A 57671-nucleotide genomic window follows, 5' to 3' on the forward strand; every position below is an offset into this window, starting at 1 on the left:
TTATAATCAGCAGAGAATTCAAAAAGGATTAGATTTTAAAACACCAAATCAAATGGCAGCAGACTTTTACAAGTTGGCTGCATAGAATCTACCAAGTGGAAGTATCCTGTTAATTCAGCACACATCAATTTGTTCAGCAATATACCTGCTAATTAAACTTTTACGTTTCAGGTTGCTTAGAGTACTTAAACCTCCTGAAATATGTTTTCTAGCTACAAGTCTATCGTGGACAGATTTATGTGAAATAGGGGATTTATCGTAACCCTCTAATAACATAAGTTGTAATTCATTTTCGATTGCTTGATCCAATTCCTTACCACGTAACATTTTCTAAGCCTTACTTGATTCAATTTTGTGCTGTTCGATAGCAAATAATTCAGATAGTGTATGAGGTAATTTTATATTTTCATCAATATAATCAAATATACGAATAGGTGTTAAGTCATTGCGTTTAGACAAGGCTCTCTCTTTGACTACATTTAAATTTGAGATTTTATTTTTTATCTCACTTAGCATATGGGTATAAGACTTATCATACTGGACTATGGATAGAGTTTTCTGATAATTCACGGTTAAACTATTAATCATAGATTCTAGGTTTTCTAGTTCTCCTTTCCTATGCGTAATAGTGAAATTTCCACATTTATCACCTGATTGACATGCCATACGTTTTGGACAATCGTGTACTGTAACATCACGCATACAACCTCCAAATGGTAAAGGATGTAAGTAAGCATGTCTTTCGACTAACGAATCTGCTTTTGGAAGATCTGAATGACTTAATTCATTAAAAGCTTCAGTAATATCAGAAAATATATCTTCAAAAAAAGACTTTTTAATGTGTTCTGATATGTCATGTTTATTATCAAAAGATTGTAAATTCATTTTTAAATTATTTTCTAAATCTAGGTCTTTTGAAAAATACATAAAACCATCATGCTTAATTGACTCTACAGGATTAGGATGCAGATAATTTTCTTTATGTTCTGAGCGTATCAAATCAAACTTTTCAAACAAACTAGCTGCAATTTTTCTATGTTTAAGTGCTACATGTTGATAATATTGATTTTGCTTAATATCTATTCGCCCCATAAGCAAAGCTTGCAGATGCTCAGATAGTCCGGATAAAGCAAGGAACGTGTTAATGTTATGCCTTGGAATATGTGTAGACAATTTTGAATATTCTGTATCATTTTCTTTGAGATAATATTTCTCAAAGACTGATAAATTCTGACCGCCACCTAAGAAATTATTTATTGTAGTGCAGGTAAATGGAATTATATTAGATTTATGGCTAAACTTTCTACTAAAATTCAACGACTTGTACTCATGTAAAAAAAGTAAATCCTCGTATAGAATTTCCTCATTAACTCCATTACTATTAAGAACATGAACAAATGGTGAGCCAGATGTAAAATTGGGTGTCAAAGACTTTATGTAATTATTAATATCTTTCTTTAGATAATAAGTATTTATTTTGTTACCAATTTTAATTTCCTTTAGTACAGGAATTTTTTTAACTGACGGCAAAAGTATTGCTCTGTAATTAACCCTATAGTTATATTCACTAATTTCTCTTACCTTAAATATTGTATCGATCAAATCTTCTAAAACTATTTCATCTCCTGGGATTTCATCTAACTCTAATGGAAGAAAATCAACAATTTTCTTTGATTTGATATATTGAATTTGTGCACGATATTCTTTCGTAAGTTGTTCTACTGACTCGAAAATTATTTCTGCTAATTTACCAGCAGTAGGCTCTAACCAATGAATACGTTCTCCAACACCTTTAGCACCATGATATCGAATTCCTATTGAATATTGCTGAACACCATCTAAAGTTAAGTGTTCTTGTGTAATAGGATCTATAATTTTCTTTTTTATTAATGCATTTCTTTTTAATAATATAGCTTCAGTTGAACGAAAGCCTGTAATAATCAATAGTAACAGAAAATTCAGTGCTATCTTTTCACTGGTTGTTTGACATAAGCCACTAAGAGCAACAATATTAATAAAAGTTTGAACTGATACCAATTTATTACTTTCTAGATCACTTTCATCTAGTTCAAGTTGATCAATCAAAGCTTTCGTTCTTTTTGCATTTGGTGTCCTATTTTGTCGGTTGATATACTTTAAGTCATGTACAAATTCTAGCTGTGATTCTGTAAAACCATAATGATTTATCATCTTTTGTATACGTATAAAACTTCCTGCATGGTCTGGAAGATTTGTTTTGCTTGAGTTTTCAAATAAACAGTTGAATGCGATATTTAAAACCTCCGTTGTTAATGAACATGCATGGTAATTTTGAGTATGTTGAACTAATGCGCTGTACCAACGTTTAAGAACTAACATTTCTGCATACAATTTTTGTGGCGAAGCCCTCTTATTGGATTGACGATAACTTAAAACAATTACAGATTTCATAAATATTTGAAATTCTTCATCTATTTCAAAATTCTCAATTCCTTTTAGATTTTTTATTACCCCAAAATTTAAATATGTTTTTCCTGATCTTGATATTAACCATCCAGATCCATTAGATCCTCCAACCCATATTGAATCAGTCCAAGTATTTTTAAAAGTCGGTTGAATATTTTCTAAGAAATATTCTTTTTGTTCATTGACAAATTCAAGATAATTTTTAGAAATCACGATCTGACCCCTTACTAACATTACAGCGTAATATCACTGATTCAATTTCAAACTTTGTAGTTTCATGAATCCTAATTACTGGATTCCTTGATAAACCAATCCCATCAGATAATTTAATTAACAAATTAATTTCGTTTTGAATACTATCAAGAACTTTTCCATGATCTGCATCGATGAAAGGATGGAAATACATGCAGCCATAACAATTCCTCACAGGTTGAAATAGACAATGACCTGGATAGGAACAACCGCCAATATCGTAGTGAATATCTGCCCCTATGTTGCCTAATACTTTTTTGGAGGACCAATCTTTGGTATAGACCAATTGACCAGTCAATAGCATGGCAATCATTTGTTTATATAGTGAGTTGCTTCCTAAGGCCTTAGCTCTAATTTGCGCCATTTCAGGTGTAGAGAAAATATAATGTCTAGCCGTTACTACCGATGAATGGCCTAAAATGTAAGCAATTTCTTCTGCACTAGCTCCACTTATTGCTAGGCTGTAACCCACATGATGTCTGAAATCTGAGTAAGAATATTTCTGTTGAATCATTTCACCAGATAGAACTGCTTCTTTATATTGCTTCGGAGAAAACTCAAATAATTGCTTGTTAATCGAGTGTTGACAAAAACGAGATGCATTGTCACCCATGTCGAACATTTTTTGATCGCCATTAAGACTGTATCTTTTAATGTAAGCGATAAGAATGGAAGCAATTTCTTCAGGTAACTTAATAGCAATTTTTTCATGAACATAACGAGATTGCTTTGCATAAGGAATAAGGATGCTATAACGACAAAAATTATCACTCTTACGGATAGTGTCCTGCTTTAAATCACTAACAGATAGCTTAGCCAACTGAACGGGTCTAAGCCCTGATACATAAACTAGAGCTAGCATTGCTGAATTTAAGAGTTGTTCATTAGCTATGTTCTCACCATGAAGTAACAAATCGCTATTAATCTTAGAAAATCCTTGGTGAATCATAGTTTTAAGAGGGTAGTCAATCCGATCCTCATATTCTTGATAATATAATTCTGAGTTGAATGATTTAGGACGTTCCAAAAAATCAAGTTCATACTCTTTATCAATATTAAATCCAGAAAAATTTTCCAAAAAAAGTAATTTAACTAAAAATTTTAAATCATAATAAAAATGATTTTTATCTGTTTTAGATAAATGATTTAATAATATTTTAAAACTATCGAAGTTAAAATTTAATTTATTATTTTTAAAATATCTTATAGCATATTTAAATGAATCCAATTTAGAATTAAGCCTAGAAGGAGTGTTAACCTGTACAAAAAAAACCAAGAAAAATTTCAAAATTTTCTTCTCATATAAGTCAAAACAATCAAAATTTAAATGAATCTTATTTCCAGAATAAAAAAATTCCCAAATATCAGGTTTAGTACTAATAAATTTTGTATCAAATGTAGATGCAAGATTAAATTTTATTAATGGGGGTATCCTTAAATTATCAATAGAATTTAAATCTTCAGATGAGAAAATATTGAAAATATGTTTATCAACAGAAGAATTAAACTCTATATCAAATTGTTTTTTATGTATTTTTTCCAAAAAATGCACTCATTTCAACAATTCTTTCAATATTTGAGATATTTGCTCTTTCTACGATAAACCTCTTGCCGTAGTGGATAGGCATTAAACTCGTAGGAGACCAACCTCCAAGCACACGTAAATCGTCTTGTGCTTTATCCAAAGAATTTTGACCTATATTATTAATCGAATTTCCTAGTTTATCCATGTTCTCATATTTTTTAAATGAATAATTTAACATTAAATATGCCCATGTATGTCTACATACATGCGGTGTAATGCTATTTATTGAATCAAAAGCTTTATTATCAAAGTGATGCGGTATTCTATATTTAATTTCTTTATCTAAGATTGTAAAAATTTTTTTAACACTAGAATAACTCAATGAAGAGTAGGGTGGTTTTAATGATGTGAATAAGATGTCAGAATTAATATCACTGCGAATTTCTTTTATATAAATATTTATAAACTTATAATCTCTTTCTTGTAGTGTTATTACTCGGTATGAAAACTCATTTTTAATTTTAGGTTTTCTACGTCTGTCATCATGTTCATCATCAGTATTGGTAATAATTAAACTATAAGAGTCATTCAATATAGACTTTTTAATAGAATTTACGGTCAGCAACATCAGCTCACCGACTCGAAGTCCATAATTGAGCATTAAATGAATTATTAGGAAATTCCTAAATTGAGTTGGTCTATTTTTAAATGGATTAAAAGCATTAGTATTGTTAGAACTGCTAGGTGCTATAGTCTCATAAAGAACTTTAACCATTTCATTTGTCATACTTTTAAACAGATACTTCTTTTCACCATGTATGGTTTTAGTGGATTTCCTAATAATCTTTTTCTTAATATCGATATGTTTTTTAATATTTGATTTAATTTTTTCTATTTCTTTTCTATCTAGATGAGGGTGTTTCTTTACAGTCAGATAGTCATCCATAAGATAAGTATAAAATTTCAAGAAAGAGCGAATCTTGTTGCTAATATTTATATAACTGACTTTACGATTTCCTCCTAAGTATGTGACATCACTTAAGTCATTATTATTTTCTAGGTAAATGATAAAATTATCAATTTCGTCGTAAACAAGTTCAAAATTATAGTTTGAAGAATAGAAAAATTCGCAGAAAGAAATAGAATATTTTTTATACCAAAATATATACCAATCTTTTAGTGCCATCAAATCAGAATATTGCGTAGATAAGCTTTGAAAACGTATCACTCTCAAGCTAAACAATAATGGGAATAAGCATGGGAATGTCGACTCAGTATCAAACAATAATTTGATTTCATTTTCATTAGATATCTTTTGTTCTAACTGGATACTTTTGACTTCAAACATGGTGAACTTCATGAACTAAAATTTAGGTCAACATATCATATTTGTGATTAGGAGTTTTATTTGTATAAGTTATTGATATGAGGTAAGAGAAGTACAAATATGAAGTTAATGTTAGGTGTATTATATTTAACATAATATACATTATACGAAACGTACTTGTAAGCCCAAAATAGAAATGTCCGGTTTCTCCAAAGTAAAAATGTTTGGTCTGTAACGCGCACCAACATCATATAGACTGAATAGATATCATGTATTGATAACTGTTACCTAACTAGATCAGACTTTCAAAGCACTTCAAACTCTATCCTACGATTTTTCTTGCGGCCTCCAGCTGTTGCATTATCTGCTACAGGTTTGCTTGAACCTAAACCTTCGGTACTCAGCAAATGCGCCGGAATATTTTTTGCAATTAAATAGACTTTCACTGCTTCTGCACGCTGCTGACTTAACACAAGATTTTTATTATCAATGCCTGAACTATCCGTATGGCCAATAATTCGTATCTTTTTGCCACCAACCTTGTTTAAGGCACTGACCATCTCATCCAGAATTTGTGCGCCTGAAGCTGCCAATACCGCACTGCCAGATTCAAATTCAATAATCCGGTTCCTTAATGCAGCATCAATAATCTGCTGTTCTGCCTGATTGACTGAAAGCTGGGCATTTAAACGGTAATTTGTGGGGATTAAACCCTGCAATTTCGCTTTAGTATTATGAATTTCATCAGTATTTAATACTTTACCAGTCAACTGGAAATCAGCACCCTTAACTATTAATTTACCTTGTTTAACCTTTTTAAGATCTTCATTAATCATATGACTGACTGTATTCGACCAATCCGCTGGTGCTACCACTTGACGGATCTGAATACGATTCACCACATTTTCCTGACCGTAGATTGAATACAATTTCGTTAAAATAGCCTGCTTGCTACTGTTATTCGGTACTGCGCCCTCAGCAATAATAGGCTGTGCATGTACATTAAATCCAAACGAAAAACATAATAAGGCTATGATTTTATTATATTTTATTAATTTTAAATATTTAATTTTCATTTTATGCTTCTATAAATGTCTGTTTAAATAGCTCAATACCTTGAATGAGGCTCATCTGACGTTCGCTTAAGGATTGTTCTAGTACTGCCAACCCTGCATTATTCTCTAAATATTGATTAATCCAAATCGCATCAATCAATGGAACCCAATATTCACTATTTAAATTATCAGTCAAAATATCGCTTAAAGCCCGAATATCGGTACCTTTAAAACTAAACAATAGGATTGGTTGCTTTTTATGCAAGATACTAATAAATAGCTTTGTATGATGATGCTGTACAAACTGGTAGATTAAATTGATCCAAAAATCAGCAATTTCATAGCAGTAAGTAGGATTGTGAATGGGTAAAATCAGCACTTTATTTAATCGACTAGTCCCATTCTGAATCACAGGTTGCAATAACAACCCCAAGCCAAGCATGCTTTGAGCCAACTGAAAAGCGTTGAAATTCATTAATTTCGCAAATGAATGAATCGTATGATTTTCATAAAATAACTGTGCTTCTTGAGGACGAGACACCACTATTTGACTACTGAATTGATTGAGTTTATCCAGTAAATTATTGGCATCCCGGATTAAGCGTATTGTAATATTAAGCTGATAAAGCTCAGGCAGCATCGATTTATAACGTAATGGCGAATATAGAATATTTTTAAAAGGCTTCTCATATTCAATCAGATGACCGAGTACCATGGGGAATCTTCGCCCAGAACTATCTTCACTGGCAATCAAGTTCGCCACTAAAAATAATTTATCCTGAGGATTCACAATTAAAAAATCCAGTGTTGGCAATTGTGTATAGGTTTGCTTGAATTCAGATTTTTGCCTGGCATATTCCAATGCCTCACTTATCCAGTGATCAATCAGTTGAATCAACTCATACTGCCCTCGTGACTTTAAGAAATCTCCACGCGCTGGGCACTTGCCGTAATATATAGGTATGGTTTTTACTTCATCCATATCGATTCATCCACCTATCCACTTAGAATTTAATTGATTGATCAATGTCATGGTAGTGGAGTCCCTATATTGATAGCAGATGTGAGAGCTGTTTTTCCTGACATCGTCACATTCTGTGCTGCAACGACTCTTACCGCTTTATTTGAAACAACCTGATCGACTAACTGTAAATTGCTATAACTTGGATTACTTCCAATAGAACTTGCATTATTCCCACTCACCAAACGAAAATTGGTCTTCACAAATAGTTCAGGATTCTCTTTACTGCGCCAGATCAGTTCGAAAATATTACCTTTTTGTATGCGCTGAGCACTATCAATCAAACGATTGATTCCATATTCCCCAGGCTCATCGAAAATAGTATGGGTCTTCCCTTCCAAATCAATCATCGTGATCCTAGCGCCTGGAATTGCACCTGAATTTGGCCAGATAAAATTCACCCATTGTTGAATGCCATTTTCAAATAGCATTCTTTGCCCATCGATATCAATGGTATAAGCCAATAAATGAGCCTGTTCCAGTGGATAAAATTGAAAGTTAGATTGATTGGGTGTCACCGACTGATGACTGTTATTATTTAACTCGCCAGTCGCCATACCATGCACAGGCGCAACATAGTTTTGAAAGTTTTCAACAAATAAAGGATTTAGATTAAGTCCTATGTCTTGCCATGTTTTCGAGCTTAAACTATAGCCGCGACGGATCACTAAAGGATCAAGATACTCTTTGACAAAACGCGCAATACTGCCATTTTCACCAAAAATCTGATTAATTTCTTGAGAGGTTGCCTGTAAACTGCCCTGAGTACTAAACGGATATTTTTGCGATAAATTTCCATTAAATGGTTGATAGGCCTGTATCAGCCAGAGTTTGTTCACTTCAGCTTGTGCCGGAAGTATCAGGCTTTCAAAGGAACGTGTAAGTGGCACACTAAACAACTTTTTAATCAGCTGCTGATCCAGCTCATGGGTTCCTACCGACATTTTTTCATCCACAAACTTCTGGGTGATATTGAAAATAGAATTCTGCTCATCAATGGTTTGTTTAAGTAGTATTATGCTCGCCGGGCCAATATCTCCAGAACTTTTAAGATCATTAAAACGGCTACGTACCTTGGCCAGAGACTGCATATACTCATCCAGCAGTGACCGGTTCTGCAAATCATCTCTGGAACGCACAATCTGATAAAATAGCTGAAAGTCTTTGGCAATCACCCCCTGAGATAAAGTCGACGCAGAATTCTGTGTCAGTTTGGCATCATCAAGTTGTAATATCTTGCGTTTAAACCATGCTATAAAACCTTTTTGTGGAACAGCCAACTCAGCTTGTACCAGTGGATTATCCCAACTGGTTTCTTGCGCTACCCGTTGAATTACCTTACGAATCGGTGAATTTTCTGGTTCGCCAAGAATGTCAATCTGATACATCTGCTGATTAAAGTCGGCTGACTTGGCATAATAAATAGCACCCAAAAATTTACGCCATTCGCGAATATATTCTTTCTTATACATCTCAATCAGCTGGCGCTGGATTTGTTCAGGGCTGCCGCTAAAACTCAGATCATCAGATTGGGATGTGTTGAGTACCCAGTCTTTGCTCTCGGTTGGGCTGTGCGCCGCAGTTTCTATGGCAGGTTGTATATATTCGTTCCAGGCTTGATAACTGTAAAAACCGGGTAAGGCATAACTCCCCAGCATCATTGTTTGACCACTTCCCCCTACTATCTGCTTGATGGTTAAGGCTGGAAACCGTACCGAAGCCCGCATTTTAATTTCGTTATATACACGATCTCTTGCAGAAACACCGGTCGTCATTGCTGTTAAAACCTGACGGGTCTGTTCGACTAAAACAGTATCAGAATCCAGTTGGGGAAATGCACTTGAATCTGTCTGTGTCATGGCATAGCTGAGTAGCTGTTCGGCTTTTTGCAGCATTTCAGCGCGTGGTAGCTGACCACGATGCTGGTCCAGCCAGATCCGCCAGAAACGTGTCAACTGATCACTGAGATGACTTGAATCTATATATTCACGGTTGCTCAACATTAGATAGGTTTTAAGCGCATTGTAAGCATCTTGCGGATTCTGGTCGGATGGTTCTAATCCCAGTTGTTGTACATGTGCAGCCGGATGAATTCGCACATTGATATGATTTTCTTTAAGAACGGCTGCATTGTTTTTTACCCGTTGCAGATATTCTTCAATATTCTGTTGGCTGGGCTGCAAGATTAATTGCTCAATTCCTTGCAAATATTCAGCTTGCAGTTTCTCCCGGATCTGTTGTCCTTGATAAAGACCAAAACTGTACTTGAATGGACGCTTCCGATCAAATTGATCAAACTGTTGCAAATGACCTTGCAAAATTAATAATGCGTCGATTTGTGTGGCTAGCTCAGTTCCTGACTGTTTTTGCATCCGTACGATCTTATTCAGGTCCCCTTGGACTTCGGCCATTAAGTGCTGATTATTTCGATAAGACCACACACAAAGGCTCAATACAATCGATACAGTTAATAAAGCACCGCTAAAAGCCACAAACCGTCGACGTTTTCGTGCTGGATTAATGTGCTGCTTCACCAAATATTTATCTTTAAGGATGACCTCAGAAAATAAATCTTTCAGAAAATAACCATGATTCTGTGATACAGACTGTGTAGGTAGGCTATGATCATGATCCTTGTTACGAATGAGATGAAAATCCTCAGCAATCTGTGCTGTCATTGGACTTTCAATTGAGCCTTCCTGTAAGGCGCTGGTAAAATAAAAGCCACGAAAAATTGGTTTGAACTGATAAGGATTTTCTTGGAACAAAGTTGCAATAAAGGTTCTTAATACCGGCTTTAGACTTTTAAATTCCAGTGGAAAGGTCATCACACTGGGTGAAATATGTTGCGAATGGCGACGAGTTAAGTGAGCTGTACTTACATTTTTCAGTCCCTCATATAATATGCCATAATGCTTTTCAAATAGTTGAACGGCATTTTCACTTGAATCTGGTTTATAAGCTAAGGTTGCCCCCCAAACCTGATCAAATTCTTGTCCATGATAGCCATCAAAAAATTCCGTGAAACCGGCGATTAGATCCATCTTAGAAAAAACTAAATAGACCGGAGCAAAAACTTCTAGACGCTCCGTCAGGTCTTGAATTCGGGCACGCAGGTTTTTAGCCAGTTGTAGGGATTTCTCCGGACTCTGGTTAACCAGCTCGGCCACACTGACAATGACAATGAGGCCATTTACGGGCGCTTTAGAACGATTTTTCTTGAGGATATTTAAAAAATCCAACCATTCAGAATGGTCTTCCGGATAGACTGAATAACGCCCTGCTGTATCCAGTAAAATGCCTTGGGTTGAAAAAAACCAGTCGCAGTTCCGAGTCCCACTGAGTCCGGCAGAAACTAGTTTCTGATGCTTTTCTTCAAAAGGAAACCGCAGACCTGAATGATAAATCGCCGAGCTTTTCCCCGCCGCCGGGTTACCAATGACCATATACCATGGAAGTTCATAAAGTGCCGCATGTCCTTTGCGATCGCCCAACTTAGACTTGCGAATCAGCTGAATAGATTGTTTGACTTGCTGACTAATCAGCTGAAGTTCTTTTTTATTATTATATTTTCTTTCAGCTACAGAACTTTGAGATAAGGCCGTTGCGATTTCTTCACCTTTTTTCGCATGCTGATAACGCTGGATAAGTGCGTAAATTCCCCAGCCTGTTAATAGGACGACATACACGGTCAGCAATATCCAGAAAATATAATCAGAAACTGTATTTTTTATGGAAATAATAACCACTAAAAAGGATAAGGCCATCAACGCTTTAGGGTTACTAATGTACTGCCATACATACCCCAGGACTGTATAAAATAATGTATTCACTTTAATCTCTTTTTTTACTTAATTTTATAGATAGTTAAGCTACTAATGAGATTTCATTCAGTTGCTCATTTTTTTTATTTTTAAAATATAAATAGCTTGATTCTTGTTGTGTACTACAGTTTATTGTAATGACATTGTCTAGTAAATGTGATGATAGCATCGCTGCAAAAGTTGCTGCTAAATGTTGGGTATGACCCAAATACCTTTGAGGGCAAATGACATGCTCTGTTTCAAAATCAATGTTTGCATATTCTTTTAGTATTTTTTTCATCGTTTTGAATTGGGCAGTTTCATCTAATAATACTAAGAAAGGATATGTATGTTTTAGCTGAGAGGACAGATCAACCTGATGTTGATCTAGATATGCATATAGATCAGTGACGTACTTGCTAAGTGTCAGTATCCGTGAAGGTATCAAATCCTCAACATCTAGCTCATGTGCGGATAGACACCAGCTGGCAGTATATTCCGCAGCAATATAGTGTTCATTTTGCCAGAATTGATTATCCAGATACTCCTGATCAATTTCAGAGTCCGCCATAATAATGAGGCTGATCTCATGTGATTCACCTGAAATTTCCTGTACTAAATTCAGAAAATCTGAACAAGCACGATCAGCAGGCAGGAAGTGGCACTCGACATGGATTTGAGTAGAAACCAAGCTATATTGTTGTTCGATTTGATTTATCAGTTGCTCCTGATACAGATCACTCCACTCATGGGTTATATGATCCGCCAGTAAAATATGCAGATTCAGGCAGTTTAATCGACTTACTGCCCCTGGAATGGAGGCAATATTTTCTTCATCTTCACAGTAGTTCTCCTGTATCCACCCCGGATGCATTCGATATTGATAAGCCAGCTCCTGATCATAAAATAGTGCTGAACGTCTTAACTGTTCCGAAATTAAACGTAGGCTTTCTTCATGTTGTTCAAGTTGCTGTTGAATCAACTGTTGAATCCGTTGTCCCCTTAATCTGGGAACGTTTTCTTCCTCATTGCTATTTTCTTCGAGAAATTGGTCCACAGCATGAATACGATATGCCAATATGGGCAGACCAAAACGATTTAGCAGTTCTGAATCTAGCTCAGGACTTCTGCACTGACTCATGTGCTGCCATATTTCTGCATTTTTGCCAAAACTGTGCCAAGCGGCAGCTGAAAATATATTGAGCGTATAATTCTCACTAGCTTTATATAGGTCTTCTTTATTTTCTAACTCTTGCTGCTGTGTTTGAGCAGATTTATGAACCCTATCCTGCTGAGCTTTCTGTCTTTGTTGATAGAGTTTCACCGCTTTATAGATAAAATAAGGTGTCAATAAAGACAAGCAAAGTAACAAAGGTAAAATGCCAAAATATAATAGTAAATCAGTATTTGATGGATCGTAATGGATGTCTCTCCAGTAATAAATGACGAGAGCACTACTTAGAACCAATACAACTAGAAAAGTTTGAATAATACGCTTAATCATGACATTTTTCCTATCAGGCTATAGCAGGTTTCTGCATTGTGTATCGCCTGATTCGGCATTAATAAGGCCCCTCTGGCCAGTCCCATTAAATGGTTCTCTCCAAATTGGACGGGACATAATTCATCTTTATCTAGAATCAACCGCAGATCCACTAACATGGTCGGGCTACACCAGGTTTGAAGTAACTGTTTTAATTTGGCGCTATGGATTCCTTCAGATAAAAAATTTAGATAGTCTTTACGTTTTAATGGACCTATAACGATTTCAATTTTTTCATCAATTTGCTGAATAGTTTCTCCACAGAAGCTATTGATTCCTAATAGAACTGGTTGTGAAGTTCCCAAACTGCTTTGCTGTTGATCATCCAGCTGAAAACTTTCCGGAATAAACTCGTTAATCTCAAATTGATATTTAAAAATACAGGACAATATGCTGCTTAAAGCATAATAGGTATTATTTTGACCCTGCATCAAACCTGAAAATTCAGCAAAATAATCATCTATATGTTGTTGTTCATGTTGCTGAGTGCTATAGCCACTCAAAGCATGAAGCATGTTCAGATAATGATTTTCCTGTTCGACCTCATAGCGTAGTGGTAAGTGATAATTCAGACAGGCATCAACATATTGTGCAGTCAGTTTATGATTAAATAACCCGAGAAAATGTAGACTTTCTTCTCGTTGTGACCGGGCACTCTGTTTAATTTTATGTGTATAGAGATAAGGTAATGCTCCCTGTATACCAGTTAATCCCATAATTAAATTAGTAATTTTCACTTTATGATCTTGGCATTGCAATGATTCAATTTCAGAGGTCGGAAAATTAAGATTGAGCGAACTCATAAACTGAAATCTTTTACTCCATTCTTGATGCTTATTCTGGACTGGAGCATGTCTTAATAATCGTGTGGCTTGAATAAATTCAAAGCTGGTTGGCTGCTGGTAGAGCCGATCAACTACAGAAGCCTCTTGCCACCAACATTCTGTATGCATTGGTATAACTCCTGTTTTGACTTTGAATCTATGACGTGCATATCTACATAACTATTCATCTGAACTTTTAAATTAAAAATATGATTTAAAATCTGTACAAATATATAAAGGCTGGCTCCCCGAAAGATTTCTGTATCAATCTGGATTTCAACTTTGACACCCCGTACAAAAAGTGGAAATGGTTTATGCGCACGTAGCTTCTGCGTCAGAGAAAATTGAATCGAGTGAATTGAATTAATGATTAGCCGATTGTCTTTGGATTGCGGTAGGTTATACAGTTCCAGCAATTCCTTAATGTGACTGACTGCATTGGCTTTCATTAAAGACAAATTATTCAATGATAAATGCGAAATAATCCGCCATTGCTCCTGCCGCTTTTGATCAAAATAATAGGGTAAATTGGGTCTTTTCAATAACAAGGCTTGACGTGCCAAGCTATTGTCATTTAGAGATAAATTATTCTGATCTTTGTGGTAACTTTCATAAGGTAAATCCCCATTGCTGCATAACAGCTGCATACTGATAAAGTCTGATGAAAATTTCTGTGGTGCTAAAGATTTGGAAATAATCGAATATTTCAGTTTTGTTTGATTATTATTCTTCTCTGGCGACAGATGGTAATAAAACTGCATATCCGTCTGATGATAATGACTCATAGCAAAAAAAGGTAATACAGGATAAGTGCTTTGACTTTTTTCGCTTTTCTCTCTTAATAACTTCATTTCAGTGATCGCATATACCTGAAAATACTGAGGATGATGTACATCAGTTATTAATGGATATTCCAAGCGCAGATGATCAATTTTCTGTGGCTCGGCCTGTTTAGGGAATAAGTTCACCACCGGTGTCGCAAATAATTTGAAATTAGCACTATTTAATTCTGAATAATTTCGCACCTGAACTTGATCATTCAGGTTTGTTTTAAAATGAATACATAGCTCAAATTCTGCTGATCCTATATTTATATCTTTTAAAAAATTTAGATTCAGGTTAAGAAAATTAAATTTTTCTGGAAAGCAAAAATACTCTATTAATAAACGATAAGCATGATGAGTATGTTGGTCAACTGGCAGCGTACTTTCAGCTTCAGTAAATCCCATCAACTCAAATGGATTTTTAATATCAATTTCTTCATCTTGTACTATTACAGAAAAAGCAGTCTCCGTTTTAAAAATGCAATCTAGTACTTGCAGTGGAAAGCTGGAGATTGCATCCAGATAGATAGGCAGTTTTTGTTGTTCCAGTAGTCGTTGCTGCTGGTTAAAAATTTCAAAACCAAAGATCAAGGTTGCATTTTGATTTAAATAAACATGGGCTGAAGCATGTGTTTTAAACTGGATGGATTTTAATGCAATTGGTAATAAATCAACTTGATTTACCGTACGATATTCGCACTGTACTCCACGGATACTTTTTGATTTTAATACAGTCTGTTTAGGAATCTTCTGGCTACTTTGAAGGTGGCGGATTTTCTTGCCATCTTCAAAACTGACTATTGAACATCCTGGAAAGGGTTTCAGATACTGGGGAAACATCACCTCAAAAATAGAACGCGTAAATACGTCATAACTATCATGCAGTTTTTTATCAATCCGGGCGGAAATTAAGGAAAATGCCTGAATCAGTCGTTCGATATGCGGATCATCAATCTGCTCTTGATTCAGCGAAAGACGTTGGGCAATTTTTGGATATTTATTGGCAAACTCTCGTGATTGTTGCCCAAATTCCTGTAATTGCTTTTCGTAATAGGGTAATAATTCTTCGATCACAGCACACCCGCTGATATTTTGGACAAAATTTCGTATTGTTGTGTAGTTGGCTTGAGGAAGGCATCAAAAATTACCGGTTCATACAGAGGGTAAATATTTAAGAAAGCCTGAATACTAAGGCACAGACTTCCCTTATTCTGATCATCTATCAGCATCTCGACTTTAACCTGCTTTAAGCGTGGTTCATGCGCATGAATAGAATGTTCAATCGAGCGGCAGATTTTCTCCCGATCTATTGGATTCGCCGTAGAAAGACCTACAAAATCAATAATGCCAAATTGAAGAATTGAATGTTTGATCTGATCATAACCATCAACCATAGCGCCTAGGTTAGCCATGCGGCTATTTAACAGATCTTCCAGATCTGCAGCCACCGATGCTCTTAAAGCATGCAAAGAAAGTCCTTGAGAACTTTGAGTGTCCTGAGACAATAGACAGTCAAATAATGTTGTTCTAAACCCGTAAGGATAAAGCTGATCCAAATTCATATTTTATATTCTAATTTTACTTATTTTTATAAATGTCAGGAGAGAGGCTGATCAAGACCAGCCCCTAAAAGATCAAATTACGCTGCATAAGAGGCGGTATTATTTGATAATGACCATTTCTTGGTCACAGCACCCTTTTGTGTACCATTAATATCTTGCTGATTATACGTCCACTCAACTGCTGCATATTTCAGACCAAACGCTTCTGTTGGAACACCTTCTTGATTCACTGTCGGCGTGACCTGAGAAACCAGCACATGTTTTAATTTAATTTGCAGGTATTTAATGCGTTTATCGCCATTGGCACGATAAAAATCAATCTGTACTTCATCGAAGGTATAACCCGCTGAACAGGCTTCCCAAAGTTTTGGACTAGTTGCATCCAGATCTTTCATGAAAAACATGTCGGAATGTTCAACTCGTTCTGCGGTATGACCACCCACACTTGAAGATGTTGCTGATTTTGGTTGACGAATGTTATGTGACCAAGAGTTTACTTCTAGCCAGCTTTTATGTTCTGAATCACGAGATTCACCATCAACTTTATATTTGCCTCGAAATTGGACGTAAATGTCTTTCATTTTAATAATTTTCCTGTTGTTATAAACGTTATTATAATTTTAGCAGCGGCCTTAATGGCTCGACTGCGGTAGTTCAGTGACTAGTCGCAAAGATACAGATAACTCGTCTAACTGAAAATGGGGTCTCAAAAAGACCACAGATTTGTAGTGTCCAGGCTCAGCTGGATTTTCTACAACTTTGATAGACGCTTCACGTAGTGGATACTGTGCTTTAGCCTCCTGTGAAGCGCCATCATCCAAGAGTACATAATGAGACAGCCAGTCATTTAGAAATGCTTCGACATTTCCTGCGGATGCAAAGCTTCCTACCTTATCTCGCATCATTGCCTTTAAATAATGCGCGATTCGTGAGACTGCCATAATGTACTGAATCTGACAGGATAATGCAGAATTGGTATTGGCAATCTCATTATTATATTTCTTTGGTTTTTGAGTAGATTGGGCACCAAAGAACACCGCATAATCGGTATTTTTACAATGTACTAATGGAATAAAGCCAAGATCGCTGAGTTCCTTTTCACGACGATCCGTAATTGCAATTTCAGTCGGACATTTAAAGATGATTTCCCCATCATTGGTTTTAAAAGTATGCACTGGTAGACCTTCGACCAAACCGCCACCCTCGACCCCACGAATTGCAGCACACCAGCCATGCATATCAAAAGCATTGGTTAAACGGGTACCCAAAGCATAAGCGGCATTCATCCACAGATATTCATTGTGATTTTCACCTGAAACATCTTCCACGTAGTTAAAGCCTGCTGTCGTACTTCCCTCTTTAGGATGATAAGGTAAACGTCCCAATACTCGCGGAATGGTCAATGCCACATAACGAGCATCATCACTTTCCCGGAATGAGCGCCATTGTACATATTCAGCTGTTTCAAAAATTTTGGAAACATCACGTGGTCGATCGATATCGGTAAAAGCTTCCAACCCGAACATAGAAGGACTTGCAGCTGAAAGAAACGGTGCATGGGCCGCTGCCGCTACATGTGAAATTTGCTCAAGTAAATATAGATCTGACGGTGTCCGATCGAACTCAAAGTCACCAATGAGGGTTGCATAAGGCGCGCCACCAAAAGAACCATATTCTTCTTCATAGATTTTTTTGAATAGAGTACTTTGATCAAAGTCGCTTGCACTTTGAAAATCTTTAATCAGTTCTTTTTTAGTCGTATTCAGCATACGAATCTTGATTAAAGAATGTGATGGTGTTTCCTGACAAAAGTAGTACAGCCCTCGCCAGGTGGACTCGACTTTCTGAAACTGCTCATGATGCATGATCTTGCTCAGCTGGGCAGAAATAAGCGCATCAATTTCGGCAATGCGTTTATCTAAAGCAAGGGTAATATTGTCAGAGACAATAACGGTACCGGCCATGACTTCTTTCGCCAATTCACCAATTAGACTTTTGGCACGATCGTGTTCCTCTACTGATCGCGCAATCCGACTACGTTCAACGATAGAATCCAGAACTGAGTATTCTTCAATAGCAATATGTGTGGTAGTTGCAGCATCAGAATGATTCATTTTCTGCCTCCACACTCATTTTACGGATTTGGTCAGTATTCTTTAAAACATCATCCAGTAAATCTTCAAGACGTTCATTATTAGATATTTTATTACGTAAATCAGTTAAACGTTCCCGTGCTTCTACCAATTTTCGTAAAGGCTCTACTTGTTGGACAACCTGTTCCGGCCGGAAATCATTCATAGTATGGAAAACCAAATCCAATGATATTTTTCCACCCTCTTCAGTCAAACTATTTTCCACCTGAAAACTGGCTCGTGGTGCAAGAGACTGCATTACCTCATCAATATTTTCCAGGTCTACATTGATAAATTTTTTATCTTTAAGCTTGGTTTTTTCTAGTTCAGATGCTGCTGAAAAGTCGCCTAACACCCCTACTACAAAAGGTAATTCCTTAACTTCTCGGCCGTCACCTACCTCGACATCGTAGGTCAATTGCACACGGGGCGGTCGAATACGCTGTAATTTTTTTTGTACACTTTCACGCTTAGCCATTATGATTTTCCTTATTAATTATTATTTAATGATCCAAATGGGTTGGTACTGGGACTGTGAGTTCGTGTACTGATACTTTCTGTTTTTTTACTACTGCTAACAGCCGTATTCTTTTTTAGATTACTATTCGATGTTTTATTTTGACTTAGGTTTCGTTTTATTGGACTATTTGGTTTACTTTTAGCTTTTTTTTCTCTTGAATTCATCGCCATTGTTAATGCAGATTCAGAAAATTTTGCTACAGGCTGTGCCAGATAAATATGTTCAGTCAGCAATTTAGCTTGTGGATAGGTAGAGTTATTTAGGGCACGGACTTCTGTACTACGCATTTGTTCCAGGCTTTGAGAAGATATCCCGATTCCTGCCAGGAATTTCAGATCGGTTAAATCCTGATGAGTGTAATTTTGCTGATTTAATTGCTCGATTAAATTCAGGGCTTTCAGATGATTACCTACTTCAATATAACGTTTGGCAATTTGGGTAGACAATTGCTGCTGAAACTGAATACTTTTTTTTGCTGGCTTGTCACATAATCGCTGGTATAAATCAATGACCGTTAAATCAGTATCATTTTTTGCCTGTGGATAGCTCTTTATACATGATTTTTTTAATTCTGCTGCATGAATTTGAGCAAAACATAGCTGTACCATCCCTGAGATGAGCAATACAATAAAACCTAGAATATTTTTCAAAATGAGCCTCAATTTTAGTTATTATTTTATATTTTTATAGTCAAAAGGATTTTTCTATTTTTATAATTTGAAAATCTTGTTACGGATTTAACAAAAAATGATCACAGGAAGTCAATACAAAATTGAGTTTTAGTTAAAAATTTTATGTAATTTCACAAATAATGAGTTTCCGACCAATGAATACAGACTTTTGGGGAATTCTGGTTAGAATATGCCAAAAATATTGAGCTAAAGTATTTTGATAGCTCACAGAGAAATTTGAATAAATAAAAAATAAACCTAATAATAATAAATATATAGATATAAATTCTAAAAATATCAGGCTATATATTCTCAGAGAGAAAAATATGAGTAATTTAAAAATTTTGATTACGAAATTATCTGAACATGCACGCCTATGCCTTGAAAAATCGGCGAACTCCTGCATTAAAAATCAAAATTATGAAATCGAAATTGAGCATTTTTTCTTAGAATTACTACAGCAACCCGCCTTGAATGACCTCAAATTATTGCTTAAAAAATATAAAATTGCGGAAGATGATTTAATCAATGATCTGAATCAGAGCATTCAGCAAATGAATAAAGGCAATTCTCGCACGCCTATCTTTGCCAACTCCATTATTCGTGCATTAGAACATGCCTGGCTTTTAGCTTCTACAGAGCAAAACCCGATGATCCGAAGCGGGCACTTACTGGTTGCCCTGCTCACTGCGCCTGATCTATATCAAATGTCGATCCGTGCTTCCACTTTGTTTGAGCGGCTCCCAATTGATCGTCTAAAACACCAATTTTCTGAGCTCTGTGAGCAGAGTATTGAGAAGCCAAGCCATCCTAGACTCAATGCAATAAAAGAAGATTTATCTAACTCGCAGCCTAAATCAAATAAAACACCTGCCCTTGATCAATACACCATTAATCTGACTGAAAAAGCACGTCAAGGCCAAATAGACCCGGTAATTGGTCGTGAGTTTGAAATCCGTTTAATGCTGGATATCCTGCTGCGCCGTCGCCAGAATAATCCAATACTTACTGGCGAGCCAGGAGTCGGCAAGACTGCAGTGGTAGAGGGACTGGCACTGAAAATTGTAAGCTATCAGGTACCTGATGCACTCAAAAATGTAGAACTCCATGTATTGGATATGGGCTTATTACAAGCAGGTGCCAGTGTAAAGGGTGAATTTGAGAATCGCCTGAAATACATCATTCAAGAAGTTCAGTCCTGCAGTCATCCTATTATCCTGTTTATTGATGAAGCACATACGCTGATTGGTGCAGGTGGTCAGGCCGGTCAAAATGATGCAGCGAATCTGTTAAAACCAGCATTAGCACGGGGTGAACTGCGTACTATCGCTGCGACCACTTGGGCAGAGTATAAGCAATATTTTGAAAAAGATGCTGCACTTAGCCGCCGTTTCCAAGTGATAAAAGTAGAGGAACCGACTGAAGAAGCCGCCATCGATATGTTACGCGCCATGATTCCAGTAATGACTCAACATTTTCAGTTACAGATTGATGACGAAGCAATTACTGCCGCGGTATGTAACTCACATCGTTATATCAGTGGGCGGCAATTACCGGACAAGGCCATTAGTATCATGGATACAGCTGCTGCACGAGTCGTCTTGAGCCAAAGTACACAACCCGCCAAGTTAGACCAGTTACAGGCACAGCTGCATAATTCACGGATAGAACAAGAAATCTTAAGTCTGGAGCATCAAAATTTTCCGATTCATCAACCACGTTTAATTGAATTATCAGAGAATATTTCAAATTTTGAACAAGAGATTGCTCAAGTAGATCAGCAATGGCAACAAGAACTTCAACTGGTTCAGGAAATAAAGTTTTTACAAACTCAATCGGAAAAAATTGAAAATCAGAATCAAATTAAAATATTACGTCAACGTTTAAAAAAAATTCAGGCTAAAAATCCATTTGTATTTGAACGGGTAACTGCCCCTATGATTCATCAAATCATTTCTGACTGGACCGGAATTCCGGTAGGTCAAATGATGAATGATGAAATCCGACAGATATTAACGCTACAAGATAAATTATCGCAGCGTGTTATGGGTCAGGACTTTGCGCTGCATCAATTGGTGAAAGGTATTAAGACATCTAAAGCAAAACTGGATGATCCGAATAAACCGCAAGGTGTGTTTCTGTTGCTCGGCCCAAGCGGTGTGGGGAAAACTGAAACTGCCCTCGCCTTGGCTCAGGAGTTGTATGGAGGCGAGTCGCATCTGATCACGATGAATATGTCGGAATATCAGGAAGCGCATACCGTATCGTCCTTGAAAGGTGCACCTCCAGGTTACATCGGTTATGGTCAGGGAGGTGTTTTGACTGAAGCGGTACGCCGTAATCCTTATAGTGTGGTTTTATTGGACGAAATTGAAAAAGCTCATCGTGATGTGCAAGAATTATTTTATCAGGTCTTTGATAAAGGAATGCTGGAAGATGGCGAAGGCCGTATGATTGATTTTAAAAATACGACTATCCTTTTGACCTCAAATGTCGGCTCTAGTGCCATTATGCAGGCTTGTGTAAATCAGCCAGTCGAAAACTGGCCGGATGCAAATAGCTTAATTGAACAGCTCAAACCCAGTTTATATCAGCAATTTAAACCCGCATTTTTAGGGCGTATGCAGGTTGTGCCTTATTACCCTCTACACGATGATCTATTGATCCAGATCATTCAGCATAAGCTGGAGAAAATCACCCAACGTATTCAGCAGCAATATGCCATACAGGTTACTTATAGTGAGGAATTGCTTGATCTATTACTCAGCCGATGTACAGAAGTAGATAGTGGTGCACGCAATATAGATCATATTTTAAATTCTTCGGTATTGCCTGCTTTGGCCACAGAAATATTGATAGCCATGAGTGAGGAAAAGCTCCCTAAACTGATTCATATCAGTATCAAGAATGATGAGATTTTTTATAGCGTAGATCCAGAAGTGGAAACAGTCAAAAAAGTGCGTTCTAAAAGACATAAAGCAGATGCTGTCTAGTTGCAGAAAAATAAAGCCAAAAACAAATAAAATATAATACTGGGAATAAAAATGAGTCTGGAATTTGAATATTTATTGAAAGGCATTTCAGTCGATCAGCCTTGTGGCGTGGATTGTTCATTTTCGAGTGATTTTCATGTAATTAAAAAGGCAAAAACTCGAGATGATCCTTTATTGGATCAGGGTGATTGGATCTCTGAACCGAAACAGGCCGATTGGCAACTTGTACATGACAAAACAATCGAATTATTAAGTGAAAAAACCAAGGATATTCGATTGTATACCTGGCTCATAGAAGCCTGGAGTCATCTCTATGGTTTTGAAGGGATTGCTCGAGGATTAGAGTTGACCAAGGAAAGTTTAGAACGTTACTGGTTAACATTACATCCTCAAATCGAAGAGGATGATCTTGATCAGCGTTTGGGGTTATTACAAGGCTTAATTGTGCAATTGCCAACTCTGATAAAACAGGTACCTTTAGTCAGCTCTACACCCTTTTATAGTTTAGGCGATTATGAGGCATTCTTACATCAGCGCAATACACAGCTAAAACAGCAGCAAGATGACTACTCTGAAAATAATGCTGTTCAGGACTTGGAGTCTTTTGAACAATCGTTGCTGAAGACTCCAAAAATGATATTAAGCCAGAATGAACATTATCTTCAGGAGATCCATATTCAATGGCAGCACCTTAAAAATACTCTGGATCATTTATTAGGGCTTAATGCACCGAGTTTTTCGAGCACAGATTCTCAGCTTGAATTGATCTTTTTCAGTATCAAATGCATTTATAAAACAGATACTTCTACGACGCTTGAGAGTCAGATAAATACACCCCAACCGCATACTCCCGAAATAATATTGATGAATACCTCGTCTGAAAATATTAAAAAATTTCAGCCTCAAGCCCAAAGCCATCTGGCCAACCGGCAACAGGCTATACAGTTATTACAAGACATTGCTCGATATTTTCAATCTCATGAACCGCATAGTCCGGTGAGCTACATGCTGCAAAAGACAATTAAATGGAGCCAGATGCCACTACATGAATGGCTAGCTCAAGTGATCAAAAATGAGAATCCTGTAGAACATGTACATGAATTACTGGGTGTACATACCAATGATGAAACCAAGACTGATTGGTAAATATTAAAATGTTTAGAGCAGAAAAAGTATTGTGGGGTGAGGGTCTATTTTTAAGACCACAACATTTTCAATTACAGGATGCCTATCACGAGCAACGCTTGAGTCATATGATTCGGGCAACATTTCTTTTTGCTCATGGGATACAGTCTATCCAGTTTGACGAAGCGCAATTCAATATGCAGATATTGGCATTGGGCAAAATTGAAATGATCTGGCAAGATGGTGAAATTTATCAGGCACCTGCACAGGATTTATTACCAGAACCTGTACAACTAGATACTTTAAACCTGCGCGGAGAAATGCAGATTTATTTGGCTTTACCGATGCTACAACCAAATAAGCAAAATGTGAGCCATGCCGACAACACTCACGCTAGCCGCTATCACTCACATTTAATCTCAACGCATGATTTATTCACCGATGCTACGACAGCAGAGATCACCCTGTTACGCCGTCGAGCAGAATTTAAACTTTTTGAAGTTGGTGAAGAACCTCAACAGCATCTGGATGGCTATTTATATCTTCCGGTTGCTCAAATCAAAAGGCAAAGTTCGGGGCATTTTATTTTTGATCATAAGTTCATTCCTCCGATTCTGCATATTCAGGCCTGTGAATATCTGCAAGACAATTTAAAGCGAACCTTAAATATCATTCGAGCCAAGATTAAAACGATTCAGTCTAATAACCGTGAAAATGAACAGAAGCTAATTGAATTTCGTTCGGGGGATATTGTTTCTTTCTGGCTAGTAAATGCCCTAAATACTGCCCATGCGAACTTGAATCATATTTTGCAGTATCCACAAATTCATCCGGAACGGCTATATGCAGAACTTTTAAGACTGAGTGGCTCCTTACTTACATTTTCAACGGCCTATGACATAGATCAATTACCCCAGTATCAGCATCATCATTTATATGACAGTTTCAATCAGCTGGATATTATCCTCAGAAATTTACTCGATACGATCATCTCGAACCGTTATATCAGTGTCAGCTTAAACGAAACACGCCCATCCTACTGGATTGGGAGTCTCGAGAGCGACAAGATCAGCCACAATACCCGGCTATATCTTGCTGTATCAAGTAGCATTATGTCCACACATGACCTCATTGCCTATATTCCAATCCGCTTTAAAGTCGGCAGCACTATAGATGTAGAACAACGTGTGGTTGCAGCCTTGCCTGCTATACCTGTCCAGCATCTCATACAGGTACCTACAGCAATTCCGGTGCGTTCCGGTGTTCATTATTTTGAAATTGAATCAAATAATGAGATGTATCAGCGTATGCTGGACTCGGAATCGATTTGTGTTTATATCCCGAATGGTTTTCAGGATATCGCGATTGAACTCATTGCTGTCATGAATGGATAAAAATACAAATGAATACAATCACTAACCATTCTCCTTCCCTGTTTGATGATGGTCAGATCGGAACCGGTTATACAGCTATGCAATCTGTGGAAGCTCATCCTACCTCTATGAATAGTCTGGTAGAACTGCTGTATGAGGGTTTCTATATTGTTTTTCTGTTAAAGAATCATTATGTTCCAACAGATATAGAAGCCTTCCGTGAAAAAATTCTGGAGATGTTAAAACGCTTTGAATATCAGGCAAGACAGATGCAATTTGCAGCCAAAGATATTCAAGATGCAGAATATGCCTATTGCGCCTTAGTAGATGAAACAATTGTCACGCAGCAGGATGAGAGATTTTTTGATCTGAAAAATTTTTGGATGATAAGCCCCTTACAGTTAAGCCTGTTTGGTTCACAACTTGCCGGTTATCGGTTCTTTGAACACCTAGAAGAAATACAGCATAAAGATAAGCAGCGCATTGCAGTATTAGAGGTATATCATTATTGCCTTTTATTGGGCTTTCATGGAAAGTATCGTATTGAATCTACTGAACATTTCAATAGCCTGATTGCTCGAGTTGGGGAGCAGATTGATTATCTCAAAGGTAAAAAAGCGACCTTTGCTCCTTTCTCGGCGCTTCCGGATCAGATTAAGCATATTATTCATCGAGAATTACCATTTTTCTGGATTCTGATTTTTTTACTGTTATTTGCCGTGATCAGCTTTGTGGCTTTTAAATATGCTTTGTCAACAGAACAGGCTGGCGTTTTTACTCAATATCAAAATCTGATCAGTACGCCTGCTGAACAAGCCTATATTACAATTCATTTACCCTGATTAGAATTTTCCAATAAATATAATGAACCCCGATAAAAATAAAGACTTAAAAATAACGCCGTTGGGTTAAATTGTATTAATAAAAAATTTAGATTGAATCCTCATTAGATCAATAATTTAACTTATGATTTTTATTATATTGAGCAGTTTTATTATATTAAGTTTAGCTCTGCTATCTTACGAGTTGCGGTTCAGGATACAGGATGTATTTCTTGGTTTAATTCCACAAAGTAAACAACAATATACTCACGTAAAACAGTTTGTTCAGAAATTTCATCGGGCAGCATCACCTGAGCATATTCAGTCCGATTGGTATTTACAGCAATGGTGGATTTTGATTGCCAGCTTTACCTTATTTGGCAGTATTATGATGTTCACTTTTACTCAGCCCCTTACTGCGAGTAAGTTTGAATCTGAATATTTAAAGAAAGTTGATCCACAGATTTATGCATTATTAGATGGGCAAATATTAACGGCTCCGACTGAGGTCGATGAGCAGCTCATTATTGAAGCCTTGCAAGAAGAATCTTTAGCAAATCGTCCTGTAATTTCAGCGCAAAGCCTTAATTTAAATAATGAGGACATTCATATACCAGTCACTCATATACATCCAGATATCAGCACAGCAGACCGTAAATGGCATAAGATGAATCCACGCTTTAAACAGCGCCTACTAGTGGTGTTTAAAATTATGCGAGAACAGCATGGTTATGACCTGGTTTTGCTCGAAGGTTATCGAAGTCCGGAAAGACAAAATTCTTTGGCAACAAACAGCAATATAACCAAGGCCAAAGGTTTTCAAAGCTATCATCAGTTTGGGTTGGCTGCAGATATTGCCTTTAAACGGAATGGAAAGGTCGTGATCAGCGAACGTGATCCATGGGCCATGCGTGGTTATGAGTTGTATGGCCAGATTGCTGAATCAGTTGGTTTAACTTGGGGTGGTCGCTGGAAATCCATTAGGGATTTCGGACATACTGAATATCGTATGCCCGGTTTAAAGAAAACAGCTGAAATGGCGCATCAATTGATACATGAAGGTCAATTACAGGCACAGACATTTCAGCCTTAAACATAAAGTAGTGTGTTAATTCAGAAAGGTCTGCATATGTTTAATAACTTCATCTGGTTTTTCACCATGTAACCAGTGTCCTGTATTTTCGATAACTTCAATTTTTGCTTGAGAAAATTGTTCACCAATTGCCTCAAAATGCTCAGGTTTTGAGATATAAAAAGAGTTACCCCCATGCAGGAACAAGGCTGGCTGATTAATTTTTTCGACTTTTCCCCAATCCATAATATCTGGATAATGATCAAATAAAGCCTGAACATTAAAGAGCCATTGGCCTTTATTGAAGGATTTTAATAAAAATTGAATCACCATTTCTTCAAGAATATATTCACGCATAATTTTTGCTGCTTCAAGCCGTGAAGTCACATTTGCTTGCTGTACTGCGAATAAGGCTTTAAAAATTTCACTATGATGATCTTCATGATATTCGATCGGTGTAATATCAAGGACGACTAATTTTTCAGTTTGTTCGCGGGCTAAGTCCGCAATCTTCATGGCAATTTTTCCGCCCATGGAATGCCCTACTACAATGAATTTTTCAATATTTAAACTGGATAAAGTTTCACATACATCTTCAGCCATAAGCTGATAATTTAAGTCTGGGCTATGAGCAGAATGACCATGATTACGTATATCAAGTTGAATCACGGTTCTTTGCTCGGAAAAATGTCGCGCCAACATTCCTAAATTACTGAGACTACCGAATAAACCATGAATAAAGACCATTGGAGACAGTGTAGAAATTTCATGGTGGTGTAGTTGATAATTGAGGATCATTTGAGAATTCCGTGATTTCATACTTTAGATATTAATAGTGGGTTTATATTGGAAATTAATCAATTGCCAAATTTCAAAAGAATAAAAATTACTTAGGCTATTTATATGCATTTTGTTTTGCTTAGGCTAAAAAATTGACCTAAGAATGAAGATGCAGGAGATAAAAAAGAAGTTATTTTATGCAGTTTCAATTTAAAAAATCATTTATTCATGGCTTTATCCCAGTCTTGATGGGATGAGCTTATTATATTTTTATAATTGAAATTTGGTGGTGAAAAATTTGGCTACTATTATTATTGATCATCTTATATCTCCCTATGTCTAATTTCATCATAGAGATTTAATTCAAGAATTCTGAATAGACTAAATTTTTTAGTCATAATTTCTTTCAAGCCAAATAATTATTTAAAAAAACATATTTTGCGGATAGCTCACCCTTTCTTAATCATAGTTGTATGTTTTAATCATCTAGGATGAGGTTTACTAGAATATATAATTTGCTTAGGCTATTTATGGGTGGATAGATAGTTTTACCTCCTGCTTGAAATATAGAACATTGGAACAATAACCCGATCTCCAAAGCTACGCTTAGCTACTTACTCTAAAAAAATTTAAAAATAAATTATTAACTAGGGCGTGTCCTCATTTGAAAAATTGGTTTTAAATACTTAAAATCCTCCTTTAAGCTCTTTTGATTTCTATATTTTTTCAATGGCACGTACTCTTCTCACCGATGATATCTGGCAGCAAATTCAAGATACTATGCGATTACACGGTTGTTACTGTTCAAAGAATAGTAGAAATATCATGGAAGCGATCTTATGGAAACTGCGTACAGGCGCCACATGGCGTGATATTCCCCAAGAATTTTGTCCTTGGCAAACTGCTTACAATCGCTTTAATCGTTGGGCAAGCAAGGGATTGTGGGATAAATTTTTTTTAGATTACGAGGCGTCTTGGATCAAGAATGGGTATTCATTGACGGAAGTTACATACGCGTGCATCAACATGCAAGTGGAGCTCGGCATGGTTTCGAAAGAGCAATTGGACAATCACGTGGTGGACGAACAACAAAAATACATCTTGCAACCGACGCGAATGGATTACCGATTGATTTTAAAATCACTGGGGGTGACGTCCACGACAGTCAAGTTGCAAAACAACTGATTGATACGGTAGACGAGGCAACTTATCTCATTGCTGATAAGGGGTATGATGCTGAGCACATTAGAATATATGCCAAGAACAAGAATATGATTCCCATTATTCCATTGAGATCAAACAGTAAGAGATCGAATAAGGAATTTGATAAATATCTATATAAATTAAGACATTTAGTTGAAAATGCTTTTGCGAGATTAAAACATTTCCGTGCTATTGCAACTCGATTTGATAAACTGGCACGCAATTATAAATCTATGATTCGTATAGCCTGTATATTTATTTGGTGCAAAGCCAAATGAGGACACACCCTAATACTTCTTAATTTTCAATATTCTTGGATATATCTCCGCGATAGTCGATATATATAGGAATTTTACTTTAGTTTAACTCAACAAAAACACAATAATTCAAAGGTAGTTGGTTTCTTTAATATGCGGTTTTTAGATCAGGAAAACCCAAGTTTTAATAAAAATATTATTTCTTGTCTTGTTTAAGAAATATGAGGGATTCAGTATTTAAAAAGTGTGTATGCTCTATTCAACTTCTCTGTTTTTACAAAAAACGGCTGTAGTCATTCCAGATTGATTCAAACTCTGATCCTGCCGCTCAAGAAAACTCCTGGCGATCATGGCCATCGTCGGTGCCATATCCAGACTGCTATTTTCTTCAGAAACTTTTTGAATATCCTGATAGGCTTTCAGTCGGTTACAGAAAGCCTGGCGTTGGGTTTGGGCATCTGCTTTTTTATCATTTTCATCTAAAATATGCTTGGTTTCATTGACGATTTTAGTCTGCGCTGAAATAAACTGGTCATAGGCACTTTGTGAAAACGGCTCTGCGAAGACCACACTATTCAGTCCTGACAATAATCCAGCACAAATGAAAGATGATTTTTTTAGCATTTAGATTCCTTCTTTCCAGACATCTTCATAATCATCGGCATCAATCATGAAACGAAAACCTGTTTCCAGAGCCAGATATGGTAGCACTTCTGGTGCGATATCCTGTAATTCACGTACTGTCATGATTTCAAAAGCATCTTCACTTGAAGGTTCTCCACCATAAATGTACCAGCTGATATTTTCAGCTGTCTCAGGCTTGTTACGAATGCCGACAATCGGATCCTGTTTTAATGTATGTACGGCCACGGCAATAACATCATCACCACTGACTTCAACGTAAGCCGAGCCTACTTCTTCACAGAGTAGCTTTTGTTCTGCAATCAGTTCTTGTAAAGGTGACAGGTTTTGCGTGTTTTTCGACATTCGGTCTTACTCATCAATTTGCATTAGCACGCTATTTTAACTTAATTTTAATAAGGCTGATGTGGATTTCGTCGATATCTAAGAAATATCTGCCCTTAAAAGTGTTAAGGGCAGATATAAATTTCAAGATTATTTGAAGACTTTAAAGCGTTCTTCATTCGCAAGATAATCTTTGGCGCGCGGCTCACCTTCTATCGAACCAAATACCAGCTGCGCACGAAGCTTCCAGTTCGATGGAATGTCCCATTCAGCATGTACCTGTTCATCCACGATCGGATTGTAATGTTGCAATGATGCGCCCAGACCTTCGGTATGCAATGCCGTCCACGTTGCAAATTGCGCGATTGCAGTAGAATGCTCTGCCCATATTGGGAAGTTGTCTGCATAAGATGGGAACTGTTCCTGTAAACCCTGTACGACGGTGTGATCTTCATAAAACAGTACGGTGCCCACGCCTGCTGCAAAACTGGCCATTTTGGCTGTCGTTTTTGCAGCGCTCTCTTCGTCTTTGGCATAGCTTTTTAATTTGTCTGCAACCAAGCCCCAGAACTTCTCATGTTCTGAATTGAATAAAATGACGGCGCGTGAAGACTGGGAATTGAAAGAAGATGGACTTTGCTTGATCGCAGTCTGAATCAGATCAGTTAAATATTCAGGAGATTGTTCAACATTCTTGGCAATGGCATAAATAGTACGGCGTTTAGTAATTAAATCTAAAAACTGATTCGACATTTTTGAAAATCCTGGGATATATCTTCGGTAAAATTTGAACCTTCAGTTATTTTTGTGAAGGATAACTAATCAATGAAGCTTTAACCTTTCAATAAGGTAAAGCCTATATACCTTAAAAAATAATGAAGGTAATTACTAGGCTATTTAATTGATATTTTTATATATTTTTTAGCTAAAAATGATAACTTTCATCTACTTTTGAACAATTGTTAAAATTATTGCCCTATAAGAATGCCCCGGGATAAATAGTAGTGCATCACGCCCTATTGTCGGGCAAAATCCTGGAAAGTATTCAACTTTATGATTCTAATTGGGTGAAGCGGCTTACTAAAGAAAATCATCATTTTGCTTAGGCTATTTTTAGTATTAGTTTTTTAGGGAGGAAATCTTGTTCTCCAGACAAAATTAATCCCCCAAAAATGGAGGACTAATTTGATCAACTAAAACTATAAACTTAAATTAAAATTTCGCGTTCAAGACCTGAATAGATACTTTGCTTTTCCAAAGCTCACGTAGTGTCGGTAAATAGAATTTCTCACCTAGCTCAACCAGTTCAGCATCAATCAGTGCATGCATTTCGTGCATAAACAGATAATCAAGATCAACAGTTGTCAGCTTAACCTGCTGTTTTTGATAGTCTTTACGTTTCTGTTGGGCCTGTTTAACCAAGCGATCAGCAAATGCTTTATCTTTAAACTGGGTAATCGCCTTCAAACGCAGTTCGATAATGCCCCAACCGGTTAACAGCATTTGGAATGTCTCAAAGTCGCCGCTAGTCGATTCCCATGACATTTCTTCCAGATTTTCATCATCTGGGAGTACAGGTAAAAGAAGTTCCATGACACTTGGAAAAATCTTTTTGAAATTCAGAATAAATTTAACAGGATGCTCACCTGGATAATCCTTGAATTGCACCTTTCTTTGAACATCTGTTAAATAAATATCAAGCATAAAACAATCATCAGTGGTTAATCTCATCTAGTGCTATTGTACGCAACTCCGGCCGAGATAAAAACCACCGCTGCCTATTCCATGATAAAACAGGCTTAAAGACTGAAAAATAAAAGCGTTACAAGCCTTATTTGGCACTCGGTGACACCATTTTCTCCGGACGGACGACTTCATCAAACTGTTCAGCTGTGACTAAACCAAGCTCAACTGCCACCTGTTTTAATGTTTTACCCTCTTTATAGGCGGTTTTGGCAACCTTGGCTGCATTCTCATAACCAATCACCGGGTTTAATGCAGTGACCAGCATTAAAGAGTCATACAAGAAATGATCAATTTTGTCACGGTTTGGCTCAATACCTACGGCGCAGTGATCATTGAAACTGTTACAGGCATCACCCAAGAGCTGGATCGATTGCAACAGGTTATGAGCGATAACAGGCATAAACACATTCAGCTCAAAGTTACCTGATGCACCCGCCACATTAATCGTAGTGTCATTTCCAAGCACTTGTGCCACGACCATGGTCATTGCTTCACTTTGCGTCGGATTGACTTTACCTGGCATGATGCTAGAACCCGGCTCATTTTCAGGAATACGCAGTTCACCAAAACCACAACGCGGCCCACTGGCTAGCCAGCGAATATCGTTGGCGATTTTATTCAGGCTAACTGCTAGGGTTTTTAATGCACCTGAAGCAAATACCGCGGCATCACGGCCTGCCAAAGCTTCAAATTTGTTGGGTGCAGTCACAAATGGTAGGCCTGTTAACTTTTCCAGAGTTTCTGCTGCCTGAACTGCATAATCAGGATGGGCATTCAGACCTGTACCGACGGCGGTACCACCCAATGGTAATTCATATAAACCCATTAAGGCCTGTTGTAAGCGAATCAAGCCATGATCAAGCTGTGATACATAACCACTAAACTCCTGACCCAAGGTTAAAGGCGTCGCATCCTGTAAATGAGTCCGGCCAATTTTTATAATATCGGCAAAGGCTAAAGATTTTGCATGTAAGGTATCGCGTAAACGTGTCACCGCTGGAATTAAGAGTTCATTGATCTGCAAACTTGCTGCGACATGGATCGCGGTCGGGAATGAATCATTGGTTGATTGCGCACGGTTAACATGATCGTTCGGATGAACCGGTTTTTGCGCACCTAAATGATTGCCCAGTTTCTGATTCGCAATATTGGCAATTACCTCATTACAGTTCATATTACTTTGCGTACCTGAACCGGTCTGCCAGACCACTAATGGAAATTGGCTATCCCACTGTCCACTAATGACTTCATCTGCGGCATCCACAATATAGCCCGACAATTCTTGAGGAATCTGCTCCAGTTTGGCATTGGTCAAGGCCGCCGATTTTTTGACCAAGCCCATCGCGCGAATCATGGCCCGTGGCAGGCGTTCGTTGCCAATCTTGAAATTTTGCAAGCTGCGCTGAGTCTGAGCGCCCCATAAAGCCTCACTCGGTACAGCAACTTCTCCCATCGTGTCATGTTCAATACGTGTTTGCATGTTAAACCTCAATTTTTATTACATATTGCTGATTTTAAAAACTTCTATATCAATACGTTGCTAGATTTATTTAAAGTAGACTATTGTGCCGAACATGTAAATGATAATTATTATCAAATATATGTTTAATTATCTGACTTACTGCCCTCTCAGCGTGTTTTGATAAAATAACCATTCATCCTCTAACATCTTTCTGATTGAGCGCTGAGGTTGCCAATGCAGGATATTCTGTGCTTTTTCGATGTTTGCCCCCAATTGATCCATTTCGGCATGCGGATATGGCAAAGCATCAATGGTTTTGATAGCAGACTGAGTCACTTCAGCCAGCTGATCCAGTAAATCCTGAATAGAAATGAGTTTTCCGGCAATATTAAAGGCCTCACAGCTAAATTCTTGTTGTTGCGATAGCCATTGCAAAGACTTGATCACGGCATCACAACAGTCTGCCACATGCAGAAAACTACGCTCTACTGTGCCATCTGCAGTATGGGCCTGCCGGCGTAATTCAAGATATTCACGTTGCTGGGCAGCGACCTGCATTGCCAAAGGCACAATATTTTTCGGTAAAGGTGGCACCGCTTCCCCCAAAACACCATGTTCAAAGGCACCGGCAATATTGCACAGACGCAGGATTGCGATCCGCCATTCATTGTCGGTTTTGCCGGTATCCCGAATAATTTCCTCAATCATCTGTTGCGATTTGATATAGGGATTAGGATAAGTATAGTTAAAAGGCAAGTCTTCACTGAGATCTGTGCCGGATTGTCCATATACGGCCAGACTGGATAAATGCACCAGATGACGCACGCCGGTACGTTGCATGGCACGCATCAAACTCATGATACAGCTGACATTGTCATTATAATATTCAAGTGGTTTTAATACTGATTCTTCCAGGGACTTAAAACTTGCAGTATGCACTACAGCCTGAATCGAATGCTGTTCAAAGACTTTGTTCAATGCTGGCGTATTGCGAATATCAATTTTGATAAAAGGCACGTACATGCCAGAGATAAATTCAAGACGCTCCAGAGTCTGTAAGTTGGCATTGGCCAAATTATCGACCACAATGACCTCTAGTCCTTGTGCTAACAGACTTAAAGCAATATGTGAGCCTAAAAAGCCTAATCCACCCGTCACTAAAATCATTTATACTACCTACTTTCTGATGAAGCCAAGATCAATCTGTTGCTATTGATCAAGCCTGTAGTGAATTTCGATGAGTACCTTAATTCTTGTTACCTCCGCACCGACTTCCATTTATGCCTGGCATGCCCTGGGTTTAGCTCAGGCCTTGCAGGATAAACAGGAAGCATTCCGTGTATTTTTCTATCAGGACGGCGTATCGGTCGCAAATGCACTGCAATGGGTACCCGACGATCAACGTCATCTTATACAAGCCTGGCAAGCGCTACAGATTCGCCTCCCGGTCTGTGTAAGTGCAGCATTGGCGCGCGGAATTACAGATCCGGACAATGCTCAACGTCACAATATTCAGCAGCATAATCTGGCAGATGCCTTTGAATTGGTCGGTTTAGGTGAACTTGCCGATGCTGTTCAATCCTCACAACGTCTGATTCAATTCTAGATGTTCCATTTTTTAGAATGTGTTGCTTTTCCAAGGAATCTTGTGTGAAATCTGTACTTGTTATATTAACTCAAGCCAATCTGACCAGCCTGCAGGTGCATGAGAGTCTGTCTGCGACAATGGTTTTGGCGACATTTGGCTCGGAAGTTAAAGTCCTGCTACAGGGTGCTGCCCTTAGTCTTCTGCGTTCAGAACTGCAATTTGATCAGTTACAACATGCCTTTAAACTGGCATCGAATATGGTCGACAGTTTCGAGTTTTATGATCTTACTCCGATTCTGGTTGAACAGAAAAACCAGAACTCTCCGTTTGTGGCTCAGAGCGAACAGGAAATCGAATTTATTGAGCTGAATCCTGAATTTATTCAGAGCTTTGATCATGTGCTGTACTGGTAAGGAATAAGGAGATACAAATGTCAAACCACACACTTTACCTGATCCAGTCCACCTATGCGGCAACTACACAGATCCTCGATCAACTGGCTCAGTTTTATACAACGGGCGATCAGGTCGTGCTGATGGGTGAAGCCGTATTACAGCTAGAACATTCATTCCTGCAAAGCTTGCAGCAAGTCCACATACTGGAAAATGATGCACAGCTCTTGATACAGCCTTTTCCTGAACAGATAAAGCTTTTGAATTATGCGGATTTTGCAGATCTTTGCCTCAAGTTTAATCGCTGCATTTCAATGAAATAATGAATGAGTTAGATATGAATTTAGAATTGGATCAAGATGGTCATCTGGTTGACTATACCCTCTGGAATGAAGAAGTCGCCCAGGTCCTGGCCAATAGCCTGGAACTAAAATTGACCCCATGGCATTTTGAAATTCTGCAAGCGGTGCGTCAGTTCTATCAGCAGTTTGGCCATTCACCGGCAACACGCCCTCTAATTAAATTTTTAATGAAAACTGTCAGTGCCGATATCAACAATGCCATGCTTCAGGAAAAGTTCAATACAGGTCTGGTGGCTCGCCATTTAAGCCGTTTGGCCGGCGTACCCAAGCCTGCGAACTGTTTATAAAACTGTTTATAAAAACACGCTGTTTTCAATACTCTATATCTAAAAGCCTGAAGCCTCATTCGGGCTTTTTAATGAAATTTATTTCTATATCTAGAATAGTAAAGATACTCATGGCTTGAATTGGTCAACTTCGGGTTTGTTCTAGTGTTCGCAAAGCCCGATGCAATTCATGATCCATCTCGGGCAGAACTTTCAGCAGAAACTCAATTTGTGCTTTCGCCTCGTCCCGAGTCACCAGTTGGACCTCTACCAGCTTTTGCTGCTTCATAATTAACAAACTAACCTGTTGAGGATCTGGCCGTTGTCCCGCACTTAAGGCATTAATGATCTGCGTAAAGTCCAGATACAACTGTTCTTGTTGCTTGAACAGTTTACTTTGCTTTGCAGCTGCATCAGTCTGTTCTGTTTTCGTCGTTTGATTATTCGCAGGAGAGCCGACCAACGTAGAAATTGCAGACTTTTCAGCTGGAAGGACTGGATCAGAATAAGCCTGATCATTAAAATTTGTCCGATAGATTTCCTGTCGTATCTGATAGCCTATACCCACTAAAATACCGAACAAGAGCAACCCGATCACTACATATAAAAGAATTGTTTTATGATTCATCTTTGTGTCTCCAGCTCAGCAAAGACAGCCTTTATCAAAAAGCTGTCTTTTCGCTAATCGACTACGGCGTTGACCAGTCTGCTGGCGCATAACCCATCCGAACGCGTTGTGGATGATTCCCTACTGGTACACTCAACACTTTATTACCTGTAGCAAAATCAATCACTGTGACTACATCGGTTTCACTTTCGGAAATTACACAGCTACGACCATCCGGGCTGCGCGTCGCCCAATAGGGTTTACCTGCAGAGATCAGTTTCCCGGCAGTAAGCGTCTTGCGATCTACAATGGTAGCGTAGTTATCCATGGTACCGGCAACACAGAGTTTTTCACCATCAGCACTGATTGACAAACCATGATGACGCGAATCATTGACCCATTTTGTCCGGTCTTTCGGGATACTATCACTGCCCGGAAGCTGTCCGATCCGGCTAATTTTGTTCTGATTCAGATCATATTCAATCAGACCATTAAAAAATGAAACCTGGGCATACAGTTTGGTTTCATCCTTGCTAAACACCATCGGTCGTACTGAATTAGATAAATCTTTGCGGCCAAAAGCATCGAGTGCAGGTCTGAAATCAATTTTTCTGACCACCTGATGCGTATTGGCATCTGCGATAGTGATATAGCGCTTGCCTTTGGTAAAGTCCTGCCATTGTGCATCCATCGACGTTTCGACATTGCCGATGGCTGAGTTCAGAATTTTGTTGCCGCCATCGAAGTAAATATTTTCATGCGGTTTATCGCCTGTGCTGAAACGTCCTAATTCCTTACCCGTATTAATATCCAGTACATGCACCACATTTCCTGAAGAGGCAGATACTGCAACCCGCTGCCCATCTGGTGATACCGCCATATGGTCGGCACGGAAACCTTCTACATGCGTACGCCAGTTAATCTTGCCAGTTTTGATATTGATTGAAACTACATCCGCAAAACTTGGCCGCGATGCGACCACTGATTGACCATCTGGAGTAGAGTACATATCATCTACCAGCTGATCATTGCCCTCACCGGCTGTAGCCTGGATATAAGTATAGGCAATCAGCTTGATTGGATTAAGATGGATTTCTTTCAGACGCTCTTTACGGTCAGGAATCATGTTAATGACGCCAATTTTGCCAAAATCACCCGATGGACGAATCACGGTAACCGTTCCATCCCAATTATTTCCAACAAAGAAAACCTGCTGTGAATTGGCGGGTGCAGCTGAAGGTGCAGAAGCGGCCTGTACACTTGGCAACGCAGATAGCATAGCCATCGCAGACAATGTCAGACAGAACTGTGGCCATTTTTTATTTTGAATTTTCATCCCTTATGCTCCGCATAATAATTTATATTTTTGTTTTTATTCCTTATTGTATACACAGTCAGGCTGTGTTTTCACGTCTCTAATATACAAATGTATAAGATGATTTACTGTTATTTCCGACCAAAAAATCTGAAGCTGGTTTAAATCTATCGCTTCAGATCCTATGAATTAAGTAAGCATTAAGTGAGAGCATCGCGCTTTGATCTTACGTATCCAGCACATCGACAAACTGTGCATTGAGCACTTTGGCAAGATCAGCCGGTTTTAACCCAATATCTAATCCTCTTTTACCACCACTCACATAAATCTTATCTAACTGTTCTGCGCTGGCATCAATCACCGTTTTTAAACATTTCTTTTGGCCAACTGGACTAATTCCCCCCACCAGATAACCGGTCAAGCGTTCGGCATGTTTAGGATCGGCCATCTGGAGTTTTTTACATCCCAAGGCCTGTGCTACTTTTTTCAGGTTAAGCTGATGATGTACCGGCAATACGGCAACAAAATACTGTTTCCCATCCGTGACCAATAAGGTTTTAAAAACTTCTTCCACCGAAAGCCCAAGCCTTTCAGCAGCTTCCAGTCCGAAACTTTTAGCATTGGCATCATGTTCATATTCATGAATGCTGTATTCAATTTTATTGGCTTTTAATAGTTTGCATGCAGGTGTCATAGAAAGTCTTGTTTGAAGCGAATCACATGATGAGATAAATATTAACTCAAGAAGTTAATTTAGATAAGGAACCTATCAAGCAAATTTTGCTTCAAGCCTGTATTTCGCTTCACTCAGACTCATTTTGTTCAATGGTTAGTTCCCTCACTACTTTTAAACTTTTCTGCGAAGAGAATAACGCGCAAAATAGCAGCAAATATATGCGTTTTTGCCACTATCTATAGGCTGAGCTAGTCATCACTGACCTGTCTAGAAGCCTCAAAGATGAACACATTCGTCACTTCATTCATCTCTAAACACCATACATATAACTCAAGCGTTTTATCTTCACCCTGCTGAGTTTCAATCTTGATTCTTGGAAGATTAAGTACATTCTTGTACAACACTTAGCATGGATAACTGAATTTAAAATGGTGTAATTAATTTCCATATCCTGGCAGGATATGCCTATAAAAATTCAAGCAAGAATATAAGAAACATTATTAAATTATTGCTTTATATTGTATTTTCAAGGTTTCACCCTATACTCAACGCCAGATATCAGCTTTTATATAAAGAAAATAACCGAAAAAATCTTAAAGCCTAACACCGCCAATTTCCAACGTCATCAAAATCAAATATGGTAGTCAGATCAGCCAGACAATGAAGTCTAAAAGACTTAAAATATGACGAAATGGAAGAATTTAGCGTTAATATGGAGGTACAGTTACATAAAGGATATTAACTGTTTTTGCCAATTGAGCTTACAATGAAAATAATCCGAACATCCAAGGAATTGTAATTTTTTAACATTGCCAAATCTCTGCAAAGTTTTCATTATAGCGCCACTGTTTGCTATATGCTTTCTACGTCAATTCAAAGAAATTATAAATAGTAATGTAGAAAATCATGCAATAATAAGCAGAGTTTGCAGACATCTTGTAGACAAACCCCGATACTTTTTAATTGGAGCATGCTGGATGAGTTCGACCATTTTGGTTATTCATGGACCGAATTTAAACTTGCTTGGGAAGCGCGAACCAGAAGTTTATGGTTACCTTAGTCTTGACGATATTAATCAGCAACTGATTGCCCAGGCTCAACAGGCTACATTACAACTAGATACTTTCCAGAGCAACTGGGAAGGCGCTATTGTTGACCGAATTCACCAAGCCCAGCAAGACGGCGTTCACTATATCATTATTAATCCGGCAGCATTGACCCATACCTCTGTTGCGGTTCGCGATGCCCTTCTTGGTGTTGCCATTCCTTTTATTGAAGTCCATCTGTCTAATGTTCATGCACGTGAGGCGTTCCGCCATCATTCGTACTTGTCGGATAAAGCAATCGGTGTGATCTGTGGTCTAGGTGCAAAAGGTTATGCTGCTGCCCTCGACTATGTCATTGAAAAAATACAACCTTCTACACAATCTTAATTAGGAATACTGTCTCATGGATATCCGTAAAATCAAGAAACTCATCGACTTGATGATTGAATCTGACTTACAGGCGATCGAAGTTAAAGAAGGCGATCAATCGATTGCATTAACTCGTCGCAATCCAGTGGTTGCAGCAGCTGTTCCTGCAATGCCTGCACCAGCAGCCGAAGCACCAGCAGTAAAATCACCTCGCGGTGCAGTTGAAACATCACCAATGGTCGGCGTGTTCTATGCAGCACCAAGTCCAGGTGAACCAACATTTGTAAAAGTAGGCCAAACCGTTTCTGCAGGCGATACGCTTGGTATTATCGAAGCAATGAAAATCATGAACCCAATTGAAGCAACTCAAAGCGGCGTGATTGAAGAAATTCTGGTGAAAAATGGTGAAGTGATTCAATTCGGTCAACCACTTTTCCGCTACCGCGCTTAATCACCCCGGGGACTTATTATAATGTTGCAAAAAGTTTTAATTGCAAACCGTGGTGAAATTGCATTACGCATCACCCGGGCTTGCAGAACTTTAGGGATCAAAACTGTAGGTGTCTATTCTGACGCAGACAAGGACCTGATGCATTTGCGTTTCTGTGATGAAGCAGTATGTATTGGTCCTGGCGCGAGCAGTGACAGCTACCTGAATATTCCTGCGATTATTACAGCTGCAGAAATTACTGGTGCAGATGCCATCCATCCTGGTTATGGATTTCTCGCTGAAAATGCGGAATTTGCTGAAATTGTAGAAAATTCTGGTTTTATCTTTATTGGTCCACGTCCGGAACATATCCGTTTGATGGGGAACAAGGTTTCTGCGATTACCGCAATGCGTAAAGCAGGTGTACCGACTGTACCCGGCTCTGCCCATGCAGTGACACCGAACAATGCCATGGCTGAAGCAAAAGAGATCGGTTTTCCACTGATTGTCAAAGCTGCTTCTGGTGGTGGGGGGCGTGGTATGCGTATTGTAGAAAATGTCGATACCCTGCTCGAATCTGTTCAGGCTGCACAGCGTGATGCGGAAATGTGGTTTGGTGATGATACGGTCTATATGGAACGTTTCCTGCAAAAGCCACGTCACGTTGAAGTGCAAGTGTTGGCTGATGGTAATGGCCATGCAATTCATCTGTATGATCGTGACTGTTCACTACAGCGCCGCCATCAGAAAGTACTGGAAGAAGCTCCAGCACCGAACTTACCTGAACAAGCACGTGCTGACATTTTAGAAGCCTGTGTAAATGCATGTAAGCTGATGCAATATCGTGGTGCAGGTACATTCGAATTCTTGTTTGAAGATGATGAATTCTTCTTCATTGAAATGAATACGCGTGTTCAGGTTGAACACCCGGTGACTGAAATGGTCACGGGTATCGATATTATCGAACAGCAATTACGTATTGCTGGTGGTTTAGGTCTCGATATTCAGCAAGAAGACGTCAAGGTTCTGGGACATGCGATTGAATGCCGTATTAACGCAGAAGATCCATCGACCTTCTTGCCTTCACCAGGCAAGATTGAAAACTTCTATGCACCAGGTGGTGCAGGTATCCGTTTAGATTCACATGTCTATCCAGGCTATAGCATTCCACCCTATTATGATTCGATGATTGCTAAACTGATTGCGCATGGCAAGGATCGCGAAACCTCTATTTCTCGAATGAGAAATGCTCTGGAAGAAATGATTCTGACTGGCGTGAAAACCAATATTCCTTTGCATAAGGACCTAATCCTTCAGGATAAAAACTTTTGCAAACAGGCAATGGATATCCATTATCTGGAAAAACACTTGTTAAAGCAGCTTGAAGGTGCTGAAGACAAAGCCTGAATCAAAGTTCATAAAAAAACCGCTATCATTAGCGGTTTTTTTATTGTTGACCATTTAAGGCAATATACGTCTAAGTACGGCAAAACATTGTTCGGCCTTGTCATTGGCGCAGAAGTTAATTGTGTAGGGGTTTTGCCAGTTCACAAAATACTGTGAAATTTCTCCAGATTGGTCAACCTGATTGCCTGAGCAGTCTTTTTCATTATTGTCATATTTCACTTGAAGAATCAGTGCTGGAATCTGCTGCGATGGGTCCTGTGCCGGCTGATAGTCATACAACCCTGAGGTCCATTCGTCGCCACTTTTAATCACCACATTATTATTGCCTTTAAAATTATAATATTCGATACATTTTTTATTATTCGGAATTTCCATTCCCCACAATCCGACAATTTCTGGACGGGTTTTCACGGTAAATGTATTTGGGATTGCAGCAGCTTTAGCAGGAGCGCTCACTGGTTTTTTATTTTCTGTCGCCATTAGCCAAGGTGAGCTCATGAGTAAGATAAGGCTAAGACATATTTTTTTCATATTTACCGGCATCTTTTTAACAATTAACTCTAAATTATCATATTTTTTGCGATTATGTCCTGCTCTAACGCAATTTCAATACAGAGTCGAAGTTATTTATCATATTGTTTAAAAACATAGATTTCTTTTCTGGTTTTTTTTGTATATATTTCGTATATAAGATTCTTAACAAATTGTATTAATAACAAATCAATCAAACAATAAAATTATATTTTGGGTCAAACCTAATGGCTGAACAAAGTGATCATTCACACTTAGAAATTTGAATATAGGATTTTAAATTTGCAATTAACTCGAATAACAGAACAACAATTAAATCATGAAACCTATGCTTATTTTGTCATTGTTTTCGCTATTTTAGTGTGTTGTTTTATTGGCATAGCAACCAGACCGCTGGAGTACCTAGCCTTATTATGGCCGGCCAATGCAGCCTTGTTGGCCCTATTTTTGCGCTTTCCACATTTAAACAATCTGGGAGGCTGGCTCGGTGCATTCAGTGCTTTTATGTTTGCAGATCTGGTTACCGGGAATAATCTGCTGCAAAGCCTTTTTCTTACCCTTGCCAATCTGATCAGCACCATTGTTTCGATATTCTTTATCCGTTATTTCAAGATTAATTACAAATATTATAATACCGGTTATACCTTCGTTCATTTATTTGGCATCTTCGCTTTTGCAGGCTGTCTGGCCAGTGCGGCTTTTGCTGTTATCACCTTACCGAACCTACCCCATTCATTCATGAACAAAGAAAAATTATGGATTGATTTTGGTCTGTGGTGGACCGGTGAAATGGTGAATTATATTGTGGTTCTCCCTTTAATCTTGGCATTCCCCAGAATAAAAGACATTCAGTATTTTTTTAAAAACCGTCGTCAAAAACCTAACCATTTTAGCTATTTTTTACCCGCGTCTACGGTGGTGGCCTGTGTCATTCTCACCAATCTTTTCGCAGGTCCGGGTGCTATGCTTTACCCTTTGGCTGCACTAATCTGGGCTGCATTGACCTATCGCCTGTTTACCATGACCGTGATCAATGCCTTTGTGATTATCTTGACCTATTACAGCCTGACGCAGTTTTATGCGACCAATCACACTACCCTGGCAGACTCTACAATTTATATTTCACTGCGGATCGGGCTGTTTATGCTGGCCCTATCTCCGCTCATTCTGTGCATTATCAGCCAGAACCGGAATGAACTGTTTAAACGGGTCTTGTATCTGGCCAATCACGACAGTCTGACCCGTACTATGAATCGTCATTTCTTCTTTCAGAAAGGCGAATATTTACTGCAATATGCCAAGAGGATGGAGTTTTCAGTCATCATGCTGGATATTGACCACTTCAAACGCCTGAATGATCATTTTGGCCATCATGTGGGCGATAAAGTCCTGCAACACTTTGCGCAAATTGTACGTAGCAATTTACGCGCTCAAGACCTGTTTGCACGGATTGGCGGAGAAGAATTTGTACTTTTACTCTGGAATACCGAACCTGCAGAAGCACGCATTATTGCGGAACGGATTCGAGATCTCGTAGAAAAAACCCCGATGCATCAATCGGATGGCTCTCCTCTCTATATTACGGTGAGTGTAGGCATTACCCATCAAAATGCACCACAGTCCCAAGACCTGCAAAATCTGATCAATATTGCAGACCAAGCCTTATATCAGGCCAAGCATCTTGGGCGCAATCAGGTGGTGCTTGCATCTTAAACTAAAATCATCTACAACCTTGAAACAGCGTCAACGCTAGGGAATGGCAATGAAATTTGAAGAATATCTGCAATATGATGGTTTAGGACTGGCCGAACTGGTCGCCAATAAACAAGTACATTCAAGTGAACTATTATCTGTTGCTCTAGAACGCAGCTCAACTGCCAACCCTGAGCTGAATGCGATTATTATCCCGATGCATGAACATGCGTTAAAACGTAGCCAGCAAAATCTGTCCGGGCCTTTTGCCGGCGTGCCTTTTCTGGTCAAGGATCTGTTCCAGGAATATGCAGGTTATCCAACTTCTTATGGCTGTCAGGGCTTAAAACGTATCGGTTATATTGCCGAAACCAATGCAGAGATTGTCAATCGTTGGGAAAAAGCCGGTATCGTGACTTTTGGACGTACCAATACCCCGGAATTTGGCATTAAAGGCATTACCGAGCCGGATGCCTGGGGTAGCTGTAAAAATCCGTGGAATTTACAGCATAATAGTGGTGGCTCTTCAGGTGGTTCAGCTTCTGCCGTAGCTGCTGGAATTGTGCCGATTGCAGGTGCTGGTGATGGTGGGGGCTCAATCCGTATCCCCGCTTCCTATTGCGGCCTGTTTGGCCTAAAACCAAGTCGTGGCCGAACGCCTTGGGGACCACAAATGAGTGAAGCCATGCATGGCGCTGCAATTCAGCATGTATTAACAAAAACAGTGCGAGATAGTGCTGCGATGCTGGATGCCACACATGGTGAAGATCACAGTTCGCTGTTTCAGATCCAGCGTCCTCAGCAACATTATCTGGATGTGATTCAGCAGCCGCTGAAAAAGCTGAAAATTGCGTTTAGCACTGATTCAACTATTGGTACGCCTGTCTCTCAAGATGCGATCAAAGCCATCGAACAAACAGCAAAATTGCTGGAATCTTTGGGCCATGAAGTGGTCGAAGACCGTCCAGCCATTGATGGAATGCAACTGGCCAAGGATTTTATTACCACCTGGTTTAGCCAGTTTTCATTTATGCTGGATGAAATCCAGAAAAGCTACCCGTCCAAATCAAATGATTTTGAACTGGATTCTTTAGCGTTAGCAGCTTTTGGGGCTAAAACCAGCGCGATTGAATATATTCAGAACCTGAATAACTGGGGCCAGTACGTGACCCAAATGAATCATTTCTTTGATGATTATGATCTCTATCTGACGCCGGCAACGGCGACCGTGGCTCCAAAAAATGGTGAGGTCAAAACACCCGCCTGGCAAAAACCAATCCTGAAGGCTTTATTGGGGGTGGGTAAAGCACATTTACTGGCACAAGGAAAACTGGTTGATCAGATCGTGAAAGAAAACCTGAAATGGGTTCCTTTCACCCAACTGGCCAATATTACCGGACTGCCAGCCATGTCTGTACCGTTGTACTGGAATGACAAAAATCTGCCGCTCGGCTCGCAATTTATTGCACCATTTGCCCGTGAAGATCTGCTGCTACAACTGGCAGCTCAATTGGAGCAGGCACAGCCGTGGTTTGGGCAATATTCCAAAATTCGTATTTAATGCTAGGAAGATATTTTCAAGCCTGCTTTTGCAGTTCGACTTTGTTAGGCAATCCGAAAATCAGTAACAAGCCAAACAAGGTCGATGCAGCAGCAGCTATGAAGATATATGTGCCGCCCAATTGATCCCAATAATAACCCGCCAGAATACTGCCACCCGCCACACCAAGTCCCCACATGGTGCTATATAAGGCTTGTCCACGTCCCTGTTGTCCTGCAGAGAAGTTCTGGAAAATAACCTGCATCGCAATAATATGGAATAAACCAAAACTCAAAGCATGAATGGTTTGAGCAAAAAACTGTGCCATGAATGAAGCTGGAAACACACCAACAATCAACCATCTCAATCCGGTCATTAATAAACATAGCGTGACCAGATGACGCCATGACCAGCGTTTCAGAAAGAAAGTCGCGTAGGCAAACATGATGATTTCTGCAATGACTCCGACCGACCAGAGCAGTCCGATCTGACTGGTGCTAAATCCGGCCTGACTCAAATAATTACTATAAAAACTATAAAACGGCGCATGTGAAAACAGCAAAATCAGCTCAATCAGAAAAAAGCTATACACCACCGGGCGTTTGAATATTGGCCATAAGGGTTCGAGCTGTTTCTGTGCGGCAGGCGCCGTCGTGGGTTCCTTAATGGTAAATGACCAGAGAAAGGCCAAAAATGAAATACACAACAACAAGACTGGCAACATGCTGATGCTGATAATTTCAAAGATAGCACCCAAGCCAAATACACCGACAATAAAGCCAACTGATCCCCATTTTCGTACTTTGCCATAGAGTTCTGCTCTTTTTTCTCCGAGCCAGAACAACGTCACCCCTTCAAACTGTGCCAGAATGGCATTTTGAAAGAAACTGAAAATCAGCATCAGTAAAGCCACAGATTGAAAGCTGTTGGGAATGATAAAAATCATGAACCAGATACAGGCTTCCATCCAGGTCGCAATACGTACCAGCAGCATGCGTTTACCGGACTTGTCTGCAATCCAGCCCCAGATCAACGGCGCAAAGAACCGAGTGACAATTGCAATCGAAGATAAAATGCCAATTTCCTGATAATTGAAGCCTTGATCTTCAAGATACAGGCTCCAAAATGGCATGAACGCCCCAACAATGGCATAATAGAAAAAGTAGAATCCACTGAGCCTATGCTGAATTTTAAAAACTGGCATTAATTTTAATATCCCTTTATTTTCAATAACTTAAATCGAAAACAAGTTAGTCTTAGTTGCATTGAATTGGTCTCGGTTGTAGCTTGACAGTTTACAAATATGCAGAAAATATATTGAATAAGAATGTGCAAACTGGAGTTTAAGGCATTTGATTTTCATGAGTTTATGACTAAATGTTACGAAAGTAAAAACTTTGTAGCGGGAAGTAATGCCTTTAATTCAGAATATAGTTCTAGGTGAATACAACATAATATTAGATGATGATAAACAGTGAAAATACAAAGCTAAGGATAAGGAAATACGTAATGAGCGAACCACACATTTACTGCGATAGAAAAATTATCAAGTGTTCTGTTTGTGGAGCACAGGATGACTATAGTTTTAATGATACTCAGCAATTTTCTATTATTGCTGCTGCAGAAGGCAAGCAGACTCATGGGCGCTACTCTATTGAGAGTATCAAGTGTAAGAACTGCAATAAAGTGGCAAAAGACAGCCAAGATCCCTATTTTTATTATTAAGTTAAATTAAAAATAAATACCTACTTTTATATAGAGCACATGATAAAGAATGGATATATTTTTAGAAATGGATCTGGATGGGCTTAAAATTTAAAAGATTGATAATCACCCAAGCATGATCATTGTTTTAGATCTGAAGAGTCCGCAAAGAACTTCAGATCTAAAACTAAAAAATTAAAACTGACTCTAGCGGTATAGCAAGGAGATAAACAATGCCTGACTTTATAAGAGCTGCAGGCTTGGGTCTACTTTCCCTGCCGATGATGGCAATCAGTATTTCTAACACTGCACATGCTAATGCCTCGCCTATAGCAACTGGCTCTCCCACAGATCTTGCTTATCCCAATATAGATCATGGTTTAAATGAAAGTTTTTATCCTGATGAAGCAACCACAGCTAAAAATATTGCAGACATTATTGAGAAATCGATTCGGAAAGAGTATTCCACCGGTATCGCGCTACGTGATGCCCACCCTAAGGCACATGGCTGTGTACGTGCAGAATTCAAGATAGATGAAGCGCTTCCCAAAAACCTGGCCCAAGGTATTTTCCTTCCTGGAAAAACATATCCAGCCTGGATTCGTTTCTCTAGTGGATCTAGTAATGCCAAACAAGCAGATATTAAAAAAGATGCCCGTGGCATGGCAATAAAGCTTTTGGCAGTACCCGGAGAAAAGCTTTTAAATGATGAAATGTCCACTCAAGATTTCATCATGATTAATCATCCGGTCTTTTTTGTGAATGATCCAGCTCGTTATATGGCATTTATGCAGGATATAAATAGCGACAGCTTGCTCAAAAAACTGCATATTCCGTTTGCATTAGGGGCTAAAGGAACCTGGATCGCATTAAATACGAGGAATAAAATCTCTGATCCCCTGCAAACCAGATATTGGTCCATGGTGCCATATCAATTAGGAACAGGCGCTGATCGTCAAGCTATAAAGTATTCAGCCCAAGCATGTTCGACAGTCACAGATCCTATTCCCCATACTCCCCACAATAATTTTCTAAGAGAAAATTTGCGGAATCATTTGCAAAAAAGTGAGGCATGTATGGAGTTTTTGGTACAACCTCGAACATCAAACAGCATGTCGGTCGAAGATTCCATGACCGAATGGCCAGAAAGCGAGGCACCTTTCTACAAGGTAGCGACTATCCGTTTTCCTCAACAGGTTTTTGATACGCCTGAACAAAACAAGTTTTGTGAAAACCTCTCCTTTACGCCATGGCATACGCTACCGGAACACAGGCCCCTGGGAGTAATAAACCGGATGCGAAAGGTGATTTATGAGCGTATCAGTCAGCTTAGACATGAGATGAATTCGACTCAAAGAGTCGAACCACACTGAGATCCAAATACTTATATGAATTATCAATTAAATTGTAAACATAACTAAAGTCATTCTTGCACTGGTTATTAACTTTAACTTAATAACTTTAGTTTACAAACTTCGCTAAGAGTCAATTTAGAAAAATGAATAAAGCTGATACATTAAAAATGAAATTATAAAAATTGAAATGGTAAGTATAATGAAAACAAAAAGTCCTCTCCTGAAAATTATAGTCGGCTGTGCAGGCTTAGGCTCTGCCTTTTTGCTCGCATCTCCTGCTATTTCCCGGAAATGCAAGAATCAGAATTGTGATATTGCTGCAAAGACACCCGGAACTCTACTCGCTATAGAGGAACAAAGTACTGATTTATTTCCCCATGCTGCTCAACGATTTTTAATCACCTATCGCAGCCGTGGCATACAGTCAGAACCCATCGTAGTTTCCGGATTTGTTTTATTGCCACAAGGCAAACCACCTAGAGGTGGCTGGCCTGTTCTGGCTTGGGCACATGGTACTACCGGTGTGGCAGATACCTGTGCACCTTCCGGTGATTATGTCGGTGGGCCCGTACATGCCTATCAAGAGCTTGCATCCAAACCACTTGATGCCTGGCTTGCTCTAGGCTACGCAGTAGTTGCCACAGATTATCAGGGCTTAGGCACACCCGGGAAACATCCCTATATGAATGCACAGAGCCAATTGCATACTGTGGTTGACTCGGTAAGAGCACTCCATTTTTTAAAGCCTTATCAGTTTAATAAGAAATGGTATGTCATGGGACACAGTCAGGGAGGTGCTGCTGCCCTCATGGTCGCTGCGCATGGGCAAAAAGACGCGCCTGAGTTAAAGTTACGTGGAGCAATGGTAGTTGCCCCAGGAGGATATCAATATGAGGGAATTGCTAAATATGCAGCAACACACCCTCAAATTGAAAAAAGTGTGGTTGCATTTCTTCCTATCGTTCTTTTGGGTGCCGAAGCGGCAGATCCTGGCCTGGATATTATGAATTTAGTTAGTGATGAAATGGCTCAAATTGTTAATTATGCACGTAATCATGGTTTATCGGAATTACAAGCCGATGTCAAAGAAGCACCTCAGACAGTTTTCAAAACCAATGCAGATCTTACACCTTTATTAGAGTACTCAAAAAAACAATCCATCGAAAATATGATACCTACTGTCCCTGTAATGATGATTCAGGGTGATAAAGACCAGATTGTAGATTATCAAGGTACACATGCCTATTATCAGCTGATGTGTACAAAGCAAAAGCCGATTGCATTTAAAACTGTTGAAGGTGCAGATCATCATGGCTCTTTAAGGCAAAGTGAGTTTATGGTGGAAGGCTTTATAAACTCAGTCGAACAAGGAAAATTTGTGAGTACGTGTGATCCAAAATAGTTGTATATTTTTGGTCATTCTATATTCATGATAATTGTATGAGAGGTGTAGTCTGTGAGTCAGACCGCACCTCCGCAACTGCTTTAGCTGCTAAGCAGTAATGGACATTAAAAACCTGAGAACTCATCTGTATTTAAGCTAAAGCCTAGCTTTCCACCAGTCGACTGACTTTGATCAATCCAATCTTCATTTCTTGGCAAACGTGACCCTAAAGCAGCCGCTACAACTGTTGATAAAGCTTGAGCGAGCTTCTTGTCTTTTTCCTTTTGGTAGTGAATCGTCTCAACTCTATGAGTTTGGTGAGTTGAACGAGCGAAAGCTTTAAGCACCTGCTGTAGCAAATAAACTGGCTAGCTTTTACATTTAATCATTAACAGCTCAAATATTTTAATTCTCACATTTATATGAATAGTCCTTTAAATGATGGCTATTCTATAAATATGATAAATGATTTTAATCCATATTCTTCCTTCCTCTTAAAATCAAGTTTACGATTTCGAATTGTTTTGAGCTCATCATTTTTATACCTTAATTCTTTAGCAAATAATAATTAGAATGAAAGAGGTTATTTATGTGCTCGAACTATGATTTCCCCTCAAAAAAACGTCTTTCCTTATTAGAGATTCACGAAAAACAACACAAACTGGAAATGAAAACGCATGTTTATCCTTTAGCGCCTGCTCCCATCATTATGCGCGGTGCATACGAGTTTGAGCTGGATATTGCACGCTTCGGACTAATCCCAGCCTGGGCAAAAGAATTAAAATATGGCCGGCATACCTACAATGCGCGGACTGAAACAGTGGCATCTAAACCGAGTTTTCGGCATGCATGGAAAAACAACCAGTTTGCTTTAGTGCCCGTCGACACATTCTATGAGCCTAAATATATAGAGGGAAAACCGCACTGGTTTGGTATTTCACGTGTAGATGGCAATCCTTTTACCATTGCAGCGATTTATGATGATGCGCTCATTGAGGGTGAGAAAATCCGATCATTTTCGATGCTTACCATAAATTCAGATCAGCACCCATTTATGAACCAGTTTCATGATCCGAATGACGAAAAACGCTCGATTATTGTGATTCCTGAAGAATCACGCCATGACTGGTTACACTGCGACCATGAACAAGCTCATGAGTTTTTCTTTGAAATGAAAGATGAATTTATAGCAAAGCCTAGAGAGCAAGGTTTATCAAGACACTAAAAAGCCCTAAACCAAGTTAGGGCTTCGTCAATATGAAAAAACTATTTTTGCTCTCTCAAAGGATTTTCCGGTTCTGCATTGGGTTTTTTCTCTAGCTTTACATGCTTATAAGATGCCTGATTACCTTTATCGTCATTCGATTCTTTTTGCGGATTCGATTCTTTTTGCGGATTCGATTCTTTTTGCGGATTCGATTCTTGCTCTGGCTTATTTGTCATATGTATCTCCTTGATTGATCTCTTAAGAAATAAATATGACATCTGGTTGTAAACATCAATGTTATTTATGTTTCATATTCACTTTTTAGAGAGATTCACTCTGCTGAAAGTGCCCCCCACGACACTTGAAATCTAAATGATCAAATGAGTAGCGCCCACTAATTAGACAGCAGAGTATGGGAATATGAACTTAGCTGCGCATCGATTAAAAGAAAGTATCTGCCGATACATTAAAGCGTTCAGACAAAGCCTTGATGTGACGAATATTCAGCTGACGTTTGCCATTCAATATTTCTGAAATTACCGATTGTGTCGCGACCTCTGACAAGTCCGCTTGACTAAGCCCATGTTGCTCCATCAAGAAGGCCAAGGCAGTTCGTCCATCACCTTCTGGCATGGGTAGATGTTCATGCTCATAAGCCGAGACCAAGTCACCCAACTGATGAATAAGCCCCATTAAAGGATGTGATTCATCATCGCCGACAATATCCAAAAGCTCATCTAAAGCTTCAGTCAGTGTATTAAAGTCGTCTTCATTTTCCGGCTTGCTGAGCAATGGTGCAACATAACGCCAGTGATCAACGGCCTGTTTAATCATTGCATTCATACTAACCTTCCTTCCAATGACCTTTATCATATTCATGGTGAGACAAGACATGGCGAATATAAACGCGTTTTGCCTGATACATCACCACAGCAATCAGCCGAATCTTGTTTCCACCGATATCGAATACATGAAACTTTCCAACTTTATCTACGGCGGGAAAGAGTCTCTTCATTTCAGCAAAATCTTTAGGATGATTGGCCTTTATTAGTCGATACCAACCATCTAATGCCGTTTCAGCCTGTGGCCACTTTTGAGTTGCTTCAAGAATTCGTGCGTGAGTGATCACATGCATATATTTTATCGCATTTTGCTATATTTCTAGTATAAAGAAATTATCGCATTTTGCAATATATTATTATCCGACTATTTCAATTCTAATGTTCTAAAAAGTTATCGCCATGTAATCGTATTTAAATAATTCTCTCATATAGTATGTATTGTGATCAGTTTTGCCTAGATCCAGTCGAGTACATTCATCATTCTGGATTTTTATAATGAAAATTTCATCAGCCAAGAAAAACCCCGCCAACTAATGATTGAACGGGGGACGGCTTTCTACTAATACCTCTGTTGACTTGGAGCATTATTCAATATTTCTCAAGCAATCACGACTCTCTTTCTTTGACCTCATCATAGTCACAGGTGGAATTAATTTCAGTCGCCCCATGAAGGCCAAATAAACAAAATATAAATTGCATCATGTTTTTCTCCTGAGTATAAAAAGCTCGACCCTGGATCGAGCTTTATTGCTTTAAATAAATATGGAATGACTCAATACATAATGATTGGATCAGCTCAGCGAGCTCGGACAGCTTTAGTTCTTAGCTCTGTTTAGTACTGAAGTCATATTGAAGCCTTTAGGGCTAAGTAGTCCGTACAGGATCTTCAGTTGTAGTCGTCTGGTCTTTTTTACAATGATTACTTTTGCAATGATCGCTGCTCATCATCTGACACATTTTTTCTTTGCAAGATTTAAAACAACAACCGACCATCACGCCCATGCCAAATGCGCATATACATCTCATCATAGTTTTGCCCTGTCTTTTAGTGAAAAGAGATATATAAATAACATCTATTCATGTATCTCTCTTGAGAGAATTTTCAGGCTTTATGTTGTGAATGAAAACTTATGTGAAAAGAGCATGGAAAAAATACAATCAGTAAAGAACAAATAAAATTTAGGATGAAAATAAAAAGCCTGTTCAACTCTCCCAAATTGAACAGGCCTTGTAATGTGCTGATTTTAAATTATATTCATTGAGTTTTTAGAATGACGCCAAGATATCACTCGCCAGGTAGTCAGTCTGTGTAGGATATATAGATTCAATGTTTCCAAATGTGAAACATTCATTACTTTCGTTAATTAAATGACTTTATTTTAGGCAAAAAAATATTTGAATGGCAATTCAGATTAATAAATAATCATATTTCAAAGATAAATAACTCAGACAATCCATAAAACAGCATGATTCAAAATTTTAGGAGAAACTTCCTTATTTTATTAAACTATCTCACGCTATAATTTTTAACATCCCATAAAGTTTGTAGATGTCTGCTTTCTTTTTCGCTAATTCTCTCTATAATTTTTCATATGAGGAATAACAATATTTTGGCACCATGAAAAATCGCATACTGATTACTTTACTGATGAGTCTCGCAATAAGCGGCTGCCAAAAACAGCAAGCAGAGAGCTCAGCAGAGCCTGACGCAAATATTAAAGCACAGTTTGAACAGTCAGATAATCAACTCAGTGCTTATCTGGACAAATTAGACTCTTCAACAATTAGTTTAGAAGAAAGAGTGAGTATCCTGTGTGAACAATATCCTAAAGAATATAAAAATAAATATATGCCTGCTCTAATGCAACTTTCACCCGAGGAATATACAGAAAAAGATCTACTCACAGATCTAGACAATGCCTTGAATTTCTACAAGCAAAAAGCCAGTATCCAGTGTTGATATGGTCAGTGTAATAGAGCAATAAATACATAAAAAACCGCCTGAATCAGGCGGTTTTTTATGAAGAGCGTTTATCTTAGACAGAGTTAACGCTGCAGTATTCACTCATCTTGTTGATTTTGTGAATTCTGTTGTTGCGGGTTACTTTTTTGCTGTGGCTGTTGTTGCTGTTGTTGGCCTTGCTGGTTTTGTTGCTGATTGCGCTGCGGCTGCTGTTGTTGCTGCTGATCGCGCTGTTGCTGATTGCTTTGACCCTGCGGCTGTTGTTGCTGCTGGTTGGGTTGTTGCTGATTTGGGTTTTGCTGGTTGTTTTGTTGACGCTGCTGTTCTTGATTGCGTTGTTGATTTTGCTGTTGTTGGTTCTGTTGGTCTTGCTGTTGATTATTAACCATGGTGTTATTCCTTACTATTTGCTTTAAATTAAAAGCCGATAGGTTTCGACTTAATGTCCACTCTACGCATTTTTCAGATTTAGCCAACCTTTAACCTGTTACAGATTAATTCAATGTAAATAATAGTAAGCTAAGTACTTGAAGTAGAGATTAATGCGCAACATAAATTACTTTATATAATGCAACAGAAACATAATGAAAAACTTTATGTTTCAAAAATTATTATCCATTAAAAGGAATAACTTAAGTCATTTTTCATATATATAAAAAATTAAAATATATTAATGAATATAATCAAATATAATCTATATTATTGATTTAAATCAATATATATATAAATTAATCAGAATCTTTTATAAATTTTTAGAGATTGGATTTAATGTTAAAAATCCAGTTGTTTTAGAATATCCCTAAATAATATTCAATACGATACTTAACGTTAGTTCACTAATAACAGGTAAACCGTTTCGATTTTATCTTGACTTTAATTAAAGTATCAGGTGCTTTTAGGTAAATATTAATTTAGATAAAATCATTATTTTTAATTATATTTATTAACTTATTTATAAATAATAAGCCTCTTTAAAAGAGGCTTATTAAATTCATATTTAATTAGATATTGACGACTTTAACAATAATGGTTTGGGTATCTTCCTGTTCTTCAGCCAGATGCAAACGTTTAAGCTCTTTGCTTTTTACTTTGAACTGTAAATTCTGATAAGAAATCGTGCTTGGTATCTGATCAAAATATTGACCATCAGCATCAATTTCTTCCTGAAATAATGTTGTACCCAATTGGTAGTCAAGACTTTTTAAGACTACATATTTTACTGTGGTTTTCATTCCAACACCCTACTTTCACTAAGCACTTTATTTTTATTTTTACCACTGTTCAGCTTGAGAAGAAACCTCTATTTTCAAAAATAGCCCAAGCTTTAATCACTCAGATTAAAGCGATCCAATCAATATGAAATTACACTAATCTATGAAAAAAATTTAACTTTCATAAAAATATAAATATACTGGGAGTTGATCGACAGAAAAAATCTGTCTAAATTGATCTAGAATCACTCTCACAAAGAAAATATAGAGACTATGATAAAGACCTGCTGTAACTTACTCGAAGAGAAAAACATAAAAATTGCCTTTATCGAAAGCGCAAGCTCGGGATATCTGAGTAGCCAGTTCTCCATTTGCAAAGGAGAAGGTGCCGAAATTCTGATTGGTGGTTTGATCTGCTACGATGTAAGTGTAAAGACTTCAGTATTGGGCATTTCAAAGACTTTGATCAATAGCCATACTGCGGAATCTATGCCGGTAACTGTTGCTCTGGCAGAGGCAGGTAAAAAAATGTTCCGTGATGCTGACTGGATTATTGCCTGTACAGGTTTGCTTAAACCGGGTGGTAGTGCGACACCAGAGAAACCGGAAGGGACTTTTTTTGTGGCAATTAATGATGGTACTCAAGTTCATCAGTTTCAGTATTACCTCAAAGGCTCGCCGTTTGAACGTCTCAACAAACTGTCAGCCGCAGTGGCACATGACATGATCAATCTGCTGAACAACAGTTAAGCTTTCAAAGTTACTGTTTAGCCTGAGTAAACTTCATTATTTCTACTGTATTTTAAGATAGAGTGGCGTGATCAGTTGCCAATCTATTTTTTTGAGGGTGGAATGACCATGAATATTAAAACCGCACTGCTTCTGCTCCCTCTTAGCTTGCCCGGTCTGGCTTTTGCTACGGTGGGTGGCCCACAAAATATTGAAGTCTTAGGCTATGAAGTTAAAGAACAAAAACTTTATATCCTGCGTCATTACCTCGATGGTCGTGGACGCTTGCCTCAACTGTATTATTATAATTTTAAATCTAAAACGCCGAATCAACTGATTCAGGTCAACTCCTTATATATCAACCCTAAAACCAATCGCATCGATTATGATCAAGAAAGCCGCAAGTTTGATCAGGACATCGCCAAAATCAAAAAACGTTTGATTCCACTGGGCTCTATTCAAAGTTCCAAGCCGCAACTTAAGGTGTTAAAGACAATCAAAGATAGCGCACCGGCCTGGCATGATCCGAATGAAAAAGTGCCCAAATGGACCTATCAATATCAAGTGAAATTTGGCTCACAAAAAAGTCCGCTTCAGCAAGCAGTCAGTTATCAACAAGGCTTAAAAATCAGTCAGGCCTATAAAGTTCCGAGACACAATAAAACCCTGGTGACGGTGAAGTATCTGGGTATTCCTTTTGAAACCGGTTATAGCATTGAAGATCCGGTCCTGTTAAGTCGATAAAAAAAAAGCCGATTAAAAAAGGTCTCGATTGAGACCTTTTTTATATTCACAACTTTACCGGATTAAGCCGCTGTAGAACGCTGGGCAATCGGTACCACTTTACGTAGTTCAGGACCAGTATAATCCGCACTTGGACGGATAATACGGTTATCTGCGCGTTGTTCCATCACATGTGCTGCCCATCCTGTCACACGCGACATGACAAAAATCGGGGTAAACAGTTGGGTTGGAATACCCATGAAATGATAAGCAGAGGCATGGAAGAAATCGGCATTACAGAATAGTTTCTTCTCACGCCACATCACTTCTTCACAGCGCACCGATACCGGATACAGCACGGTATCGCCTACATCTTTGGCCAAACGCTCAGACCAGACTTTAATAATGCCATTCCGTGGATCATTGTCCTTATAAATCGCATGACCGAAGCCCATGATTTTTTCTTTACGTTCCAACATACCCAACATTTCGCGTTCAGCTTCTTCAGGCGATGTCCAGTTTTCGATCATGTCCATTGCAGCTTCGTTGGCGCCACCATGTAGAGGCCCACGTAAAGACCCGATTGCACCGGTGATACAAGAATGCATATCGGACAGCGTTGATGCACAAACACGAGCCGTAAAGGTCGAAGCATTGAATTCATGTTCTGCATATAGAATCAAGGAGACATTCATCACCTGTTCATGCAGCTCATTTGGCTTTTCACCATGCAGCAGATGCAGGAACTGTGCACCAATCGAATCATCGTCAGTATTTTCTTCAATACGCACGCCGTCATGGCTATAGCGATACCAGTAACAGATAATTGCAGGTAGAGTCGCTAAAATACGGTCCGCGATATCCTGTTGCTGCTCAAAAGATTGCTCAGTTTCAAGATTGCCGAGCATGGAAACGCCAGTACGCATCACATCCATCGGATGAGAATCGGCAGGAATACGCTCCAGCACTTCTTTTAATGCCTGAGGTAAAGTGCGTAAAGATTTCAGTTTGGCTTTGTAGGCAACTAACT

General features: G+C 38.6%; 54 protein-coding genes and 2 pseudogenes (1 of these 56 running past the window's edge). 22 read left to right on the forward strand and 34 right to left on the reverse strand.

What is annotated here, in order from left to right; translation table 11 throughout:
- Positions 1-126: 126 nt before the first annotated feature.
- The 15 genes and pseudogenes from KUG37_RS01650 to KUG37_RS01720 form a co-directional block, all read right to left on the reverse strand.
- A pseudogene (locus tag KUG37_RS01650) lies at positions 127-327 on the reverse strand (hypothetical protein); the annotation flags it as partial.
- A gap of 3 nt (positions 328-330) precedes the next feature.
- Positions 331-2658 carry a hypothetical protein gene (locus KUG37_RS01655; protein ID WP_367947493.1) on the reverse strand — a complete coding sequence of 776 codons (2328 nt, stop codon included), beginning with the start codon at positions 2656-2658 and terminating at the stop codon, positions 331-333.
- Positions 2648-4210 carry a site-specific integrase gene (locus tag KUG37_RS01660; RefSeq protein ID WP_216940130.1) on the reverse strand — a complete coding sequence of 521 codons (1563 nt, stop codon included), beginning with the start codon at positions 4208-4210 and terminating at the stop codon, positions 2648-2650. Before KUG37_RS01660 ends, KUG37_RS01655 begins: the two co-directional genes overlap by 11 nt.
- A 13-nt stretch (positions 4211-4223) precedes the next feature.
- On the reverse strand, positions 4224-5570 hold the full coding sequence (locus tag KUG37_RS01665) for a site-specific integrase (protein ID WP_216940118.1): 1347 nt from the start codon (positions 5568-5570) through the stop codon (positions 4224-4226).
- A 284-nt stretch (positions 5571-5854) separates the two neighbouring features.
- Entirely contained in the window at positions 5855-6625 is a 771-nt protein-coding gene (locus KUG37_RS01670) for an OmpA family protein (protein ID WP_216934115.1), read from the reverse strand.
- A gap of 1 nt (position 6626) precedes the next feature.
- Complete coding sequence (gene tagF / locus KUG37_RS01675; RefSeq protein ID WP_216934118.1) at positions 6627-7586, reverse strand: type VI secretion system-associated protein TagF; 960 nt, start codon at positions 7584-7586, stop codon at positions 6627-6629.
- Between the two features lie 47 nt (positions 7587-7633).
- Entirely contained in the window at positions 7634-11458 is a 3825-nt protein-coding gene (tssM, locus tag KUG37_RS01680; protein ID WP_216934120.1) for a type VI secretion system membrane subunit TssM, read from the reverse strand.
- A gap of 34 nt (positions 11459-11492) precedes the next feature.
- Positions 11493-12932 (reverse strand): hypothetical protein, encoded by a 1440-nt coding sequence (locus KUG37_RS01685; RefSeq protein WP_216934121.1) that lies wholly within the window; start codon positions 12930-12932, stop codon positions 11493-11495.
- The gene (tssG, locus tag KUG37_RS01690; protein ID WP_216934123.1) at positions 12929-13924 is read right to left on the reverse strand and encodes a type VI secretion system baseplate subunit TssG; all 996 of its coding nucleotides are present in this window, start codon (positions 13922-13924) and stop codon (positions 12929-12931) included. The genes KUG37_RS01685 and tssG overlap by 4 nt, the downstream gene beginning before the upstream one ends.
- Complete coding sequence (gene tssF, locus KUG37_RS01695) at positions 13888-15693, reverse strand: type VI secretion system baseplate subunit TssF (protein ID WP_216934125.1); 1806 nt, start codon at positions 15691-15693, stop codon at positions 13888-13890. The genes tssG and tssF overlap by 37 nt, the downstream gene beginning before the upstream one ends.
- Positions 15690-16181: a type VI secretion system baseplate subunit TssE gene (tssE, locus tag KUG37_RS01700; protein WP_216934126.1), complete on the reverse strand. Its 492-nt coding sequence runs from the start codon at positions 16179-16181 to the stop codon at positions 15690-15692. The genes tssF and tssE overlap by 4 nt, the downstream gene beginning before the upstream one ends.
- Before the next feature lie 77 nt (positions 16182-16258).
- Complete coding sequence (locus tag KUG37_RS01705; RefSeq protein WP_216940119.1) at positions 16259-16762, reverse strand: type VI secretion system tube protein Hcp; 504 nt, start codon at positions 16760-16762, stop codon at positions 16259-16261.
- A gap of 51 nt (positions 16763-16813) precedes the next feature.
- A complete protein-coding gene (gene tssC, locus KUG37_RS01710) occupies positions 16814-18295 on the reverse strand; it encodes a type VI secretion system contractile sheath large subunit (RefSeq protein ID WP_216934128.1) in 1482 nt (493 codons plus the stop codon).
- Entirely contained in the window at positions 18282-18791 is a 510-nt protein-coding gene (gene tssB / locus KUG37_RS01715; protein WP_216934129.1) for a type VI secretion system contractile sheath small subunit, read from the reverse strand. Before tssB ends, tssC begins: the two co-directional genes overlap by 14 nt.
- 14 nt (positions 18792-18805) lie before the next feature.
- On the reverse strand, positions 18806-19483 hold the full coding sequence (locus KUG37_RS01720) for a hypothetical protein (protein ID WP_216934130.1): 678 nt from the start codon (positions 19481-19483) through the stop codon (positions 18806-18808).
- 347 nt (positions 19484-19830) lie between these two features.
- On the opposite strand from KUG37_RS01720, the gene tssH reads away from it, so the two are divergent.
- The 5 genes from tssH to KUG37_RS01745 all read left to right on the forward strand — a co-directional run bounded on the left by tssH (position 19831) and on the right by KUG37_RS01745 (position 26909).
- A complete protein-coding gene (gene tssH / locus KUG37_RS01725; RefSeq protein WP_216934131.1) occupies positions 19831-22497 on the forward strand; it encodes a type VI secretion system ATPase TssH in 2667 nt (888 codons plus the stop codon).
- Between the two features lie 51 nt (positions 22498-22548).
- A complete protein-coding gene (gene tssA / locus KUG37_RS01730; protein ID WP_216940120.1) occupies positions 22549-23643 on the forward strand; it encodes a type VI secretion system protein TssA in 1095 nt (364 codons plus the stop codon).
- An 8-nt stretch (positions 23644-23651) separates the two neighbouring features.
- Positions 23652-25016, forward strand: a complete 1365-nt coding sequence (gene tssK, locus KUG37_RS01735) for a type VI secretion system baseplate subunit TssK (protein WP_216934134.1) — start codon at positions 23652-23654, stop codon at positions 25014-25016.
- Between the two features lie 8 nt (positions 25017-25024).
- Positions 25025-25837 carry a type IVB secretion system protein IcmH/DotU gene (icmH, locus tag KUG37_RS01740; RefSeq protein WP_216940121.1) on the forward strand — a complete coding sequence of 271 codons (813 nt, stop codon included), beginning with the start codon at positions 25025-25027 and terminating at the stop codon, positions 25835-25837.
- A 124-nt stretch (positions 25838-25961) separates the two neighbouring features.
- Positions 25962-26909 (forward strand): M15 family metallopeptidase, encoded by a 948-nt coding sequence (locus KUG37_RS01745; RefSeq protein WP_216934136.1) that lies wholly within the window; start codon positions 25962-25964, stop codon positions 26907-26909.
- Between the two features lie 15 nt (positions 26910-26924).
- Here the strand turns inward: KUG37_RS01745 and KUG37_RS01750 are convergent, their stop codons facing one another.
- Entirely contained in the window at positions 26925-27686 is a 762-nt protein-coding gene (locus KUG37_RS01750) for an alpha/beta fold hydrolase (RefSeq protein WP_216940123.1), read from the reverse strand.
- 711 nt (positions 27687-28397) lie between these two features.
- Between KUG37_RS01750 and KUG37_RS01755 the strand changes: the two are divergent.
- A pseudogene (locus tag KUG37_RS01755) lies at positions 28398-29149 on the forward strand (IS5 family transposase).
- A 234-nt stretch (positions 29150-29383) separates the two neighbouring features.
- On the opposite strand, the gene KUG37_RS01760 reads toward KUG37_RS01755, so the two are convergent.
- The 6 genes from KUG37_RS01760 to KUG37_RS01785 all read right to left on the reverse strand — a co-directional run bounded on the left by KUG37_RS01760 (position 29384) and on the right by KUG37_RS01785 (position 34469).
- Complete coding sequence (locus KUG37_RS01760; RefSeq protein WP_216934138.1) at positions 29384-29752, reverse strand: hypothetical protein; 369 nt, start codon at positions 29750-29752, stop codon at positions 29384-29386.
- Entirely contained in the window at positions 29753-30115 is a 363-nt protein-coding gene (locus tag KUG37_RS01765; RefSeq protein WP_216934139.1) for a hypothetical protein, read from the reverse strand.
- Positions 30116-30244: 129 nt separating this feature from the next.
- Positions 30245-30847 carry a nitroreductase family protein gene (locus KUG37_RS01770; RefSeq protein WP_216934141.1) on the reverse strand — a complete coding sequence of 201 codons (603 nt, stop codon included), beginning with the start codon at positions 30845-30847 and terminating at the stop codon, positions 30245-30247.
- 459 nt (positions 30848-31306) lie between these two features.
- On the reverse strand, positions 31307-31798 hold the full coding sequence (locus KUG37_RS01775) for a hypothetical protein (protein ID WP_216934142.1): 492 nt from the start codon (positions 31796-31798) through the stop codon (positions 31307-31309).
- 127 nt (positions 31799-31925) lie between these two features.
- The gene (fumC, locus tag KUG37_RS01780) at positions 31926-33320 is read right to left on the reverse strand and encodes a class II fumarate hydratase (RefSeq protein ID WP_216934144.1); all 1395 of its coding nucleotides are present in this window, start codon (positions 33318-33320) and stop codon (positions 31926-31928) included.
- A 138-nt stretch (positions 33321-33458) separates the two neighbouring features.
- On the reverse strand, positions 33459-34469 hold the full coding sequence (locus tag KUG37_RS01785) for an NAD-dependent epimerase/dehydratase family protein (protein WP_216934146.1): 1011 nt from the start codon (positions 34467-34469) through the stop codon (positions 33459-33461).
- Positions 34470-34539: 70 nt separating this feature from the next.
- On the opposite strand from KUG37_RS01785, the gene tusD reads away from it, so the two are divergent.
- The 4 genes from tusD to KUG37_RS01805 are packed head-to-tail and all read left to right on the forward strand — an operon-like array spanning position 34540 to position 35931.
- On the forward strand, positions 34540-34908 hold the full coding sequence (tusD, locus tag KUG37_RS01790) for a sulfurtransferase complex subunit TusD (protein WP_216934149.1): 369 nt from the start codon (positions 34540-34542) through the stop codon (positions 34906-34908).
- A 44-nt stretch (positions 34909-34952) separates the two neighbouring features.
- Positions 34953-35303 (forward strand): hypothetical protein, encoded by a 351-nt coding sequence (locus tag KUG37_RS01795; protein ID WP_216934151.1) that lies wholly within the window; start codon positions 34953-34955, stop codon positions 35301-35303.
- A gap of 17 nt (positions 35304-35320) precedes the next feature.
- Positions 35321-35605, forward strand: coding sequence for a DsrH/TusB family sulfur metabolism protein (locus KUG37_RS01800; protein ID WP_216934153.1), 285 nt, complete (start codon positions 35321-35323; stop codon positions 35603-35605).
- Between the two features lie 14 nt (positions 35606-35619).
- Entirely contained in the window at positions 35620-35931 is a 312-nt protein-coding gene (locus KUG37_RS01805; protein ID WP_216934155.1) for a TusE/DsrC/DsvC family sulfur relay protein, read from the forward strand.
- 124 nt (positions 35932-36055) lie between these two features.
- On the opposite strand, the gene KUG37_RS01810 is transcribed toward KUG37_RS01805, so the two are convergent.
- The 3 genes from KUG37_RS01810 to ybaK form a co-directional block, all read right to left on the reverse strand.
- Positions 36056-36538 (reverse strand): hypothetical protein, encoded by a 483-nt coding sequence (locus KUG37_RS01810; protein WP_216934157.1) that lies wholly within the window; start codon positions 36536-36538, stop codon positions 36056-36058.
- A gap of 61 nt (positions 36539-36599) precedes the next feature.
- Positions 36600-37853: a YncE family protein gene (locus tag KUG37_RS01815; protein WP_216934159.1), complete on the reverse strand. Its 1254-nt coding sequence runs from the start codon at positions 37851-37853 to the stop codon at positions 36600-36602.
- A gap of 205 nt (positions 37854-38058) precedes the next feature.
- Positions 38059-38526, reverse strand: coding sequence for a Cys-tRNA(Pro) deacylase (gene ybaK, locus KUG37_RS01820; protein WP_216934161.1), 468 nt, complete (start codon positions 38524-38526; stop codon positions 38059-38061).
- A gap of 959 nt (positions 38527-39485) precedes the next feature.
- Here ybaK and aroQ point away from each other — a divergent pair.
- Genes aroQ through accC form a run of 3 tightly spaced genes read left to right on the forward strand, consistent with a single transcriptional unit; the run spans position 39486 to position 41760 of the window.
- Positions 39486-39941, forward strand: coding sequence for a type II 3-dehydroquinate dehydratase (aroQ, locus tag KUG37_RS01825; protein ID WP_216934163.1), 456 nt, complete (start codon positions 39486-39488; stop codon positions 39939-39941).
- A 16-nt stretch (positions 39942-39957) separates the two neighbouring features.
- A complete protein-coding gene (gene accB / locus KUG37_RS01830) occupies positions 39958-40374 on the forward strand; it encodes an acetyl-CoA carboxylase biotin carboxyl carrier protein (RefSeq protein ID WP_004280199.1) in 417 nt (138 codons plus the stop codon).
- 21 nt (positions 40375-40395) lie between these two features.
- Positions 40396-41760, forward strand: coding sequence for an acetyl-CoA carboxylase biotin carboxylase subunit (gene accC, locus KUG37_RS01835; protein ID WP_216934165.1), 1365 nt, complete (start codon positions 40396-40398; stop codon positions 41758-41760).
- A gap of 54 nt (positions 41761-41814) precedes the next feature.
- Here accC and KUG37_RS01840 read toward each other — a convergent pair whose 3' ends face one another.
- Complete coding sequence (locus KUG37_RS01840) at positions 41815-42291, reverse strand: hypothetical protein (RefSeq protein ID WP_216934167.1); 477 nt, start codon at positions 42289-42291, stop codon at positions 41815-41817.
- 282 nt (positions 42292-42573) lie between these two features.
- On the opposite strand from KUG37_RS01840, the gene KUG37_RS01845 reads away from it, so the two are divergent.
- Entirely contained in the window at positions 42574-44004 is a 1431-nt protein-coding gene (locus KUG37_RS01845) for a diguanylate cyclase (protein ID WP_216934169.1), read from the forward strand.
- A 49-nt stretch (positions 44005-44053) separates the two neighbouring features.
- Positions 44054-45544 (forward strand): amidase, encoded by a 1491-nt coding sequence (locus KUG37_RS01850; RefSeq protein ID WP_216934171.1) that lies wholly within the window; start codon positions 44054-44056, stop codon positions 45542-45544.
- Between the two features lie 16 nt (positions 45545-45560).
- On the opposite strand, the gene KUG37_RS01855 is transcribed toward KUG37_RS01850, so the two are convergent.
- On the reverse strand, positions 45561-46727 hold the full coding sequence (locus KUG37_RS01855; RefSeq protein ID WP_216934173.1) for an MFS transporter: 1167 nt from the start codon (positions 46725-46727) through the stop codon (positions 45561-45563).
- A 305-nt stretch (positions 46728-47032) separates the two neighbouring features.
- Between KUG37_RS01855 and KUG37_RS01860 the strand changes: the two genes are divergently transcribed.
- From KUG37_RS01860 to KUG37_RS01870, 3 genes are all read left to right on the forward strand, one after another.
- Positions 47033-47248, forward strand: a complete 216-nt coding sequence (locus KUG37_RS01860; RefSeq protein ID WP_216934175.1) for a hypothetical protein — start codon at positions 47033-47035, stop codon at positions 47246-47248.
- Positions 47249-47460: 212 nt separating this feature from the next.
- Entirely contained in the window at positions 47461-48600 is a 1140-nt protein-coding gene (locus tag KUG37_RS01865) for a catalase family protein (RefSeq protein WP_216934178.1), read from the forward strand.
- 181 nt (positions 48601-48781) lie between these two features.
- The gene (locus KUG37_RS01870) at positions 48782-49984 is read left to right on the forward strand and encodes a S9 family peptidase (RefSeq protein ID WP_216934180.1); all 1203 of its coding nucleotides are present in this window, start codon (positions 48782-48784) and stop codon (positions 49982-49984) included.
- A gap of 107 nt (positions 49985-50091) precedes the next feature.
- On the opposite strand, the gene KUG37_RS01875 is transcribed toward KUG37_RS01870, so the two are convergent.
- Entirely contained in the window at positions 50092-50325 is a 234-nt protein-coding gene (locus tag KUG37_RS01875; RefSeq protein ID WP_216934182.1) for a hypothetical protein, read from the reverse strand.
- A 230-nt stretch (positions 50326-50555) separates the two neighbouring features.
- Between KUG37_RS01875 and KUG37_RS01880 the strand changes: the two genes are divergently transcribed.
- Positions 50556-51191 (forward strand): SOS response-associated peptidase, encoded by a 636-nt coding sequence (locus KUG37_RS01880; RefSeq protein WP_216934184.1) that lies wholly within the window; start codon positions 50556-50558, stop codon positions 51189-51191.
- A 41-nt stretch (positions 51192-51232) separates the two neighbouring features.
- On the opposite strand, the gene KUG37_RS01885 is transcribed toward KUG37_RS01880, so the two are convergent.
- From KUG37_RS01885 to KUG37_RS01895, 3 genes are all read right to left on the reverse strand, one after another.
- A complete protein-coding gene (locus tag KUG37_RS01885) occupies positions 51233-51409 on the reverse strand; it encodes a hypothetical protein (RefSeq protein WP_216940126.1) in 177 nt (58 codons plus the stop codon).
- Positions 51410-51614: 205 nt separating this feature from the next.
- Positions 51615-52016: a type II toxin-antitoxin system HigA family antitoxin gene (locus tag KUG37_RS01890; protein WP_216934188.1), complete on the reverse strand. Its 402-nt coding sequence runs from the start codon at positions 52014-52016 to the stop codon at positions 51615-51617.
- A 1-nt stretch (position 52017) separates the two neighbouring features.
- A complete protein-coding gene (locus KUG37_RS01895; protein WP_216934190.1) occupies positions 52018-52308 on the reverse strand; it encodes a type II toxin-antitoxin system HigB family toxin in 291 nt (96 codons plus the stop codon).
- A 1325-nt stretch (positions 52309-53633) separates the two neighbouring features.
- On the opposite strand from KUG37_RS01895, the gene KUG37_RS01900 reads away from it, so the two are divergent.
- Positions 53634-53975, forward strand: a complete 342-nt coding sequence (locus KUG37_RS01900) for a hypothetical protein (RefSeq protein ID WP_216934192.1) — start codon at positions 53634-53636, stop codon at positions 53973-53975.
- Positions 53976-54076: 101 nt separating this feature from the next.
- Here the strand turns inward: KUG37_RS01900 and KUG37_RS01905 are convergent, their stop codons facing one another.
- Entirely contained in the window at positions 54077-54367 is a 291-nt protein-coding gene (locus KUG37_RS01905; RefSeq protein WP_216934194.1) for a hypothetical protein, read from the reverse strand.
- A 612-nt stretch (positions 54368-54979) separates the two neighbouring features.
- Positions 54980-55210 carry a hypothetical protein gene (locus KUG37_RS01910; protein WP_216934196.1) on the reverse strand — a complete coding sequence of 77 codons (231 nt, stop codon included), beginning with the start codon at positions 55208-55210 and terminating at the stop codon, positions 54980-54982.
- Between the two features lie 252 nt (positions 55211-55462).
- Here KUG37_RS01910 and KUG37_RS01915 point away from each other — a divergent pair, with 252 nt between their 5' ends.
- A complete protein-coding gene (locus tag KUG37_RS01915) occupies positions 55463-55939 on the forward strand; it encodes a CinA family protein (RefSeq protein ID WP_216934198.1) in 477 nt (158 codons plus the stop codon).
- Between the two features lie 102 nt (positions 55940-56041).
- On the forward strand, positions 56042-56662 hold the full coding sequence (locus KUG37_RS01920; RefSeq protein WP_216934200.1) for an aminotransferase: 621 nt from the start codon (positions 56042-56044) through the stop codon (positions 56660-56662).
- 62 nt (positions 56663-56724) lie between these two features.
- Here the strand turns inward: KUG37_RS01920 and prpC are convergent, their stop codons facing one another.
- Positions 56725-57671 carry the 3' portion of a 2-methylcitrate synthase gene (gene prpC, locus KUG37_RS01925; protein ID WP_216934202.1) on the reverse strand. 193 nt of this gene lie beyond the right edge of the window, so the window shows 947 of its 1140 coding nt (coding positions 194-1140); its start codon lies beyond the right edge, outside the window; the stop codon is at positions 56725-56727.

Source organism: Acinetobacter sp. BY419, assembly GCF_019038395.1.
In the GTDB taxonomy this organism is placed as follows: Bacteria; Pseudomonadota; Gammaproteobacteria; order Pseudomonadales; family Moraxellaceae; genus Acinetobacter.

Coding starts and splice junctions, on each gene's coding strand:
- KUG37_RS01665 (WP_216940118.1), bottom strand. CDS start 5,570: ATGTTTGAAGTCAAAAGTATCCAGTTAGAACAAAAGATATCTAATGAA.
- KUG37_RS01670 (WP_216934115.1), bottom strand. CDS start 6,625: ATGAAAATTAAATATTTAAAATTAATAAAATATAATAAAATCATAGCC.
- tagF (WP_216934118.1), bottom strand. CDS start 7,586: ATGGATGAAGTAAAAACCATACCTATATATTACGGCAAGTGCCCAGCG.
- KUG37_RS01685 (WP_216934121.1), bottom strand. CDS start 12,932: ATGATTAAGCGTATTATTCAAACTTTTCTAGTTGTATTGGTTCTAAGT.
- tssG (WP_216934123.1), bottom strand. CDS start 13,924: ATGCATACAGAATGTTGGTGGCAAGAGGCTTCTGTAGTTGATCGGCTC.
- tssE (WP_216934126.1), bottom strand. CDS start 16,181: ATGAATTTGGATCAGCTTTATCCTTACGGGTTTAGAACAACATTATTT.
- KUG37_RS01705 (WP_216940119.1), bottom strand. CDS start 16,762: ATGAAAGACATTTACGTCCAATTTCGAGGCAAATATAAAGTTGATGGT.
- tssC (WP_216934128.1), bottom strand. CDS start 18,295: ATGAATCATTCTGATGCTGCAACTACCACACATATTGCTATTGAAGAA.
- tssB (WP_216934129.1), bottom strand. CDS start 18,791: ATGGCTAAGCGTGAAAGTGTACAAAAAAAATTACAGCGTATTCGACCG.
- tssH (WP_216934131.1), top strand. CDS start 19,831: ATGAGTAATTTAAAAATTTTGATTACGAAATTATCTGAACATGCACGC.
- tssA (WP_216940120.1), top strand. CDS start 22,549: ATGAGTCTGGAATTTGAATATTTATTGAAAGGCATTTCAGTCGATCAG.
- tssK (WP_216934134.1), top strand. CDS start 23,652: ATGTTTAGAGCAGAAAAAGTATTGTGGGGTGAGGGTCTATTTTTAAGA.
- icmH (WP_216940121.1), top strand. CDS start 25,025: ATGAATACAATCACTAACCATTCTCCTTCCCTGTTTGATGATGGTCAG.
- KUG37_RS01745 (WP_216934136.1), top strand. CDS start 25,962: ATGATTTTTATTATATTGAGCAGTTTTATTATATTAAGTTTAGCTCTG.
- KUG37_RS01750 (WP_216940123.1), bottom strand. CDS start 27,686: ATGATCCTCAATTATCAACTACACCACCATGAAATTTCTACACTGTCT.
- KUG37_RS01760 (WP_216934138.1), bottom strand. CDS start 29,752: ATGCTAAAAAAATCATCTTTCATTTGTGCTGGATTATTGTCAGGACTG.
- KUG37_RS01765 (WP_216934139.1), bottom strand. CDS start 30,115: ATGTCGAAAAACACGCAAAACCTGTCACCTTTACAAGAACTGATTGCA.
- KUG37_RS01770 (WP_216934141.1), bottom strand. CDS start 30,847: ATGTCGAATCAGTTTTTAGATTTAATTACTAAACGCCGTACTATTTAT.
- KUG37_RS01775 (WP_216934142.1), bottom strand. CDS start 31,798: ATGCTTGATATTTATTTAACAGATGTTCAAAGAAAGGTGCAATTCAAG.
- fumC (WP_216934144.1), bottom strand. CDS start 33,320: ATGCAAACACGTATTGAACATGACACGATGGGAGAAGTTGCTGTACCG.
- KUG37_RS01785 (WP_216934146.1), bottom strand. CDS start 34,469: ATGATTTTAGTGACGGGTGGATTAGGCTTTTTAGGCTCACATATTGCT.
- tusD (WP_216934149.1), top strand. CDS start 34,540: ATGAGTACCTTAATTCTTGTTACCTCCGCACCGACTTCCATTTATGCC.
- KUG37_RS01800 (WP_216934153.1), top strand. CDS start 35,321: ATGTCAAACCACACACTTTACCTGATCCAGTCCACCTATGCGGCAACT.
- KUG37_RS01805 (WP_216934155.1), top strand. CDS start 35,620: ATGAATTTAGAATTGGATCAAGATGGTCATCTGGTTGACTATACCCTC.
- KUG37_RS01810 (WP_216934157.1), bottom strand. CDS start 36,538: ATGAATCATAAAACAATTCTTTTATATGTAGTGATCGGGTTGCTCTTG.
- KUG37_RS01815 (WP_216934159.1), bottom strand. CDS start 37,853: ATGAAAATTCAAAATAAAAAATGGCCACAGTTCTGTCTGACATTGTCT.
- ybaK (WP_216934161.1), bottom strand. CDS start 38,526: ATGACACCTGCATGCAAACTATTAAAAGCCAATAAAATTGAATACAGC.
- aroQ (WP_216934163.1), top strand. CDS start 39,486: ATGAGTTCGACCATTTTGGTTATTCATGGACCGAATTTAAACTTGCTT.
- accB (WP_004280199.1), top strand. CDS start 39,958: ATGGATATCCGTAAAATCAAGAAACTCATCGACTTGATGATTGAATCT.
- accC (WP_216934165.1), top strand. CDS start 40,396: ATGTTGCAAAAAGTTTTAATTGCAAACCGTGGTGAAATTGCATTACGC.
- KUG37_RS01840 (WP_216934167.1), bottom strand. CDS start 42,291: ATGAAAAAAATATGTCTTAGCCTTATCTTACTCATGAGCTCACCTTGG.
- KUG37_RS01850 (WP_216934171.1), top strand. CDS start 44,054: ATGAAATTTGAAGAATATCTGCAATATGATGGTTTAGGACTGGCCGAA.
- KUG37_RS01855 (WP_216934173.1), bottom strand. CDS start 46,727: ATGCCAGTTTTTAAAATTCAGCATAGGCTCAGTGGATTCTACTTTTTC.
- KUG37_RS01860 (WP_216934175.1), top strand. CDS start 47,033: ATGAGCGAACCACACATTTACTGCGATAGAAAAATTATCAAGTGTTCT.
- KUG37_RS01865 (WP_216934178.1), top strand. CDS start 47,461: ATGCCTGACTTTATAAGAGCTGCAGGCTTGGGTCTACTTTCCCTGCCG.
- KUG37_RS01870 (WP_216934180.1), top strand. CDS start 48,782: ATGAAAACAAAAAGTCCTCTCCTGAAAATTATAGTCGGCTGTGCAGGC.
- KUG37_RS01880 (WP_216934184.1), top strand. CDS start 50,556: ATGTGCTCGAACTATGATTTCCCCTCAAAAAAACGTCTTTCCTTATTA.
- KUG37_RS01885 (WP_216940126.1), bottom strand. CDS start 51,409: ATGACAAATAAGCCAGAGCAAGAATCGAATCCGCAAAAAGAATCGAAT.
- KUG37_RS01890 (WP_216934188.1), bottom strand. CDS start 52,016: ATGAATGCAATGATTAAACAGGCCGTTGATCACTGGCGTTATGTTGCA.
- KUG37_RS01895 (WP_216934190.1), bottom strand. CDS start 52,308: ATGCATGTGATCACTCACGCACGAATTCTTGAAGCAACTCAAAAGTGG.
- KUG37_RS01900 (WP_216934192.1), top strand. CDS start 53,634: ATGAAAAATCGCATACTGATTACTTTACTGATGAGTCTCGCAATAAGC.
- KUG37_RS01905 (WP_216934194.1), bottom strand. CDS start 54,367: ATGGTTAATAATCAACAGCAAGACCAACAGAACCAACAACAGCAAAAT.
- KUG37_RS01910 (WP_216934196.1), bottom strand. CDS start 55,210: ATGAAAACCACAGTAAAATATGTAGTCTTAAAAAGTCTTGACTACCAA.
- KUG37_RS01915 (WP_216934198.1), top strand. CDS start 55,463: ATGATAAAGACCTGCTGTAACTTACTCGAAGAGAAAAACATAAAAATT.
- KUG37_RS01920 (WP_216934200.1), top strand. CDS start 56,042: ATGACCATGAATATTAAAACCGCACTGCTTCTGCTCCCTCTTAGCTTG.